Below are 57,671 nucleotides of genomic sequence, written 5' to 3'. Positions count from 1 at the left end.
ATTGATACCTTGCTGCTCTGCATGGTAGCGATATTCCATCAATAATTCTGGTAAGTAATAGCCCTTTTTACCAGCCAAAGCTAGACGCACAAATAAATCATTATCCTCACAATTTTGCAGATTTGGCTGCATAAATCCTAATTCTTGCAATGTTTTACGGCGAAATAATGTTGCTCCAATTTGAAAGCTTTGCTGAATAAATACAACTTCCAACAAATTATCTACAATACCTGCTGGTAAATTCTTCCTACCCCAGCGATGAGAATTTTCTTGAGTTTTTATCTCATCCCGCACATTGTTAATATCAATTATCCAATGGTCTGTACCAACAAAATCAATGCTAGAGTCTTGAGCAAGAATAGCTGCGGTACTTGCGAGAAAATCGGGTGTTAGCCGATCATCATCATCAAATTTAATAAAATATTCACCACTGGCAGCATCAAAGCCCGATCGCATATTATTACTTTTACCAATATTTTGCGGATGACGGACATATTTAATCCGGTGGTCTGCGTATTGTGATATTAACTCAGGTGTGCGATCGCTAGAACCGTCATCACAAACAATTAGCTCAAAGTCTTGCTCAGACTGATTTAGTACACTGGCGATCGCATCAGGCAGCAGACAGACACGATTAAAAGTAGGAATACAAATACTAATTTTTGGCATAATCTATACTAGAATTATTTTAGCCTATACTTCTTTGAAGTTTCTGCACTATTTTGTTGAAAACAATACTAGTTTTTGTAATCATACTAGCTGGTCTTAATTGTTTTGGTCTTTGTTCTGGATGTTTGAGAAAGCGATAGTATAAGAACTCATCTCTATAACAGATATTGATATCTTCTCCTTGACATAAACGGGCAAAGTCACGAGAAGAATAGCTCATATAATGAATACGGTGAATTGGTTTTAAGCCATCTTGATTGTAAAGAACATTATTAATATTGACAAAGGGATCTGCATTAGCGCAGTTGCCTGTTCTATCTTGACCATTGGGGCTAAGTGTAAAATTAAACAGGGGGCGATCGCAGCGCAAAGTCATATAACTAAACAAAAAAGAATCATCCCACCATCCATGTCCATTAATCCATTCAACTTCCCTATTAGTAATTAATCGCTCTTTGATTATTTCAATTTCTTCACCAGTAAATAACCCTCGTTTAGATCCAAAAAAGCTAGAACAATGCATATTAGAACGTATATCTGCTTCTGTATACAGTCCAGTTTTTTCTATAACTGAAATATCTAACGCTGCAACAGACCTATCCTTAAGATGTTCCCAATCATCAAAAATAAAATCGGATGTTTCTAGCTTGTCAATTACATTATTGAGTGGCTTCATTGCCAAGCTATCAGCGTCATAAAATACAAATTTATCAAAAATACCCTCAAAAGCAGCAAATCTTCTTTGTAAATGACTTTTGTACCAACTAGACCGTGATAATTTTGTCTCTTTTTCTCTGGGATGAGCCGCCCAAACCTGCTGAGTAAATTCTTCCCAGCGTTGAATTACGTCCCAGTTATCAAATAGGATTACATTCTTTCGAGAATTAATTTCTTGCCTAACTAGGTCTAGTCGCTCATCATAGGGAATAATACAAATCGGGATATCTGCGCTAACATTTGCTTCAATACTATTTAGCAAAGCTACTAGTTCGTCGAATACTACGTCATTAGCAAGGGTGTAAATACCGAAAGAATCCATTTTGATAAATCCTTTTTATCTTTAAGTGACTAAGTAATGCAAATAATACAGCATATTTTAGGTATATGAAGTACATGAATAAAACCCGAAATCCTATATAGACAGTACATATAACGTCTCTATATGCGATTCATGAAAATACCAACTGCTGTATTATCGTTACCTTCTGACCTATTATTCCCAAATGATTAAGAATATACACCTCTTTACACTTTATACTCAGAGCAAGAAAGAAGCTATTTTGTCCAATTATCAATTACTAAGGAGTTAGATAATCCGATGACAGGGAAATTAGAGGGAAAAGTAGCAATTATCACTGGCGCTTCCGCCGGAATTGGAGAAGCAACTGCGATCGCCTTGGCTTCAGTTGGTGCAACAGTAGTACTCGCTGCTAGACGTGGCGATCGCCTGAAGGCATTAGCAGAACGCATAGAAGCTAGTGGTGGCAAGGCATTACCCATTATTACCGATGTGGCTGACGAAATCCAGGTAAATAACTTGGTGGCAAAGGCAAATGCAGAATTGGGAAGGGTCGATATCCTTGTGAATAATGCAGGGATTGCCTTACTCGGCACCATTGAAGCTGGGAATAGCTCAGACTGGCGGCGATCGTTTGACCTGAATGTACTAGGACTACTATATGCTACTCATGCTGTTTTGCCTCTGTTGAAGGCGCAAAAATCCGGGCATATAGTCAATATTTCCTCGGTGGCTGGCCGGACAGCGCGGGCTGGTATCGGTGTTTATAATGCTACCAAATGGGGTGTCAATGCCCTCTCTGAAGCATTGCGCCAAGAAGTCTACAAGGAGAACATTCGTGTCACCATTATCGAACCAGGTTTAGTGGATACGGAAATTGACAACCAAATTACCGATCCCGTTGCCAAACAACGGATCGAAGAACGACGCAAGTCAATTCAACCTCTGCAAAGCGAAGACATTGCTGCTGCGATCGTTTACGCTCTCACTCAACCACCGCACGTTAATGTCAACGAAATTCTCATTCGACCAACGGGACAAGAACTCTAACAATTCAAAATTCAAAATTCAAAATTCAAAATTGTTCGCGTGGTCACTGAGCCTTGCCGAAGTGCAGCCTCTGGGGTTTCCCCCATGAACACCTTTTCAAGAGAGAGAAGTGCCTTGTCTGGGTTCAATACTTACAAAAAAGTGGCGGTGGATCTTGATGCTTGTAATTCTTTTTAATTATGACATTTAAAGATATTTGAATCAACTCTTATAAGCACTTTAGTACTTACTAAAAACCCCAAAACTAGCTTGAGAAAGTACTACTTTACACTTAAGAAAGAAAATTTACCATTGACTCCGTTTGGTTCCATCTTCAGTTGGGCAACGTAAAACTCTTTCTGAATGACATCACCTACTGGTGTAAAAGCAATTTCACCAAGAGGAGTTTGATACTTTCCTTTGAGTAACTCCTGATTTAATTGTGTACGCAATTGGGGCAGCGTCAATTTGTTAATTTTGCTTTTTTTATCCAAAGATTCTAGAGCTTCTACATATACTTGCAAGGCGGTAAAAGCTTGAGCGCTGACTTGCGGTGGTTCTCTACGATATTGTTCAATGTAGGCTTTCCGAAATGCAGTGTTAATTTTACTGGGATATACAGGACTGTAGGCTTGAGCAATAATCACGCCATCACAAAGCTCTCTGCACACAGAAAATATATGAGATGTGTTAAAACCATTGCCACCAATAATTATTCCTTTATAACCAAGTTCCCGTAGTTGTTTAACTAAATTACCTCCATCTACAGCTAACCCGGATATAATCACTAAGTCTGGTTTTAAATTAATCGCATCGCTGGCTTGACTCTGAAAATCGGTATCTGTAGTTTGAAATTTTTGTACTGTTACTAAATTCAATCCTAAATCTTTAACTGTCTTCTGAAAAATTTCTGTTTCCGACTTATTAAAAGCATCATTTTGAGCGTAGAATACAGCTACTCTTTTGATTTGAGAATTTTGCTTGAGTGCAGCTTTCACCGAATAAGGAGCGACGACAGCAACAGATGAAGAAACACGAGCAACATAATCACCGATTTCGGGAATCCCTTTAGCGGTATTTGATGCTCCCATAACTGGAACTTGATTACGTTCTGCTATGGGGTCAGCGCTAAAAGCTTGTTGTGATAGGGTAGGGCCAACAATGGCAACAACTTTATCTTTATTAATTAAAGTTTGAAAGGCATTAATGGCTCCAACTTCATCGCCACCAGTATCTTGATATACTAATTTAATTGGTCTACCATTAATACCACCTTGCTCGTTAAAATACTTTTCGGCAATTTTGACTCCATCAGTTCCTTCTTGACCAAGTAATGCTATATTGCTTGTTTGGGCAAAAGCAATCCCGATAGGAATAGCATCAACTACACCTGTTGTTGCTGTTAGAATATTTGCAGAATTTGCACCAGTATTGCCACTTTTGTTACAGGCTATTAGTAGCATCGAGCATATAAATAATAATGCCGTTTGATGAGCGATACTAACGGAGAGCTTAAGAGCGATCGCATTTTTCATAGATGCAAGAGTATTATGTTTATTATGATCATACTGGCTATGTAGGCAAAGCCTGCTGTAGGCATCAAATTTTGTAAAAGATAGTCAATAGCCTACTGAATTCTGACGCCAAGCCGAGGAGCGTCTCCGGCTCCGCTCCTGAGTTCTGAATTCTTCTTATAAAACCCTTATTATTTCGTTACAATCGGTGTATGCATTAGGCATTCAAGAGTTATCAGCCATGAAATTGATTTCCGAGCCACCGATTCCTGTAAAAATTCAAAAGATGAAGGAACGGGTGCGGTGGATGCATCCAAGTTTTGTGCAACGGGGAATTGACCAAACCAGCATGGTGATTGACGATCGCAGGCAGGATAGTCCAGAATTTTCGTTTATGGTTATCGGTGATTCCGGCACCAAATCCCATTCTCGACACCACCCCCAACGAAAGGTTGCCGAACTAATGCTGCCTCACCGCGATGATTGCAGTTTTGTGTTACACACAGGCGATGTAATTTATGTGGTGGGTTCCCAAGAATATTACTCGGCAAACTTTATTGAGCCTTACCGGGAATTTCTTGTGGGTGGCGACAACCCCAAAGGCATTTCCTACGATCGCATGGTGTTTAATCTGCCATTTTTGCCAGTACTTGGTAATCATGATTACTACGATGTGCCGTTGATGTACCGTTTATTTACTGGAACAACATCGTCACTACGTCGCCTGTTGCGCTACAAAGATATTGAGATTGGCTGGCATGGCTCGTATCAAGGTAATGCTTATGCACGGGCGTTTTTGGACTATACAGGGGCGATGTCTACCCCAGAATTAGAACGTCATTTAGATCAACACTATACTGCTAAGACTGACACAGGGCGATGTTTGCGTTACGAACCTGGAAATTTTACCCGCTTACCGAATCGTTATTACACTTTCCGTTACGGCGGGATTGATTTTTTCGCGCTGGATTCTAATACCTTTAATACACCATCACCTTTACCTGCAACTCAAGAAGGGGAAATTTACCGCCGGGAATTGGAAAAGCGTCGCCAGGAAATAGATCGAGAAGAATTGCAGATTTTGGGAATATGCGATCGCCTCAACCCAGATAAACCCACCGACGCGGAACAACTTGATGAGCTTAGTGCCAAATTAGACCAAATAAACGAGATTAAAATCGATATTGAAAAACAATTGGCATCTCATAAAATGCCTGCGATCGACTTTGAACAACTTGAATGGTTGCGAAGCAGACTAATCGAATCTTGGAACACCTCCCAAGTGCGAGGACGTGTAATCTTTTTCCACCATCCACCCTACGTCACAGAAGCTACCAAGTGGAATCAGGCGCAAACTTTGGCGGTTCGCCACCGCTTGCGCTGGGTGTTTGAACAAGTGGCACAAACTCTTGGTTCTCTAATTAAAGAACGTCCCATAGTCGATTTGATTTTAAATGGTCACGCTCACTGTTTCGAGCATCTTTGCACAACTGATACCGGATTTGCTGACTCCCACATTAACTGCATTATCTCTGGTGGTAGTGGTCATCGTCCCCGCTATCAACGGCAAGGGGGGACTGAATTGATGGAGACTTTTACGGAAATTGCAGGTAAACCCATTCGGAAAGTTGCAGATTCAATGCTTTTTGTGGGTCGTCATGACTACAATTCTCAGAACCGACTGCCTTACTCATGTGTGCGGATTGATGTTTTGGATGGTCGCCCACCCAAGTTTATCATCAGACCACTGATTACTGAACGGGTTGAAGATCAGTGGTATAACCGCGAACTTGAACCATTTGTGATTTAAATAAAAAACCTCACCCTGGTTATGCTACGCATAACCTGTCCCTCTCCTTAGTAAGGAGAGGGATGTCCGCTAGGACAGGGTGAGGTTTTCCAAGGATTTCGGGTAATCGGATCACGACTTAAAAATCAAATCTAGGCGTTGGTGGGTTGCTTTGAGTGATTCTGTTGGCGATCCTGGAATGATGGTTTTTGAATGAAAGGATTCAGAAGAACTCTATCCTTTTATTGGTGGAGTTTAACTCTTTAACAAATGCACCTTTGCATCTGGGTAAAAGTTAGGTATATCCTAATCTTGAATAGAGTTTTGATAATTTCAGATTATGGCAGGACACAGTAAATGGGCAAATATTAAGCGTCAGAAGGCCGTAGTAGATGCAAGGAAGGGAAAAACCTTCACTCAGTTATCCAGGGCGATTATTGTTGCGGCTAGAAGCGGCGTACCAGATCCGGCGCTGAATTTTCAACTTCGCACGGCAATTGACAAGGCCAAGGCTGCGAGTATTCCCAATGATAATATTGAACGAGCGATCGCTAAAGGTGCAGGCACTTTTGGCGGCGATCATGCAATCTTTGAAGCGATTCGCTACGAAGGTTACGGCCCTTGTGGTGTAGCGATTTTAATCGAAGCCCTCACAGATAATCGCAATCGCACTGCTGCTGACTTGCGTGTAGCTTTTAGTAAAAATGGTGGCAATCTTGGTGAAGTAGGTTGCGTTAGCTGGATGTTTAAGCAAAAAGGCGTTTGTGTGGTGCAGGGTGTGGTTGACGAAGAACAGCTTTTAGAAGCATCCCTCGAAGGCGATGCCCAGTCTTATGAGATGATTGAAGATGAGATGGCTGAGGTATTTACTGATATAGCAAATTTAGAAAACCTTAGTCAAACGCTCAAAAATCAAGGCATTAAGGTAATTGATGCCGAATTGCGCTGGATTCCCAGTAATAGTGTAGAAGTTACTGATCCCGATCAGGCGCGATCGCTTTTCAAGTTAATTGATACTCTAGAAGGCTTGGATGATGTGCAAAATGTCACAGCTAACTTTGAAATGTCAGAAGAATTAATCGCTCTCAGCATTTCATAATCAAAATTAACACAGCCATCATAACCGATCAAGCTATTCAGGCGCGATCGCACCTCAACTGAATCGACACCCGATAAAACCTAGATGATGTGCAAAATGTTACATCTAACTTGAAAATGGCAGATTATCTGATGGCAAGGATCTTTATATAGCAAGGTATTCACTTAAAGTCATCTATCTTTGAATAGAGATAATTAAAAAATCACACGTAAGATTCACACAAATTACAAACTAATGACATACGACTAGTAGATAGTTAGGCAATTGGTTATTTGATGAGGAGTTTAAAATGAATAAGTTCGCTAAAGCCTTACTTTTGGCTATAATGTTTGCTGCCCCTGTAGCCGTTTCTGCATCTACTGTTCAAGCCAAAACTACTTCTACCCCGACAACAACTTACGCAACTGCTAAAGTTGCTAAATCCAAGACTGCAAAACGGAAACATCATAAACACAAACACCATAACGTAAGCAAAGCTGTTAAAAGTAAATCCGTAGTTAAACAATCCGCAGTTAAAAAACCCGTTACTCCAACAGGTACAACTACGCCACCCGCAGCTACACCAACCACTCCAAATAACTAATTGTTGATGAAAGTAGATAGCTGTTTATCTCATCTTTTCCAAAGCCGCTAGACGTTTCCTTGATATCTGCTTAATAATAGACCTCTTGCGAAAGTCGAACACCCGCCCAGAAATAAATTTCTGGGTATTAGCTCAAGTCGGTTTAAACCGACTAATGACAGTATTTTTAGTCCGTTTCAACGGACTTTTGCTATTAGCCAGGGACTTGAGTCCCTGGCGGTTCAAGTATTTTTGGAAGAGGTTTAATGGTTAAGCTGGTAGCGGACGTAGACTATAGACGGTTATTTATAGCGGTTGTCAGCTGCATGAAGTACATCAGATTAAAACCTCACCCCCAACCTCTCTCCTTAGTAAGGAGAGGGGAGATAAAGTACAGCTTTGTCGGGGTGAGGTTAAGCTGTACGTCACTAAATTAAGAAAGGCTATAGTCCAAGAATTAACTCTGACTACTTACCAAAAAACTTCGTAGTTTTTTCTCTCAAGACTAATAAATTCTTAGGTTTCTTATAGATGCTAATGTCGGCAAAAATCTCCACGAAAAGTTCATATAAATAACAAGATATCGACATAAGTCTTTGTCATATTCAATTCAGAGATTCACTGAATAAATAGAATCAAGGAAATCACATGAACAAGTTTGCTAAAGGTTTAATTCTAGCTCTGGCGATCGCAACCCCCGTAGCCATTGCTGCACCAATCTTTCAAGCTACACCCGCTTCAGCTGCTGTTAAGCATCATACACTTCATTACAAAGGAAAACATGTCCATCACATTCACCCAACTCATTAATAATCTGCTGCTGTCAAACACAGCATATTTAATGAGAAGTTACTCTTACTAGTGATAGTTAATAGTAGCTCTGCAACAAAATTTATACTTTATTTATCTTTAAAATAAGTAAAGCTGTGTAACCTCGCTGTTGTCCTCAGTCATCAGTGGGGTTTTTCAATATTTGCTGCTATTAACTTGCCTTAAAGGGCGCGATCGCGTCAAAATAAGAGTGAAGACGCTGTAACCTAACTTAACAATGGCCTTAACGCAGCTTGAGCAAACTCTTTCCCCTCAACCAACACCGCCAAATGAGCGGGGATATGAATATGATTTGGTAATTGTCGGCGGTGGGATTATTGGGTTAACTCTAGCCTGTGCTTTAAAAGATTCTGGCTTGAGTGTCTTGCTGATTGAGGCGAAAGTAACCTCAACGGCGGTAGCTAAAGGGCAAGCCTATGCAGTTCATCAGCTTTCGTCACTAATTTATCAAGGAATTGGAGTTTGGGACAAAATGTTGCCTCAAATCGCCAAATATTGCCGGGTTCGTCTTTCTGATGCCGATTCTCCCAATGTGGTGGAATTTACCACAGATGATCTAAATACATCAGAGTTGGGTTATGTGGCGGAACACCAAGCTTTGTTGCAACCGTTGCAGGAGTTTGTCCAAAATTGTCCAAATGTAACTTATCTGTGTCCGGCGGAAGTGGTAAATACGCAATATCAGAAGGATATAGTAGCGATAGATATTAAAGTTGTCGATCAGTTACGGACAGTTCGGAGTAAATTATTGATCGCAGCAGATGGGGCGCGATCGCCGATTCGTGAAGCTGCTGGAATCAAAACTCTGGGCTGGAAATATTGGCAATCTTGCATAGTTGCATTTGTCAAACCAGAAAAACCGCACAATAACACTGCTTACGAAAGATTTTGGTCTAGCGGTCCCTTTGCAATTTTACCTTTACCGGGGAACCGTTGCCGCATTGTCTGGACAGCCCCCCACGAAGAAGCAAAAGCTTTATGTGCTTTAGATGACGAGCAATTTTTAAGAGAATTAACCCGTCGCTATGGCAATCAGATGGGGAAATTGGAATTATTGGGCGATCGCTTTGTATTCCAAGTACAACTCATGCAAAGCGATCGCTATGTTCTTCCTCGACTAGCATTAATTGGTGATGCGGCGCACAATTGCCACCCTGTCGGCGGACAAGGTTTAAATCTGGGTATTCGGGATGCAGCAGCTTTAGCGCAAGTAATTCAAGCCGCGCACAAGGCGGGTAAAGATATTGGCGACATTCAGATTCTTAAAGGTTATGAACGCTGGCGCCAACTGGAAAACCTGACGATTTTAGGTTTCACCGATTTGTTAGATCGGATGTTTTCTAATAATTTCTTACCTGTGGTAGTGGTGCGTCGCCTGGGTTTATGGTTTTTGCAGCGAGTACCTGTATTAAAGGTGTTTATGCTGAAGTTAATGATTGGCTTGAAGGGACGGACTCCAGAATTGGCAAAACGATAAAACAGGAGTCCGAATTCAGAATTCAGAATTCAGGAGTCAGAATTCAGGAGTCAGAATTCAGAATACAGAATTCAGAATTCAGGAGTCAGAATTCAGGAGTCAGAATACAGAATACTCTACCCATAAAGGGATAGAGTTTTAAGGCGAGAATATTTTAATTTTTTTCGCCCACGAGGGGCGAGGTTTTAACCAATATTCATCACCCACTCGTAGAGAATTCATACTGAATTCTGACTACTGAGTTCTGAATTCTTCTTATAAAATCAGCCCAAACAAAGATGTTAGAAACAACAAATATCGAAATTAATACTACAAAAATCAAAGTACCTAACAATGACTTAGAAATCGATGCTTATTTAGCTCAACCAGCACAAAACGGAACCTTTGGTGCGGTTATAGTTTTCCCAGAAATTTTTGGAATCAACAGGAACATTAGAGATATCACCGAATTAATAGCTAAACAAGGTTATGTAGCAATAGCCCCGGCGATGTATCAACGTATTGCTCCTGGTTTTGAGGCTGACTTTAGCGCAGAAGATGTTGGCTATAGCCCAGAAGCATATCGGCTGGGTTTGCAATATTATCAACAAGTAAAGTACCAAGAAATTTTAAGCGATATTCAAGCTGCGATTGCTTACCTAAAAACTTTACCCAATGTCAAAGATAATGCAATTGGTGTCATTGGTTTCTGTTTTGGCGGTCATGTTGCTTATATGGCTGCAACTTTACCCGATATCAAAGCAACAGCTTCGTTTTACGGTGGTGGAATTACCACTTCTAGTTATGGTGAAGAAACTCCAACCATCAATCGCACCTCGGAAATTAAAGGTACTATTTATGCATTTTTTGGTACAAGAGATGCATTAGTTTCGCAAGAGGAAAACGAGCAAATTGAGGCAGAATTAAAGAAACATCAAATAAATCATCGTGTATTTCGATACGACGCCGGACACGGATTCTTCGCTGGATTCTTCAAAGACCAGTACCCATTTATCGCCCAGAATCCAATTTACAATCCTGAAGCTGCTCCTGATGCTTGGCAAAATGTTCTAGAACTATTTCAAAATAACTTGTAAAACTCGATCGTGTAAATGAGGCTACGTCAGCGAGACGCTGCACGTAGCAAGATCCCGAAGGTGGCAAAACTAGGTATTACGCAAAACTACACGCGCTCTGGGGCAATTCATGAATTACCCTAAGAAGAAAATTACTCTTTTTGGCTATTGTTTGCGTAAGTCCTGAAAACGTTAAACGCTAGACGACACCAGCTTGAAAAATCTGGTTTGGGGTGAGATTCAATTCAGGAAAAGTTTGGCTACAAGAGAGCGATACCTAGGTTGGGCTACGCCTACGCAAGAAGTTGTGAGATGATGTTTTCTAGCCAGTCGTTTGTTAATTAACTATCTCCCAATCTTCAATCAGCAAGTTATTAACGCGCTGAAATTGTCTGGTGTTATGGGTAATTAGGGTTAAGTTATTTGTCAGGCAATTTGTAAATCATCAGCTCCAATTGGAGTGCCTAATACTTCTAGCTGAGAGCGAATCATTCCAAATGTCATTGCTGCGCGATCGTCAAAGGGTAGTGATATAAATTGAGCTAAAAATTCTTGTTGTCAGGGAAGATTACGTTCTGGGTTAGCACTTTTCATCGCGCGATAAAATAGTTCAGCTTTGACGATTGAACAAACGGCAATATCTTTGCTAGCAGTGGTTTCTAGTTTCTGCTTTCAGGTGGAATTTTTCCCAACAGGTAGGGGTACAACAATGTTCATTGGTGTCAACTTAAGGTTAAAGCCAGTCTAGAACCAGCTTTTAGAGATAGTCTCGTTCCCAGTCAGAGACTGGGAATGCCCGTCGGAGAGGCTCCGCCTCAAGACTAGCGGCAGAGCCGCAATTGAAGAGCATTTCCAGCTTCTTGCTGGAAACGAGGTTTTAAAGGGGTTTGAGCTTAAGTTGACACGCATGAACAATGTTGTGCCCTTACAATAATCTGTACCTCACGAAGTTGCAATCTGCTATAAAAATTTCAGCCTGCCAATGCTGCTCACCGTTATGAAGTATGACCGACTAGTCACACTTTTGACATAACTTTGCAATAGCTTTGTCATTTAGATAGGTTTTACTAAACCTTACGTGGATGTCAATGTAAGTAATTTTGATGAATGAAACCTCTATAGGCTGGCTCAGTATGCTGGTACGGCTCATACAGAGTCTCATTCGTTTTTCACCTTGTCGAAATATCCCTTTATAAGGAGTGATAAATGCTATCCAGATTTTCGCGTGTTTTCAACGATAGTTCCAGAAACGTTAGACGTAAAGTTCTCAACATCTATGCGTTCCTGATCAGCGTGAATATTTTGATCTGGGTACTTGCCCTCATTACATTCCACAGCTACCCCCTTCTGCTTGGCACTGCCGTATTAGCTTATACCTTTGGTCTACGTCATGCTGTAGATGCTGATCACATCGCCGCGATTGACAATGTTACCCGTAAATTGATGCAGGAGAACAAACGACCTGTTGCTGTTGGGTTCTTCTTCTCTTTAGGTCATTCCACCGTTGTAATTGCCGCTTCTGTGGCGATCGCTTTAACCACTACAACCATCCAGAACAACTTTCCCAGTTTTGAAAAGGTTGGGGGGCTAATTGGCACTAGCGTTTCTGCACTTTTCCTACTAGCAATTGCAGCAATCAATATGGTGGTGCTGTGGGATGTTTATAAGACGTTCCAAACTGTCAAGCGGGGAGGAATCTACGACGAGCAATCCTTAGATGAATTTTTGAACCAACGTGGGCTACTCGGTCGCATCTTCCGTCCTTTGTTTCGGTTGATAGATAGTAGCTGGCAAATGTTTCCTTTAGGTTTCCTTTTCGGTTTAGGCTTCGACACGGCGACAGAGGTAGCACTGCTGGGGATTTCTGCGAATCAAGCCGCTAAAGGTTTGCCTATCTGGTCGATCCTATTATTTCCAGCTTTGTTCACCGCAGGTATGTCCCTGATTGACACCACTGACGGCATTCTAATGCTTGGTGCTTATGGCTGGGCTTACGTCAAACCAATCCGCAAACTCTACTACAACATGACCATCACCCTTGTTTCTGTACTAGTTGCTGTGGTCATTGGCGGAATTGAGGCTCTGAACATTATTGGCGATCAGTTACAACTGAAAAGTCCGTTTTGGGATTTCATTAGTCAACTAGGTGATAACTTTGGCACAATTGGTTACTTAATCATTGGCATCTTTGTATTCAGTTGGTTACTTTCGACCATCATCTACAAAGTCAATAAGTATGATGATTTGGAAGTCACTAGTGTTACAACTGCTAAAGATAAGAGGAATAGGCATTGAGCCTATATACGCGACATGAAAGTTGTGCATTCTAACAGCTTTTATCGGTAGTATTTGAGTGATTTTATCTCCGAACTAATTTAATTCGTAGCGATTAATCACCTGTTCAATTGCCCAAGTGCATTGCTGTTTCTGTTCTGTTACCCATACTACAAGAAGCCACGATTTTAACTGCATTTAATATTTATAAGCACTTCCTAAAAGAGCTGAGTATAAAAATATTAAGAGTTATCACTGGGTTTGCGAAAGTGAAGTTAAATAGTTAACAGCCTAGCAGTAAGGAGATATTATGACCATTGACAACTTCATCGTCCGCCCAATGAACAGGTCGGAAATGGATTTGGCGATTACTTGGGCAGCAACCGAAGGTTGGAATCCAGGAAGCTATGATGCTGAATCTTTTTATCAAACTGACGAGAACGGTTTTTTCTTGGGCGAGTTGAATGGTGAGCCGGTGGGGTGCATTTCAGCTGTTGCTTACGATCAACACTTCGGCTTTCTAGGTTTTTACGTTGTGAAACCCCAGTTTCGTGGGCAGGGGTTGGGCATGAAAATTTGGAAGACAGGAATGGACTATCTCGGTGCTGCCCGTAACATTGGCTTGGATGGTGTAGTAGCTCAACAAGATAACTACAAAAAGTCTGGTTTCCAAATCGCTTATAACCATATTCGTTATGAAGGGGTAGGTGGCGGTGTTGTCCCTGCTGGGATCGTGGAACTGAAAACAGTTCCTTTTGAAGAGTTGGTGGCTTACGATTGCCAACTTTTTCCTTCTAAGCGATCGCTGTTTCTGCGACATTGGATTCAACAGCCAGAAAGTACTGCTTTCGGGTTTCTCAAAAATGGATATCTTGTTGGTTACGGAGTTATCCGATCTGCCCATACAGGTTTTCGGGTTGGGCCACTGTTTGCTAATGACGAACAGATTGCTGAAGCATTATTTCAAGCCTTGCTTGCAGAAAATCCTCATGCTCCAGTGTTTTTTGATGTGCCGGATACAAATCTACAGGCGATTAACCTAGTTGAACGTTACCAATTGCAGCCAGTTTCTCAAACGGCTCGGATGTATACTAAAGAAATTCCTAATTTACCTATTAATCGCATCTTTGCTGTGACAAGTTTAGAAGTAGGTTAGAAACAGACAAACAATTCTGTTTAAACCCCTAATATACAATCCCACTGTGAGCGCGTGAGTTTTTCTATTAGTCTATGGTAATAGAACAGTAGTATTTTTGTACCTCACGTTAGCGTAGCCTCTCGTAGAGAAGTTGAAATCTGCTGTATATACAAACAAAGTCCGCGTAGGCGGACTTTACAGCTATTTTCAGGTAAATAGACCACGCGGTAGGGGCACAGCAGTGCTGTGCCCCTACGACAGATGTGGTTCAAATACATGAAAACTGCTGTAAGAATAGTTATTTCAATAATTGCCGTAGCTGTTTTATTTAGCTAAAACTACCTCTGTCTCATCTTTCGATTCGTCTCTAACCTTAAAGTAGTAATAAAGATTACCAACAGTTAGGTCTGATGCCTGTTGCAAATTAGATGTAACTAATGTTTTGTGACCAGTAATTACAGCTTGTTCACTAATATAAAATTCGTATTCTCGACGTAGTTCAGGCTCGAATATAAATAACAACTGGTCACGAAGCGAATAGAAATGAGACTTTTCGGCTAAACTCTCATATACTAATTGTTCTGGTGGTTCTGCTGAATTGATTGTGGAGTAGTGAGTATCTGAACTATTAAAATCAGCGCTATTTAAAAGTTTTAATTCTGATGAAGGAAGCGAGCGCATCCAATCAACATGATTTTGCCACGAATATAATACTGCTAAATCATGATTTTTAATGCGGATAATTTCGGGAAAGAGAAAATCAAGTTCATCATGTGATTCGCAGCGATTAATCACAGTCAGAGCATCTTTACAGATTTTATCTTGGAGATGAGACAGGCGATCGCTCACTGCTGAAACTTCATTCTGTACCTGATAAGTTGCAACAATCACCTGTTCAATTGCCCAAGCGCATTCGAGTCTACGTAATTGACCAGCTGCACAGGTTTCTTCGAGTAGATGCGGATTGCTGTAATCTGCTAAAGCGGCAAATAACATTCCCCTGACACCAGCAATCTCAGCGTTTCTCCGGCTGAAATCTTGCAACTGTAGCGCTGAACGGAAGCAGCTCATCGCCTGGATAAACACTCCATACGCCCTCACTAAAATTATGCGATGTTGTTCAAATTTTATATCTTGGGCTACTTGTTCGATTATTTGTCTAATTTCTACTCCTTGGCCTTTTAAAGCTTGTTTCAAGTCAATAAAACCGTTTTTGACTTCCAGCCTCATTTGCTCTACTTCTTTTCTGAGTTTAAGTGTTTGGTGCAGGTTCACTGCTGTCAGTGCTACACCTGCTACTGTTCCTACACCAATTAAGGCTGTAGTTGCTTGCAGCACACCCAAGCTAGTCTGTATACTTTGCAAGCCGTTCAGTACAGATGTAAAGCTTTGGTGAGTTTGATACATCTGCGGGCTACTCAGAATCAAATTATAATCAGCTACCAGTGGAGATAAAGGGCTATTGTTGACTGTAGCACCAATAGCATGGGCAATAAACTGTCCGCTAACTGCATCTCTAGCCATACTTAAAGGTACTCCATTGCTCAAGACCTGTAGATATTTACCAGCTTGAATACCAGCTTGAATTGCAGGAGCAAATTGGAACAGCATATTTATAAGTTGCTAAAAGCTAATTTTCTTCAGCCTAGCTGGTATAAAAAAGCAAAGATAACCGTATTTATTCGGATTAATTAATTATGTCTAAATCTGGGCATACTAAACACGGATAACCTCTTGGCTCACAATTTTTATGGATACTTCGCTGGTTAGCTCTAAGACTGTTGAGCTATTGTCGCAGATTACCGGGCAAAAGCTGGTCAAAATCCTATAGTTGCAGGTGAAAACCGCGTTCATTTTATTTCTGCTCAAGCTGCACTGGATGCAATTTTGCGGGGAACTGAAGATGAATATTTGAAAGCCTTCCAAAATTTTACCCAGTCTATTGAGAAGTTTTTGACGTTTGATAGTGGAAGAGTAAAAATTAAGCACTCTATTAGTCAAATAAATAGAGTCATCGAAAAAGGTTTAGATGGTCTATATAAATCGAAGGGTACTTTAGATGGAAAAATTAAAATTTCTGAAGTAGAAAAACAGAACATTTTAGAAAAAATAGGAGAAGCCAGTGGGCGCGATGTCAGAATCCGTCTATTGGCAGATCAACTGATACACGTAGTATTTGAGCAAATTGCTAAATCTTGGCATGAATGGCGTGAAGGATTGAGGGATCGCATAGTTCAAAGGAGCCAATATTGGAATTCTGAATACAATCCGGTTTTTAGCCAAGATCAACTCATTAGAGATTACACAAATAAATTTATCAGAGATTTGTCAACAGAAATAAATGAATGGGGAAATACGAAACTTAAGGACGTAATTTTACAAGAAAATATTAAGTATTTAGACACTAGGATTGCTTATGAACTAGATGCTATTCAAGGCGAATTTAATAGCCTAGATCAGAACATCCAAACTAATTTTAGCGAACAGCTTAAACTGTCTATTAACGGTATAAATGATGACTTTACGGGTTTTGGAGGAATTAGTGGTGGTCTTGGGATTGGTGCTTTAGCTGCTGGATTAATGGTATTTACAGGGCTTGGATTTATTGCCGTAATTGTTGCAAGTGTAGCTGCTGCAATTGCTGGTTCGTTTGGTTTTGGAATGCTAGATTTTGATGGACTAAAAGACCAAATAAAAGAGAAAGTTTTTGAACTAGGATTTCAAAAATTCAATGAGTCAATGGATACAATATTCGAGAAATTAAATGAAATAGTTAACTCAGTCTTTGAAAACCGAGTGGAATCAGCTAGTCGAGTAATTGCAGAAGCGATCGCACTTTACGAAAATCTCCTAGAACAGCAGGAAAAGGCTCACAACGAAACTCTGGAACAACGTGAGGCTGAAAAGATTTGGATTTACCAAAAGCGCCAAGAACTTGAGCAAGTACAGAATCGGCTGGAAGTCATTCTCAGTAAATGCGCCATTGTTTAATCGGCAAATTTACCAAGATCGTTTCTTTTGTAAGAGAGCGATGCATAGGTTGGGCTACGCCTACGCAAGAAGTTGTGAGATGATGTTTTCTACCCAGTCGTTTGTTAATTATCTATCTCCCAATCTTCAATCAGCAAGTTATTAACTCGCTTAAATTCTCTGGTGTTATGGGTAACAAGGGTTAAGTTATTTGTCAGTGCGATGGCAGCAATTTGTAAATCATAAGCTCCAATTGGAGTGCCTAATGCTTCTAGCTGAGAGCGAATCATTCCAAATGTCATTGCTGCGCGATCGTCAAAGGTTAGTGATATAAATTGAGCTAAAAATTCTTGCTGTAAGGTAAGATTACGTTCTGGGTTAGCACTTTTCATCGCGCCATAAAATAGTTCAGCTTTGACGGTTGAGCAAACGGCAATATCTTTAGTAGCAGTGGTTTCTAGTTTCTGCTTTAAGGTAGAATTTTTACCACGCATATAGATAATACAAGTGTTAGTATCTAGCAGAAATTTCACAGGATTGGTTCGCGTTCTGCTTGTTGTCCTTGGGGATGGCGAAAGAATGTTTCGTCTTGGATACATCCATAGAATTCAGTCAGGGGATATTCTGGGGTTTCGGTTTGGGTTTCTGGTTGTAGGGAATCGATGAGGGTTTTTAGCAATGTCCAGCCTCGGCTAAAGTCGAGTTCTTCAGTGAGTTCAGCCAGGGGGGATTGACGGAATAATTCTGAGAGTTTGGTAGGTTGGTCTGGGTGGGTGTTGTGTGTGGTCAGGCTTTGGGCAAGAAGTTGGATAATATACAGTTTATCGTTGGGGGAAAGCTGAAGGAGTTGTTGTTCGAGTTCTGGGATAGCCATGATCGGGTTTAAGTGGAGGATAATGAAAAAAGATTAAGCTGCACTCAGAAAACTCTCAATGAGCCAAACTAACCTAAATTTAGTTGCAATATCTATCTTTCTCATGACCCTATCGGTATTGTTGGGGCCATTCTTAAACATATCACCGGCAGTACCAGCGATCGCTACTTTCACCATCTTAGGCATAGCTACATTAGATAGTTTTAGCTTGCAAGGCAAGGGTGCTACTATCTTTTTAGATTGGATTGCTGGTTTTTCAAGTGAACACCGCGATCGCATCGTCCACCACGAAGCCGGACATTTCTTAGTTGCTTACCTGTTGGGTATTCCCGTTACTGGCTACACACTCAGCGCTTGGGAAGCCTGGAAACAGGGGCAACCTGGGCAAGGCGGCGTTAGCTTTGATGATGGCGAATTAGCATCTCAACTAAAAGTGGGTAAAATCAGCGCCCAAATGCTAGATCGCTACTGCACTCTTTGGATGGCGGGTATTGCTGCTGAAACCTTAGTTTTTAATAATGCTGAGGGTGGAGGTGATGATAAAAATAAGCTGATAGGAATCTTGACAATTTTGGGTTTTTCTGAATCAGTTTCTCAGCAGAAATTCCGGTTTCATACCCTCCAGGCAAAAACCCTACTGCAAGAAAATTGGTCTAGCTACGAGGCTTTAGTTAATGCCATGAGAGAACGCACTTCGGTAGAAGATTGTCATGCTGATTTGGGAGTGGCGAGTGGGGAGTGGGGAGTAGGGAGTGGGGAGTAGGGAGTTAGGAGTTAGGAGTTAGGAGTTAGGAGTGGGGAGTTAGGAGTTAGGAGTTAGGAGTTAGGAGTTAGGAGTTAGGAGTGGGGAGTTAGGAGTGAAGAAACGCGATGTGCGACTTATTTTTAAAACCCCACTTCCATTCCTGTAGACACAAATTATCCGATTACCCAAAAGTCCTCTAAAACCTGAAAGAGTCCTATCGGACATCCCTCTCCTTACTAAGGAGAGGGACAGGTTTTGCATAGCAAAACCAGGGTGAGGTATCTCAGAGGCTATGAGACTTAATCATCAAAATGCGATGTCTACGACGGGCTACGCCTACGCGCATCCTGCCAGAGTAAGGTAATTAATGGTGTAAAAACATCCTAATCACTGCATATAGCTCACCGACTGGCACAATTCGCTAGCAGTAATATGAAACAAAATGCAAGAATATATAAAGCTATTTATGAAAATACACTTACCTAGTGCCGCTACGCGGAAATCTTAAAGTCAAAAGTTAAAAACCTATGTCTTCAAATCCCCAGTACCTAAGCGGTAACGAAATTCGCAACATATTTCTCGACTTCTTTGCCCAACGGGATCACCAAATTCTCCCAAGTGCCTCCCTCGTGCCAGAAGACCCAACCGTGCTGCTGACGATCGCGGGGATGTTACCATTTAAGCCGATATTCTTGGGGCAGCGCACACCAGAATTTAAGCGGGCTACGACTTCGCAAAAGTGTATCCGCACCAACGACATCGAAAATGTCGGACGCACTAAACGGCATCACACGTTTTTTGAGATGCTGGGTAATTTCAGCTTTGGTGATTATTTTAAAGAACAAGCGATCGCTTGGGGTTGGGAAATTTCTACAGAAGTCTTTGGCTTCTCCCCAAAAAATCTCGTCGTCAGCGTTTTTGAAGATGATGATGAAGCCTTTGGAATTTGGCGCGATCAAATCGGTGTGCCGGTTGCGAGAATTAAACGCTTGGGCGAAGATGATAACTTTTGGGTATCTGGGCCGACTGGGCCTTGTGGGCCTTGTTCAGAAATATATTACGACTTCCACCCCGAACGCGGTGACGAAAATATAGATTTAGAAGACGATTCCCGGTTCATCGAGTTTTACAACCTGGTCTTCATGCAATATAACCGGGATGCGTCAGGCAATTTAACGCCTCTGCAAAACAAGAACATCGACACCGGCATGGGTTTGGATAGAATGGCGCAAATTCTCCAAAAAGTACCCAATAACTACGAAACTGACCTGATTTTTCCTATCATCCAAACAGCCGCCCAAATTGCTGGCATTGATTACCACAAAAGTGATGAAAAAACCAAAACTTCCCTAAAAGTTATTGGCGATCACGTTCGTTCTGTTGTCCACATGATCGCTGATGAAATTCGCGCTTCCAATGTGGGACGGGGTTATGTGCTGCGGCGATTAATTCGGCGCGTGGTGCGTCATGGGCGATTAATTGGGATTTCTGACGAATTTACCACCCAAGTTGCTGAAACTGCGATCGCACTTTCCGAATCAGCTTACCCCAATGTCCGCCAACGGGAAGCAGCAATTAAAGCTGAACTGCAACGGGAAGAAGCTAATTTCCTCACCACTCTCGACAGAGGCGAAAAACTTCTAGAGGAAATCATCCAAGAGGTGAAACAGCAAGGGAAAACTTCTATTAGCGGTGAAAGTGCCTTTACTTTATATGACACCTACGGTTTCCCCCTAGAACTTACTCAAGAAGTTGCCGAAGAAAATCATCTGACAGTCGATGAAGCGGGATTTAATACCGAAATGCAAAAACAGGTGGAACGTGCCAAAGCAGCACATGAAACCATCGATTTAACTGTACAAGGTTCCCTCGACAAACTAGCAGAACACATCCAAGTCACCGAATTTTTAGGCTATACCCAACCTGCGGCGACGGCGAAAGTCGAAGCGATATTAGTAGAAGGTGTTTCCCAAGAAGAAGCAGAGGCGGGAACACAGGTGCAAATTGTTCTTGACAAAACGCCATTTTATGCTGAATCAGGGGGACAAATCGGCGATAAAGGGTATTTGTCCAGAAATAAAAATCTTTTTAGAGACTTGATCGAAAAGGCTGTAGCTTTGAGTGTCTGGTGGGAGGAAAAAAACGGACAACAACAGGATGAGGCGGGTCAGAAACAAGACTGGCAAAAAGCTGAAAATATATATCAGCAAGCAGAAAAGAATCCAGAGAGTTTCAGAGACTTGATCGAAAAGGCAGTAGCTTTGAGTGTCTGGTGGGAGGAAAAAAACGGGCAACAACAGGATGAGGCGGGTCAGAAACAAGACTGGCAAAAAGCTGAAAATATATATCGACAATGGGCATCAGAAATAATAGATATTTGCGTTGAAGACGTTAAAAAAGAATCTGATTTCTTTGTTCACTTCGGACGCATCGAACGCGGTACACTGCGCGTAGGCGATAATATTACAGCCCAAATTGATCCGGCTTGTCGGCGTCGCGCCCAAGCTAACCATACCGCAACGCACCTGTTGCAAGCGGCGTTGAAGAAAATTGTTGATGATAGCATATCTCAAGCTGGTTCTCTGGTTTCCTTTGACAGATTGCGCTTTGACTTCAACTGTCCCCGCGCGTTGACAGCCGAGGAAGTCCAACAAATTGAAGAACAGGTGAACACTTGGATTGCTGAAGCACATGCTGCGAAAGTGGAAGTATTACCTTTAGCAGAGGCGAAAGCTAGGGGTGCTGTTGCCATGTTCGGCGAAAAATACGGCGAGGAAGTGCGCGTGATTGACTTTCCTAGCGTATCAATGGAATTGTGCGGCGGGACTCATGTTAGTAATACTGCTGAAATCGGCGTATTTAAGATTATTTCCGAAGCTGGTGTGGCTTCTGGGGTACGAAGAATTGAAGCTGTTTCGGGGCCGGCAATACTGGATTATCTCGATCTTCGGGATAAAATAGTTAAGGATTTGAGCGATCGCTTTAAAGTTAAACCCGAAGAATTACCAGACAGAATCACAACTCTGCAAAGCGAACTCAGAACCAGCCAGAAGGAATTAGAAAGCTTGAAGGTACAGTTAGCGATCGCCAAATCTGACAGTTTGCTGCAAACAGCCGAAACTATAGGCCATTATAAAATTATTGTCGCTCAATTAGAAGATGTTGATCCAGAATCTTTGAAAACCGCCGCCGAACGCTTACTGCAAAAAATCGGTAATGGTGCGGTGGTGCTGGGTTCTGTTCCCGAAGCAGGGAAAGTTAGTATAGTTGCAGCTTTTAGTTCTGAAGTGAACAAAAAAGGTTTACAAGCTGGTAAATTTGTAGGTGCGATCGCTAAAATTTGCGGTGGCGGTGGCGGTGGAAGACCGAACTTAGCCCAAGCAGGCGGACGCGATGCGAGTAAATTACCAGAAGCGTTGAGACAAGCACAAAGTGAGTTAAAGTCCGCGTTGGGTTAAAGGTACAGAGTCAACAGCCTAGTAAGCTAAACCACATCTAGTTTGCATATCCAAAATTCATATCACTCTTGTGGGGTGGGCATCTTGCCCGCCCTAATTATGCAATTTGAATGTGGAACAGCTTAGTCTGTCAAGCGAAGTTTGAAGGGTAAAGGAACGAACCGCAAAGAACGCAAAGAGCGCGAAGTTTAAGAGGTAAAGAAGTTAACAATTCAAAATTCAAAATTCAAAATTCAAACATTTTAGACATTTTCAGACGGGGATTTAAACCCCGACTGAAACCGGCGCTACCTGTAGAGCTAGGGGTCTTAAACCCTTTGATTTACGATAAATTTAAAACTGATTCACCTATCAAAGTTTTATTGACAGACCACTAGGCTTAAGCCCCTTGTCTTTTCTATAGAGTCGCAATCACCATGATAAACCTTCAAAATCAGCCCGTCCCAGTGATAGTAGATACAGATGGTGGTGTTGATGATGCCTTGGCTCTGATTATGGCATTGAATTCACCCCAATTAGACCTGAAAGCAGTCACCGTTGTAGCTGGCAATATTAACGTAGATCAGGCTACTAATAATGTGTTGCGCGTAGTGAGTATTGTCAAACCCAATACTTTGCCCATCGTTGCTAAAGGCTGTGAAAAACCACTGGTAAAACCGACCTTCAATGCAGCTGGGATTCATGGTGCAGATGGTCTTGGTGAACTCGATCGCTTTAAGGAAACTGATGGTACACCTCGCTATCCCAAACTTACTATTGAGCCATCTACAGAGAATGCTATTGATCTGCTTCTCAAGGCAGTTCAAGAATACGGCAATAGTCTGACTATTATTGCTTTAGGGCCACTTACGAATGTTGCAACAGCGATTCAGAAAGATGGCGCAACGATGAAAAAAATCGGGCGAATTGTGATCATGGGTGGGGCTGTGACTGTACCCGGAAATATTACAGCAGGGGCGGAATTTAACTTTTTTGTAGATCCCGATGCGGCTCAAATCGTGATGGAATCGGGAATTCCCCTGACCTTAGTTAGTTTAGATGTGACGATGAAAGCTCCCCTAGCCCGCCAAGTTGTTGAAGAGAATTTACAGCATCATCCTTCAAAACTTACCCAGTTTATTGCCGATTGCACTGGAATTTATATGGCTTTCCATCGTGACAATGAAGGCTTTTACGGATGTTATCTACACGATCCCTTAGCTATGGCAGTTGCTATTGATCCTAGTCTAGTCAAAACAGAGTCACTCTATATAAGGGTAGAAACCCAAGGACGATTTACTATTGGAATGTCATTGGCAGATCGACGCGATCGCAGAGATCACAAAGCTAATCCCCCCAATGTTGAGGTTTGTTTAAATGTGGATACTGAACGGTTTATGCAGCTGTTTGCTCAACTTGGTAATCTGCCTGTAGGCATCTGAGATTTAGCTAAACCATCTCAAATTCTAATTGATGACTATTGAGAAAATCATGGGTGAAATGATCCACCATATTTGTATCAGCTAGTTCCAAATTATAAAAATCCACAGCTTCATGGTCAAAATAGGGGCCAGCGTGCCAAGTACCCTCATGTAGCTTGATAAAACAATTCCCCGGAATGCGGAAAGCAGCAATCTCTTCTAATGCTGGTTCACTCACATCATTATCAGGAGGACAAACTGCAATTAACCAATCCTTCCCTGATAAAGAACCCAGACATTGAGTGCATTGCACATGGCGAGTAATTTTGTGAAACTTTCGCCCTCTCTTCTCCAACCGCATAATATAAAATCGGGGAATCCCGTTTTGCAGGTTTAACTGGGCATCTTCCATATCGTAAGCTTTGCCATCAATACTTGCAAAAATCACCTGTCCATAACCCCGAAAATTTTCAGAAGTCACCCATTGTGCCTGCAATTGTTGCACTGTTTTTGATGTACTCATATCAAATCTTTGAGAGAGATTACTTAGGTTTATAAGAAGAATTCAGAACTCAGGAGTCAGAATTCAGAATTGAATTGGAGTCCGACTGGGTAATGAATATTGGTTTAAAACCTTGCCCGCAAGCGATGCCCTGAGCGTGTTCGAAGGGTGGCGCGAAAAAAATTAAAATATTCTCACCTTAAAACTCTATCCCTTTATGGGTAGAGTATTCAAAATTGGTGAATTCTGTATTCTGACTCCTGGTTTATTTTCCCCAAAAATGACTAATAATTATTTAGCTAGCTAGATAACTACGTACTTGTTCTTTTTGCCGTCGGAGGAGACTCAGAGCTTTTTGCTCTATCTGACGCACTCGTTCTCGACTAATACCCATGCGATCGCCAATCTGTGCTAAAGAAAGTTCATAGCCATCAGTCAGACCAAAACGCAAGGTTAATATTTCTCGCTGCTGGGGAGACAGCTTTGCCAACAAGTCTTGTAAGTCTTGGTGGAGAGATTCTTCAACAGCATAGTCTTCAGGAGAAGGGCCATCATCCTCCAGTATGTCCTGCAATTCTGTATCTTGTTGTTCACCAACTCGCGCCTCTAAGGAGAAGGGTTGACGCGCCAAATACAAACACTCTCGAACTTGGGTAGGTGTCAAAGATAACGCACTGGCAATTTCAGCAGTAGTGGGAACGCGACCCAACTGTTGAGATAATTCTCGTTGCACCCGTTTAATTTTGTTCAGTTTCTCAAAGACGTGGATAGGTAAACGAATTGTACGTCCTTGTTGAGCGATCGCTCGGGTGATTCCTTGACGAATCCACCAATAAGCGTAGGTAGAAAACTTATAACCAAGAGCGGGATCAAATTTATCCACCCCTCGCTCTAAACCCAAAGTACCTTCTTGAATTAGATCCATAAATTCCAGGTTGCGGTGCTGGTATTTCTTCGCCACTGCTACCACTAACCGGAGATTAGCCTGAATCATTTTCTGCTTGGCTTGGTGTCCTTTACTTAGCTGTTGCTCTAACACCTCAACACTTAACTCCACTTGATCTGCCCATTCTTGCAGCGTGGGTTGGTGATTTAATTTTACAGCCAATTCTTCCTTAGCAGCTAGTAAATTCATCATTTGCTGCACTTGTTGGGCAAAAATAACCTCTTGTTCGCGAGTCAACAAATCTACACGCCCGATCTCTTGCAGATAACTACGTACAATATCATCTGTACCTCGAGGTTTTTTATCTGCGGCTAAACTTTTTTTCTTCGTTTTTTGAACTTCGGTAGGTGGAGATGTTAAGTTGCTCATGGTTATTTGCTCTTCTGTAACCTCATCAATTTATTGGTATCAAGTCTAGATATTCAGACCCTTAGCCATTTCACACTGCTAATCAATTTGGCAATAATGATGAATTCTGGCCTATGATACATTACAAGTCAATTGTTGGAGATAATAAACCCAAAATCAACCCACCCATTAATAATAACATCTTTACCAGTTACAAATCAATTATCCAAAGTATCATCAGCATATCTTTTCAACTAATTACACCTCCTTTGTTATTGATTTTTGCATTTTTTCAAACACAATTCTGATATTTAGTTTAATTATCCAATATAGTTCCTGGAAAAAATGAATAATTGACCGAGCAACGATTTCATTACCTAAGAGACAAACTACTAACAGCAAATCCCAACATAATTCCGAATTATTAAATCACAGATTTTTTAAGTGTTAATGGTCTGATTATCCTTCTATGTAATTCTGATTAAATGGAATTAATTCAATATAAAATGTCAATTTTTTACCTCTAATTTCTTGCGGAATAATCCAATTATATCAAGCTGGGTACGTCGCGGGCGATCGCTAACCATGAAATCAAGCACTTTTCCTGCTCCCCCTGCTCAAGAATAGCTTTCTTTAGGAGTTCGGTCAAATACTTGTAATTAGGGATTTAGGATGACAAAGACGCGGGTATCTGTGACAATTGCACTTATGTCATACTGCACGCAGATATCTGCATTGGATGCGGTATTATGAATATAATTATTCCTAGAGACATTTTCAGGACTAAAAGTAGTAACAGTGGTAACATTAGCACCAACGATAATACTTGGCAAGACAGCAACACCCCCGTAGCTTGCCGCCGTAGGTCTTACCCTGAGCCTGCGCCGTGCCCTTCCCTACGGGACGCCAGGGGCGAACGGGATCTTGCTACGCGTAGCGTCTCCAAGAGTTGGGCATCGCCACTAATATCCTAATTGAAGCTAAAAGATTGACATTTAGAGGTGGGTAGTTGATACGACAAGATTCCCCACTTCTCCAATAGACATCTCCGAAAAAGAATGTAGAGACGTAGCACTGCTACGTCTCTACAAGGATTCTGGGTAACGCATATTTAATTTCTGGAGATGTCTAATAAGTCGGAAATGATCTCAGACCCTTAACTAAGCAACATCTAACAGCTTTCTTGCTTACTAGTTTTCACCTTCCAGCTATTTTCAGGTAAATAGACCACGCAGTAGGGGTACATCAATGCTCATCCGTGTCAATTTCAGGTGAAAGCCAGCCTAGAACCAGCTTTTAGCAGATTATCTCATTATCTCGTTCCCAGTCTCAGACTGGGAATGCCCCTCATTGAGGCTCCGCCTCCCTTCCTGGCGGCAAAGCCACCAGGAACTGCATTTCCAGCCTCTGGCTGGAAACGAGATTTTAAAGGAGTTTGGGCTTAAGTTGACACCAATGAGCTTTTTCTGTGCCCCTACGACAGATGTGGTTCAAATAAATGAAAACTGCCGTAAGTTGACACAATTACACAGTTGTGAATCTATATAGATGATTGACTTGTTGCAAAGATTTTTGGGAAAATAGTACAACGTTGCAATTTTAACCTAACTTTTCAACCATCACTTTATTAGATATTGGTTAAGAAAAGCATTTACCTCATTGGCACATAACCCAACATTAACTGTCTTTCCTGATTTTCTAAGAATGTCCAATCCTTGACCATTATTACGGGGGTCTGGATCAACTATAGATACATATATTTCATGTATACGAGGATCTTCAGCGATCGCTAAAGCACATGCAGGTGTGCGTCCATGAAAAGAGCAAGGTTCAAGAGTTACATACATTTTCAAGAAGTCGAAAGCTTTGCCTTGAATTTGGCTAAGTGCGTCAGCTTCAGCATGGTGTTTTCCTGGTACCCGCGTGTATCCTTGGGCTACTATCTCTTGGGCATCTATGATTACACAGCCTACTGGTGGATTCGGCAAACATTCAGGCATTGCTTTTCTGCTTTGAGCTAAAGCAGCCAGCATAAATATTTCATCCATATTTTCACGTAAATTATCTAGATAAATTACACTACCCAGAATTAATTATCTCTTGTTAAAAAAATTCCTATATCAAAACTTAGTAACAGTCACACTAATACCAGAATCAAGTTTAGGAACCTTGAGATACTCAATTGGCTCAGAACTTTGGGTATTTGTTGGCTTTTGACATTGCTTAAAAAAAGCGTCTGGGTTCTTGATGAACTCAAGCGGGTTAATATTTTGACAGCCTCGCTCCCGCACTAGCGAAATTGATTCAGCAGTGTGTTTTGAATTATTAGTCTGTCCGATAAAATTACTCCATGTCGTGTTAATGGTGGCTGGTTCCGTCAATAAAACTCCAGCCTGCTGATTGCGATCGTGAAACCGCTCCTTTGGAGCATCGGCTGTTGTCATGGGAACATTCTCTGGGTTGGCATAGGCACTCTGGGGGAGAGCGAGTGCGCTAATCACAACGACTAAGGTAAGCTTTGTCTTTTTAAAAGAGCCGCACCTATATGAATTAGTAATTACAAACTCATAATTGTTAGTTGTGACTCTAGAAAGCGCCAATTCGGTGAAAAATTACGTAAAAAGTTTTGCTAATTAACCATAAGTCATATAAGGGGTGCCAATTTCTTTGGTATTGCAAGTCTAAGTCAACTATTTGTTCAAAATCTGTGACTTGAGACCGACCATTTATTTGCCATTCGCCAGTTAAACCAGGCTTGACATTTAAACGTTGCCAGTGGCGTTTAGTATAATGGACAACTTCATCGGGTGTGGGCGGACGTGTTCCTACCAAACTCATTTCACCTACTAGAACATTCCAAAACTGAGGTAGTTCATCAAGACTAGAACGCCTCAAAAACTGACCCACCTTGGTTACTCGGAAATCATTTTTGTTTTTGAATATCAATCCGTTAGCTTCATTGTTAACCAAAGACTTTAATTGCTCTGCATTGCTCACCATCGAACGGAATTTGCGAATCACAAACGGGCAACCTTGAAGTCCATAGCGTTCTTGAGTGAAGAAAATAGGGCCGGGACTATCAATTTTAATCGCGATCGCTACAGGTACAAATACAATGGCTAGAACTAGTAATCCTAGTAAGCTACCTATAATGTCTAAACAACGCTTAAATTTACACTTTACTGAGATATGTGGAGTAAATTGTAATTCTCTAGTTGTAGCACTTTGAATAATGCTGCGTAATTGTTTGGGGTACATCATTCTTGACAAACTAAAGTGAGTCTATGTTGCTAATAGATTTAAGTACAGAAATAAATCTGCGTAAGAATGTTAATAATTCAAAATTATTGCATTTGCTTAATCTTTGGGTTTAATTACCCTGGTCTGTACGTGGTTTTTGCTTCAGCCTGTAAATTGGCAGAGGTGTTAGTAACTGGCTTTAATTACGAATTACGATTTATCAAGTATGAATGATTGAAGATTCTTCCGATTAATAATCAAATCACTGATTTGTCCAGATTTTATTGTCTATACAATATAGTATTTATACTATATTGTATATGTTTAGAAAAACCTTTATCCCTCAGTATGTTGGAAGCGATCGCCTTTGTTTGCTTTAATCTCATGTTTTGGCGTTTCTTCCATCATGAGCTTACCCTCTTTGTTTGATGCACGCAAGAGGTTTATGGGGTCAGGATTCACATTCACTACTGTTCCTAAAATCGAAGCACCACTGCGTTGTAAATCATCAATCATTTGCTGTGCGATCGCTTTAGGCGTAAAGTCAGGGCGCACAACTAACACAACTCCATCCGTCTCACCACTTAAGGTCATCGCATCAGTGTATTCCAGTAAAGGAGAAGTGCAAATAATTACCAAATCATAAAGCGTCATTGCAGTTGCAATCAATTGTTTCATCGCCGTCGCTTCTATAACTTGGGCATGACGATTGGGGAATCCGCCATATGTCAATACATCAAGACCCTCAATCTCAGTGTGTTGTACCACAGACAGCAGCGATGCTTCTTCACATACAGCATCAGTCAAACCAGGCTGAACCGACAAGTTAAAAAAGTAGTGCTGTAATGGATTAGTCAAATCAGCATCAATCAGCAGTGTTCTTTTAGACAACATTGTTGCTACACTTGCTAAATAGACAGAGACACTCGATTTTCCCTCGCCACTGATACTACTACTGATGAGAATAGACTTCAGCTGGTTTTTGTTATTGAGTTGTAACTTTTTGAGCAACCGACGATAAGGTTCAACTGCTTTTGGATTGTTCAAAAAGCGGTTTAACTGACCCGGTTGTATTCGTAATCGCTCGGTAAGATTTCCCAACACTGGTAGCTTAATCTGATCTTCTACTTCCTCTGCGCTGCCAATCTTTGTATTTAGCATTTCACCCAAAAGAATTACACCGATCGCTAACACTAAACCTGCTGTTGTTCCTAACAGCAAAATAACCATTGGCTTCGGGTTTGCAGGCGAAGTCGGAACGGAAGCCAGCCCAACAATATGAACATTACTGACGAGTTGCGCTTCCGCGATCCGTGCTTCTTCTAACTTATTTTGTAGCAACTTGAGAGTTGTGGCTTCCTGTTCGTGCCTACGGACTAAAGCAGAGAGAATTCGTTGTTTAGTAGGTAACTCAGTCACGCGCGATTGCAAAGCAGCTTTTTGGCTTCTGATAACTTTTAGCTTATCTATTAATGCGTTGTACTCAATTTCACCCGTAATGTACGTAGAGATCAAGCTACGGCTCAAGTCATCAGATGCAACTTCGTTTGCAGGAATCGATGATTCAACAGGAACAATCCGCCTAAGACTTTGATTATATAGAGCGCGTATCTCATCTCGCTTTTGAAGCAAGATAATCACCGATGGATGTTGATCGGAGAAACGACCCCGAGCCTCAATAATTTGCGAGTCTAGTTCAATAAGCCTAGCTCGCAAACCTTTAAGTTCGTCATCTTGACCAGCACGTGATGCTGTATAAGCACTTTGAATATTTTTGCTGCCAATAACTTTTTGAAGTTGTTCACTTTTTCGTTGTGCTTCTTGAAGTTGTGCCATCAATGTGCGTTCTTGATCTTCCAAAGCGGTTAAGCTGTTAGTCAAACTGGTATCTTGAGTTTCCAGAGAAACAATGCTGTTAGCTTGTTTGAACCGACTTTCAGCCGTTTCCGCACGCACTAGCTTTTCTTGCTGCTCCGGGATTCGCCCCTCAATAAACTTCCGAACTGATGAAGCTTGTTGACGAATGGACTCTCCATTTTCTTGCACCATTGCGTTAGATATCGCGTTTAGTATAGCTGCAACTAACTCTGGATCTGAATCCTTGTATCGCAATTCCAGAATATTGGTAGCGGGCACAATTTTTACTCTGAGTCTAGAACCAATTTTATCAATTGAGGTGATTTTATGAGATAATTTTTTATGAGATAGTATCTCCAATGCTCGTTTTAAAACGCGCTCTGAGGAAACTAATTCCGCTTGAGTTGCAATCGGGTTTGCATTTCCTGAGGTTGTATTTGCCGCTAACGCTTGGCCTAGATCAGAAACGCTAACTCTTCGATCATCAAGAGTCAACCGAGCTGAACCTTCGTAAACTGGTGGGGTCGTTTTTAAGTACAAATATGATACGACCAGCACCGAGGCAAAGGAAGCAAGCGCACCCCAAAAATTGCGTTTTAGTGAGAACGCTAACGCTGGCATACTTTTCATGAAATCTTTCCTGTTATGAGAAATATTTTTTGTGCTATCGAAGCTATTAATAGGCTGGATTGAGGATTCCATTGTTGTCGCTTCCAGCTTTTATCAAACAGAATTCAGGAGTCAGAATTCATGTTAGGTATTCTGTATGACTGGCGGATAAATAACCGGGTTTAATACCCCCACCAAATCTACGATTTGGTGGTGCAACAATTCCTGCGCCGGTCCCAATCCCCGACTGATTGATTCTGACGCCAAGCCGAGGAGCGTCTCCGGCTCTGCTCCTGAATTCAGAATAGCTGAATTCTTCTTCAATCTCCAATATTCATAGCTTTTGAGAGAAATAGTCAAGGCTATAAATTGTAGAAGAGTGTCTATTTTTGATGCTGTGTTGACTTAACCGAATGTGGATATCTTCACTAATTTAGATTAGCTGTCTGCTTCCAAATACTTAGTACCGAGTGCTGACTCCCTCAGTGTAGCAGATTTAACCTGATCTGCATATAGTGAGGTTAGTGTCGAAGTAGGAACAGTAAGTGGTTTTGTTGAGATTCTATTGTACAGATCAATAAACTTGTTTGTAATTTGCTCCCAGTTATAGTTCGCGCTTACATAAATTTTTGCTTGTTCAGCGAATTTTTGAATTTCTTGAGTGTTATGGATTGCCCAATCTAGCTTCTCAATACATGAATTAACATCTCCTTTCCGGAAAAGTACGCCTCGATTTTGCCCGAGAAGTTGCCTATGAGGCAAAATATCGCTGGCAAGAATTGGAACACCCTCTGCCATAGCTTCTAGCATTGCCATCGGTAATCCTTCAATATCTGAAGGTAGCACAAACAACCCCGATCCTCTCACAATTTCCGCCAGGTGAGCACCCAAGAGTGGACCAGTAAAAAGAATATTTGGATTGTTGTTAGCTAAACTGAGCAACTTTGCTTTAAAGGTGGGAGAATCATCTCCTCCGACTAAAACCAGTTTCCAACCTGATTTTGGAAGTGATTGAAATGCTTTTATCAACAGATCAGGACACTTTTCAGGAACCAGCCGGCCTAAGAACACCATGTACCGTCCTCGCTGCAAACCCAACGAGGAAGTCCAAGTAAATTTAGTATCAGAAGCAGGATAGCTGGCTGGGGCGTTAGGAATATAGGCAGAGTCTCGACTGTAGTTGTTAATAAAGTATGATTGCAATGCACCAGACACTACAACCATTTCATGGGCACTGGAAACAGCAATTTTTTCACCCAGCAAGATAGACAACCGCGCCAGTTTTCCCCATTTTGCACGTTGCCAGTCTAAACCGTGGCAAGTGACCACAACCTTAGCTGGTGAGATCATGCGCGTTAACCAACTGAATAACGATGGTCCTAAAGCATGAAAGTGAACAATGTCATAATCTCCAGCTGTTAGCATAGCGCCTAATGCTGAACTAATGATTACATCTGAACCGCCCACTTTGGGACACGGTAGAGAAATCACTCGAACTCCTTTGAAATCATATTGTCTAAATGCAGGCATTCTTGTGTAAAAAGAGCGAGCAAAGAGGTCTACCGAGTGACCCTGAGCAACCATGCGTGGATAAATTTCTGCACAATGATGTTCGATACCGCCTTCTTCTGGGGGCAACCCTTTTGCACCGATAACTGCAATCTTCATGTTCTATTCAGGTAAATGAAACTTTTGGAAAATAATACTAATCCGCACTTAAATTAGACCAATTTAAAAAATAAATTGGACTCAAAAAAGTATTATGGGATAAGTTATTGATTCTATATATCTCAGAAATATGCTTTTATTTCTCGATCTAAAAAAGCAAATAAATTTTGCTCATAAAGAATCTTATTGCGAGCTTCTAAGATAGCAGGGAGGCGTTTTTCATATTCACCAGATTCAATAATCTCTTTAATCTTTTCCGAGCAGTTTGGATCGTGAATATCAATTGGAATATAGCACTCTTCGGGTAAATACTTGTTTATATTTGGGCTGCCATAATATAGCGGTAGAGAGAAAGAAAGTAGACAGTCTGCAATTTTTTCAGTCCAGTAAAAAGGAACAATACTGTTTTCCACAACAATCGAGTATTTACAAGGAGAAAGGACTTCCCATTTTGTTGGTGCAATTCCCCGATAATTTGAATATTTATTGAATTGATTGCTTCTTCCCCAAAGCGAAAACTCTAAATTGCTAGAAACTAAGCGTTCAATAAAGTCCAACCGCGCTTTATGCCCTTCTAGAGTTTTGAGACCCGAAGAAATCATACACAGCGTTTCCGTCTTTTGAGGTAAGGAAGCTTTCGCAAGAAAGTCCCAACTACGATCAACATGCATTAAAACGTAGGGTGGGGAAGGCACATATTTAGTTGGGTATCGTTCGTATAGATCTGGGCAGTTGGTATAAAAACGGGAAATTTTGTGATGTTCATTCGGTTGATCCAAGCGAAACAGTTTGACATAGTCCGGTGGTTCCATGTGTAAGCCCCACACTTTATCTGGCGTAGGTAAGTCGATCGCAGGTAAAGGGTTTCCTGCATAATCGTGCGTACTAGTATTTAAGATTACGTATAGATCTGCCTCTCCTTCTCCCAAAAACAATGTGTTTCCCCACTGACAAGATCCTTTGGGTGTTTGATCGGTGATTCTTTCCCAAAGTGTTGGAAAGTTAGAAATCAAGCGAACTGTGACTTCAATTCCTCGTTTTTGCTTGTCGCTGGCAGACAATCCTAAAACCTTACGCTTTTGAATGGCATGAGCTAACTTTTCTAGCTTGGCTGTGAGCTGAACTTGCATGGCGATGAAAGACTCTTAGAGAATAGTAAAAAAAAAATCTATTGAATAGAGGCAATGCGGCTTTGCATAAATGCGGGATGAATTTGCGGTTGAAACCATTGAAAATTCGTGACAAACTTGGCGAAATCATCCCATGATTTAGCAAGGCCAGGCAATGCTATTCAAGCCTGAGTTAAATCAGCAGTTTTAGGCAGACAATCGTTCGTGTACTTGGCGTGCCTGCCAACGCTGCATCATTCTGGCACAAACGTCTTTGACGATCGCGCTGGCGTGAAAAGGTTTAGCCGCATCAGTACAGGCTTCTACTGGAAAATTTTGCGGGCAGGCAAGCACTTGCTCGATCGCAGCAGCCAGCGCTTCAGATGTTCGCTCCTTGCAAACTACGCCAGATTGAGGCGTCAGCAAGTTGGGCGTTTCACCGCAATGAGTTGTGACGATGGGTGTACCACTGGAGAGCGCTTCTAATACTACGACTGGTAAGCCTTCATAGAGGCTTGACAGTACAAAGACACTGGCAACACGTTGTAGTTTTGCTAATTCGCTGTGTGGTAGTGCTCCTAGCATCGTGATGCGATCGCTCAAGTTGAGGCGGGCAATTTCGGCGCGAATCGGGTTTTCCAGATCGCCTTCTCCAGCAATCAGTAAGTGAGCGTTGGTATCGGCAAGTATTGCCATTGCTTGGATTAGTAACAAAGGATCTTTCTGGGCGTGCAGTCTACCCGCAAACAGAATGAATCGAGTCTGCTCTTCAAGACCAAGCGATCGCGCGATCGCTCGTTGAGCTTGTACACGCTCGGTCGCAGACAGTGCAAAGAACACATCATCATCAACCGTATTTCGCAGATATTGCACGCGATCGGCATACATCGGATAGCGCTCTTTGTAAAAGGCTGCCGAAGCAGTATTGCAAGAAAAAATTTCGGTAAACTGAGGCACAACTTGACGTTCAATCGCAAAATAAGCAGATGGAAAATACTGCCAAAGGATACTGCCTTTCTGGGTAGAAGTTTGGATCTGTTGTTGAATATCGTTGTGAATAAACAAGGTTTTGTCTCCTGACCAGTGCCGCGTTGCTAACGTCGGTTCTAGCCGATGAAAGTGCATAAAATCCGACGCGAGGGAACGACGAAATAATGCAGCAGTGTAGCGAATCGAGTCTGGAATCAAACTTTTGCCGTTTTCTTTCGGCTGTGTAAATAAAGGCATGAACTGAATATTTCGACCCATCAAATTCATTTTTTGCCAGATTCCGGGTTCAACCCGCTTCTCTACTTGGGTTCCGACTAGCCGCACCTCAAAAGTGTCAGGTGCATACTTGAAGAAAGAACGAATGACAGTTTGGATACCACCTAAGCTCTTGCTCCACGGGTCAAACTGGTAAAAAACCGTTACAACAGGTCTACGCATGAGTCTCTGACATGAAGAATTATTATGGTGTATCGTGATAACTAAATATTACTTTTGAAGGATAAAAACATGGTTTTTTCGCCTACCTTAACAAAGCCAGTATCTATAGGCAAATAGAACTGTTTAAAGTAGATTACTGTTTTGATTTCTATAGAGCGTTATCTGATCATTTTAATTAACTCTGACTTCATTAAATAGGTTAAAGTTCTCGGGCGGATTAAATCTGACCAGGAATCATATGGTGTGTTTCCATAAGAATTAATTAGTTGGGGATTAATATAAATTTTCCCTCCATTTTTTCTAATTTGTCTATGAAATTCAACATGTTCACAAACTTCATTATTGTCATTTCCGCCGCTATATCTACAACCTAAAATTGAGTTAATCTTATAAAGTGCAAATCCACCAAATGCAGATTCAACTTCGATAGGTGGTGTCTCTTTAGGAATAAATATTTGCCGTCTTTTAATAAATAACTTTTCAGAAGGAATATATCCAAAGATATCTTTGCAAGTGTTAATTTCAGTCCAGCAATCTCCTGGACACCATTGTGGATGTCTCAAAGCCCAAATATCATAATACTTTATCAGTTGGTTTGCAGTCATGACATCCCAATTATCATATTCAAAGCAACTGAAAACACTTTTAGGGCTAAGAAGGTTATTAATCCCGTCCATATCAAAAACGCCCAGGTAATCAAAGGCTCTTAACTTATGACAACTCTCGATTATTTCTAAAAACTTATTCCTACAATAGGCAATTCTATGTGTCCTTAATGGTAAATCATTCAACAAAGAGCCTAAAGAAATTATCATGATATTTGGATTTTTTCTTTGATAATCCTTTAACATCTCTATAGTTTTATCGTTAGAATCACTCTCAATAATTATAAATTGGCATTGATCGAATAATACTGAGATTTTATCTAAAGTTTTAAATGCTTTATGTAAACCTTTTTCACCGTTGCGAACTGTGCCAGCAATAACAATTTTTCTTGCCATTTTTTTATGGGTAAACTGCATGAAAAAATTAAGCCTAAGTTGGTAGACAAGAATAAATCAAAGTATGTTTAGCAATCAATACCTTGTCCTAAAGGACACGCTACGCGAACGCCAATTTACGAGGGTGAGTTGATGGTGCTTGAACTATTAACTTCCCAGGGCTATTTCGTTCTAGACAGAAACCGCCCAGAACTGAAGTTCTTTGGCTTTTAGCTAAAGTCCGTTAAAACGGACTAGAACCTTTTCTTAGTCGTCTTTAGACGAATGAGTGCTATTAGACTCAGAATTCATTCTGAGGCGGACTAGATGAGAATGAAATAGCCCTGATTAACTCCCTTTTCTCAGAGGCTTGGCAAAAACAATAAGTTCTAAAAATTCCTTTAAGGTTTCCCACAAGGTTTTTTTAACGTATTGACCACAGCATAAGGGTTTGAGATGATAAACTATCTTTTAAGCGAAACGCTTATGTATGGGTAATTTTGGCAAAACTGGCAAAATTTTTGTAGGCTCTTATTTTGGCAAAGGTATTGGCAATGTAAAATAATTGAGCAAAGTCCTGCCTACCTTTTAACCAGAGGAGGAACTACATAGAGTTTCTGATTTTTGAGAACAGATAACACTTGAGCATCAACCGCATTCACCCCTCCGTAGGGAGCGAACTCTGCTGCACTGAAGTTACCTTTGATGTCAAAGTCCCTAACGCCAGTATCATCCATGTACCAACCGTAGCTTTGAATCGCTTCTAAAATGCGCCGGGCGGGGAGTGAAAGATTTAAACTGGCTAAATTGAGATTGGGATCTAGCTGCACCAAGAACCCATATCCAAGCAAGCCCCGATTGTTTTGGTCGATAGATTGGTCATAGTTACTAGCTGGATAGACAATCGCTTTCCAGGCATTGCGAACCGGACCCGATAGGGCGTGAGGAATTGGTTGTTGAGGATTAATTGCTTCTCCAGGACGAATCAGCGTTACGATATCTGATTTATTTGCAGCGTTAACTCCGCCTGCATCTCCTAGACTTGGGAGTTGATCGGGCTGTTCAATATGCATTGCCGACCAGTCACCAAGCAAGGGTTGACAGTTTTCGATGCTTCCCCAAGTAGCTACAGTTTTGTTTGTGGCGCGATCGAGCCAAACCACTGTCCGATCCGATTGATTGCGAGGTACTCCATTGCCAGTACTGCCGAGTTTGGTATTAGCGCTGTCAGGAATATGCCATTTGACGTTTAATCCAGTCCAAGGATTGAGCTGGGGACAAGTGCCAATTTTCGCATATTGATTTGCTTGCTCCAAATAAATCGTGCGGATTGGATCACTAGCACTGCCAATGACAACTCCAATGCCAAATTCATCAGAGCCATCACCAGATGGTCCTAAAGTTGAGATGTGACCACTTTGAACATAACCAGTCGGAAGTAGCACACGAGGAAAATTAGTCGGAATTTTTTGATAAAAAGGAGCATCAATTGAGTAAGGCTGAGGATAACTTCCATCTAAAGGTTGGGGTGTTTGCTTAGACCAGTTCTGAGGCTTAAGTTTACGAAGTTCGTTTTTATCCAACGAAATATCAATCCCGACTGATTGATACATACGAATGATTTCTTTGCGCTTCTCGGCGTAACCCGATTCTAGGGTAATCCCTGGTGTTGCAGTTTGGTCATAGATTTGCTCAACTGTACGTGAGCGAGCTGTGAGATGCGGCTGATACTGACTGAGTTCGTTACTAAAGGCAAGGTTGGAGACATCTGCTGCATTAGCCGTGAGCGAGGGCGAGTTGCGAGTGAAACAACTGCTTACTAGAATGACTAAAGCAAACAACGCAATGTAGGAAATCGCAGCTTGCATTCTCTTATTCATAGATAAATGCATATTAAACCTCTTGTTCAAGAAAATGGTTTGCCATCAATCCAGTAAATATTTTTGATGCCATTACGCATTTCAAATACACTCGATTCATTAATATTAATATTATCGTCATACAGAGAATTATCTACAATGACTGCTGTATTAACAATGCGACTATAGCCAGTTTTTTGATATTCTCTGAAGGCAGTCATATCGCAGGCTCCACCTCCACCATCATCTCCTGAAATTGCAATTTCATTACATTTGTGAGAGCTTCATTTGAGTAAATTTGATTAATATGTCTGACGATTGGTCGTAGTTACTAGCTGGATACACAATTGCTTTTCAGGCATTGCGAACTGGACTCGATAGGCAAGGAGCAATATAAATCAAGACATTGCACATCAATAAAATTATATTCTGGTTGAAACTTGCCTAAATTTACGGATAAAAAATTTCATAAAATCAATAAAAGCATCGGATAAAGTAATGAGTAAAATATACATATATTTAACTACGCTTTTAAGGTTTATTTTCTCCTCTTTCATAGGCTTTCTCAAGCCTAACTCTTCTAGTTCCAAAAACCGCCAATCTTCCTTACTGCCTACTCTTTGTGCAATTGGTATTACACCGCATGAGTTAGCAGTATCCACCTTAGTGGCATCTTTAACCCATGAAAAATACTTTGATAATCGCACTGGGAAGTAAGTTCTTGTCTGTAGTTTCATCCATTGAGAGACGGCTTTTTTATAACCATAATATTGTTCTTTAAATAAGAGTTGTTTTGGTGTTACATAGGCAAAATGTTGAAAGATCAAATTTAGTTTTTCCGTCTCTTCATGTAGAAAAGGGTTTACCAGTGCTAGATCCCTCCATTCACCATTGGGCAATAGTTCAGCCAGTTTGGGAGGTTCGTGTGCTACCCAGACTAAGCCAGGTTTATATCTCCAAGTTCGTAACCACTCTTGTTGAGGATTCTGAGCATAACAGTTACGAGTACTAATCACCAGATTTTCTCCAACAAAATACCAACACCAGTAAAAAGCAGCAGTCTTATCAGGGTTATCAATAAACATTTTGTGAGCCTTAAAAATCTGCTCAATTGTCCATAGTTCATCTGCATCCACTTGCCACAGCAAACATTCCTCATTGATATTTGCCAGTGGCGCATTTACCATTTCGCGTTTTCCATCCCAAAAAACTCCTTCTGGCTTGCGGTAAACTTTGACATTGTCAGGATATAACCGTGCCAGTTCATCTAAATACTCTGTTGTGCCATCATTACTTCGCCCTTGGCGATGAATTTCATCAGTTATATGTCCACCCAATCCTAAACTCCAACCAGTATCATGTTTCAGATCAGCCACACCCTCAACAATGTGCCAATGCCATCGGAAGGGAAGTTGCTTAAAAACATCAATATGATAGCGAATAAAGGGTTCACCATTCAGGACAATTGTAAAAAAGTGTATTGGCAGTGAAGGAAACGCATCTTTAGATCGATATACGTAGTCTATACTCATTTTGTTTTACCTCTTGATAGAAAAATTGATTAATTACACAACAAATTACTAAACCTGACAAGCTACCTTCAAAACATTGTCTTTATTTTTCTTCGGCATTTGAGCGTGGTGATGCTAGCCGTGACAGCGGATTTTGCCAAACTAATCGAGCCGCATCCGTTCATGAAGAAAGCGGTAGAGATTGCACGTTGTGAAAAGACCAGTAAATGCCACGAGTTTTGAGCAATTGATCGTGAGTTCCTCCCTCAACAATTTCACCGTTTTTCATAACAACGATCCAATCTGCATTGCGGATCGTAGACAAGCGGTGGGCAATGACAATAACGGTTCGATTCTGGCGTAAGCGCTCGATCGCTTCTTGCACGAGCCGTTCAGATTGAGAATCCAGTGCGCTGGTGGCTTCATCAAGAATGAGAATTTCTGGATCTCGCAGAATTGCGCGTGCGATCGAGAGACGTTGACGCTGACCACCCGAAAGCTGTACACCCCGATCGCCAACTAGGGTATCATAACCACGTGGTAGCTGCTGAATGAATTCATCGGCATTGGCTAAAGAAGCCGCCTTGAAGATCACGTCATCACTGACCGTTTCCAGACCATAACCAATATTGTCGCGAATCGACGCATTGAAAATGTAGGTATCTTGGCTCACGATGCCGAATCGCTGCCGCAAAGATGTGAGATCGTAGTTGCGAATATCTTCGCCATCAATGTAGATCGTGCCTCGTGTCACATCATAAAAACGCGGTAAAAGTGCTACTAACGTTGACTTACCAGATCCAGACGATCCAACCAACGCTACAGTCTTACCGCAGGGAATGTCTAAATCAATATCTTTGAGAATCGTTGTGCGATCGTTGTAGCCAAAGCTAACCTTGCGAAACTTAACTCCCTCGCGCAGATGGGAAAACTTGCGTAAGCCAGACTGGGGTGGCTCAGATTGCCGAGAATACAGTGCGTCACACACAATACTCACCGAAGGCAAATATTGATGAATTGCGCCACGCGCGTTATTAATCCGTTTTGTGACTGGTACAATTTTGATCAGTGTCAGCATGAATGCCATCAGTTCTGAGGTTGAGAGTAACCCTCGCGAAATCAGTAACACATAACTGAGCATTAAAATCAACATTGCCACTGCCATAGTGGAAAACTCAGTCAACGGCTCGACAAGTACGGCTTTCTTAGTAACGAGTATGCCAGTGTCTGTAATTTCATCGGAGATACGTTCAAAGCGATCTAACTCGTAGCGTTCTGTGGCGTAAGACTTGACAACGCGGATACCCGCCAACGTATCGAGAATGCGAATGTTGAGATCGTGTCGCGCATCGACTAATGCTTTACCAAACCTTCTAATTCGACGCAGCAGTTGGTTTAAACCAAAGGCCACACTGGTAATTAGCACGACAATCAGCAGTGTTAGTTGCCACGAAACCAGCAGCATAGTTCCAAGATAGGCTATTAGAATAAAACTAGCAGCGATTAACGAAATCAGAAATGACAGCATGATGTTAATGCTAATCATTTCTCCTAGCGTGCTTGACAATGTGCCTAACTTTTGATTGTCAAAGAATGCGATCGGTGCATGGATATATTTCTCATAAAGGCGCTTTCTAAATAAAGCAATAAGTTTCTCACGATAAAAGGTAGTTAAAACATCAGCCATGTAGCTAAAGTAGCTTTTTAAGGCCAGCGACCCTAGCATCGCCAGCAATAAAATTCCGATCAGCGTTGCTTTGGACTGTTGACTGAGCCATAGACCAACACCTGGCAAAATCCCCGCAAGCAGATGAAAGTCATTTCCCTCATTGAGCAGCAGCCGCAAAAATGGAATTGTTAGACCGATGCCTACGCCGTCTAGCAATGCAGCTAAGATCATTGCGATCATTCCCAAGTAAAGACGCTGGCGGGGAATTTTCATGCCCATCTGCATCAAGCGTTCTAGGCTTTGCCATTCGGAATTCAATGGTAAATTTAAGCGGAATTTTTTGTGGTTTTGGCGGCGACTCAATCGAAGATTTCTACTTTTCACAATAAGTTCTTAAAATGTGTGAATGGTTAAACTGACAATAGTTGGTTAGTCGGTGAGCAGTCAACGAAAATCGGCGGGAATCCCATCCCTTCAAGGGGTGGGAGGAATAGCCGCCCACCGATTTAGTCATTAGTCATTAGTCATTAGTCATTGGTACTAATGACTAATGACTTTGATTTGCCTCCGGCTTCAAGCCGGGGGATGAGTTAAAATCATCCGTGACGATCAACGCTGCACAATTCAATCAGCGATCGCTCAAGTAGAAGGACGCAACCAAGTTTCTACAAAATATCCCCAACGTAGGGATAATTCCATCTTTAGCGGAATACGGATTTGCAAAGCTGACTCAAACGGGTTGATAAGTTTCCAAGAATCAAGCAACGCTAGCAGGAGTCTCCACAAACTACTGATTTGCTGTCGAATTCTCGATTTACCCAACATATTTTCGATCAATGCAACTGAGCGCCCTTGCCAAAAGTTGCGCCGCACTAACCAGTTGGGGTCAATGCGTTCTTTGGGAATCCAATGATCGATCGCGGCTTCGGGATGGTAATAAAAACCTCCTCCCTGACTTTGGAGAGTCGCATTGAGTAAATATTCTTCGCCGGAAAGTAGACTCTTGCCTCTGCGCCCTAGCTTCTCGTGAAAGCCGCCGATTTTCAAGAGCGCATCACGCTGGTAAGCTACGTTTGCACCCCAAGGAAATTCATTGGGGCGGAACCAGCGAGGCTGATCGCCGCCATCGAGGATCGTAAATAGACTCTCCATCGTTGGATGAACCCAATCCGGTTTAGGTAACTCCCAAAGTGGGCGGATCAATCCACCAACACAAACAGGCTCAGGCTGCACAGTTTGAAATGCGTGCAGTAACGAAGCCAACCAAGCAGGACAAGGAATGGCATCATCATCAAGAAAAGCAATGTAAGAACTCTTCACTTCCTGTAGAGCAGTGTTGCGTGCTTTTGATAACCCCTGAATCGGCTCAAAAACATAGCGTAAATGGGGCAGAGATGTCTCAAAGGTTTGGCACACGCTGTGGGTGCTATCCGTTGAGGCATTGTCTATTACCAGAATCTCAAACCGAGATGCTTCTAAGGTTTGATGGCATAAGGCTTCTAGGGCAAGTTGCAGGCGATCGGCGCGGTTATAGGTGCAAATTGCCACCGAAATACAGGGAACTTTTTCACTAGGCGATACTGCAAGTAGATTGTAGGTTTGAGATTTCATATGTCCGTGGAACTTACAGATTTCCTTGACGGGACTGGTCTAAAATGTAATCGCAAGCACGAACTGTCAAAGCCATAATCGTTAACGTTGGATTCTGGCAGCCTTGTGAGGGAAAGCAGGAACCATCGGTAATAAATAAATTCGGTATATCCCAGCTTTGATTAAAGCGATTCAGCACAGAAGTTTTCGGGTCATTTCCCATACGGGCCGTTCCGACTTCATGAAAAGCGGTGCCAGGAGGAGCTAATGTACGGCTTTCTAATTCCACTAAAAACCCAGTCGCCTCTGCCATTTCTTTGAGGGTTTGTAGCTGGTCTTGAGCCATTGCAACTTCGTTGTCTGAAAAGGCGCAAGAAATATGAGCAACAGGAATTCCCCAAGCATCTTTGCGATCGCGGTCTAGTGTGACATAGTTTTCAAATCGGGGTAGCATTTCGCCAAAAGCAGTCATAGTGAAGGGGACTCGATCAGAGTCTTCAGGAACTTCGCGCGCCGCCGAACCTTGTATTCCGTAGCCGCGAATAAAGTTAGGATGTCGATCGCAAATGTTGCGAAACTGGGGAATGTAAAACCCACCTGTCGGCTGGTTGCGTGCAAAGGATTCTGGGTTGGGAATGATGCCTCTGACTAGTATGGAATTAAGATGATCCATCAGATAATGACCCAGCACACCTGAAGAATTGCCTAACCCGTTTGGATGCTCACGAGTTGTAGAATTGAGCAGTAGACGCGTCGATTCAATCGATGAGGCACATAGAATCACGACTTTGGCATAGATTTCGTAACTCTTGTGAGTATAACGATCAATGACTGCCACTCCCTTGGCTTTACCTGTATCAGAATCGACTATGATATGGCTGGCAATAGTGTTTGAGCGCAGCTTCAGTCGCCCGGTTTTTTGAGCGATTGGGACAGTAGATGGTGGCGGTGCAAAGCGCCCAGGAATAACTCGGCGATCGCTCCATCGACTTTCGACAGCAACTTTGAAAAGTTCTTCGCCATCGCTCAATACTCTATGGGGAAGAACGACTGAATCAGGAAGTTGGGGAATTCCTTCGACAGTTCCTCGCACACCCACCCAGCGTTCGACGCGAGCATAGTAAGGAGCGAGGTCTTGATGACTGATTGGCCAATTTTCTCCATATCCATCGTGATTGGCTGCTTTAAAGTCGTAGTCTGAGAGCCGATAAAGTTGTCGCCCATGAGCTTTAACAACCATGCGTCCACCAACTTGTCGGCTGCGTAGCCAGATAAACGCTTTATCCTCTGGGGTGGTGTAAGGATTGTCGATATCATCGACAAAATTTTCATAATTCCATTCCCAAGCAAACGTTTTGGATTGAATCGGTTGGCGTTGGAGCGAGAGCGATCGCTGATCAACCTTACCTCGATATTTCAACTTACGTAAAATATCTTGCTTGAAAATCAACCATTCTTTTTGGCGGGGTGTTTCACCTGCATCGAGCAAGCAAACCTGCATTCCTCCTTCAGTAAGTTGTTTCGCAGCCCAACCACCACTGGCTCCTGCACCAACGACGATAGCATCATAAACTTTTTGCTTTCCCATAGCTATAACAACCCAATTGAGCGTGAAGTCCTAATAGTTAACTAAGTTTTTCAAACTGTTTTTTAGACCGATAATCTCGAATCCGTTGAATCAATCTATTGACCTTACTATTGCTCTGATGCTCTAGCCCCCAATGAATCAGATTGTTAATGATGAAACAAAGTTTATCTTTGGAAAAACAAAACTGAGGATAGGTCAAAAGCGCGCCCCAGAAAAAGTAACTCCCTTGACGATCGCTAAATTTTTACGTGTTGATAAACGGGTAGAGCCACAGTGGAATCATCTGGATCGACCTGCATTTTTTGAATTTGCTTCGCCGCCAGGTGTTGAGCTTGTTTGGTTGCTTTCAAAAACCTGCGATCGCGTGGACTCATCAGCCAAGACGTGAGAAAATAGCGGGCTTTTGTGCGCCAAGAAAGTTGATCTTGCGGTCTATTTCTTAAAAAATCCATGATGGCTCTAGAATAAACGATTCCTTTGACCAACTTGAGCAAATAGCCCTCGCTCAGACGCTCGATCGGCATGATGTGGACGAGTTTTAAGCGTGAAAACCGACCTAATCCTAGCTCCACATCTAGCGCGGCTAAAGCAATATCAAAATCTTCGCAGCGCAGCAATAATTCACCGCGTTGCCCTAAACTCAAGCGACGCGGATCTGACTTTACTAAATCAATGTACTTTTGCGCCACCGGCTTACGAATACACATACCCGCCCCTACAGGCATGGTTTCGGCTAAATCTAGGTTTGACCAAACATCTTTCTCGAACTGTGCGATCGCCAACAAGGGCCACATCGGACGAGTCCATTCTTCTGGTGTTCCACCTTGAAAATCGGCAGTTGATTGGCCGCCCCAAACACCTAAATGCGAATAATTCTCGGAAATTTTGATCGCATGGTGCAAGTAATTTGGGTCTAAAACATTGTCATCATCCACAAAGATGGAAATAGCTCCTTGACTTTCCTTTAAACCCCGGAAGCGAGCAAATACAGTTCCTAGTTGGGGTTCAAGAACGTGTCTAGCATGAGGATGCCAACTCAGGTCGATGGAATCTGCCAAGGGCTGCTGGCTGGCGTTATCAACCAACAGTAGCTCCCATTGTGTTTGAGGCAGTGTCTGGGATTTCAGTGCTTCTAGAACTCGGTCGAGATAGGCAGGCTGGGGATTGTGACTGCAAATCACGACACTGATAACAATATTCATAAGATACTTATTTCGCTAATTTCTAAACTGTCAAATTTTCGGAATCTCGTATATCTGCTCGATGCGGCTCTTCGGAGTGTATAAATATTTTTGCACTACTACTTACAACATGATTAACTAGCGAAGTAAGCGCGGAGGTTGTCGTCCTTGATAAGCAAGCTTTGCTGTCCAAGTGCCTACAAAGTGATGCCACAACACAGCGAGCCTTAGCAAATCTTGGGGTAATTCCCATCTGGGCGATCGCTTAATCGGAGCGACAATCACGCGAGCGATCGTTGTCCAAGGATAAACGGCTAAACCAATTAAAAACTTGATGAAGTACTTTAGTGGTTGTGGAACTGGAGCCATTTGGGGATGATTTGCAGTTAGAAAAAACCAGCCATAGGCATCTCGTTCTAAAACGTAAGTAAAATCTTTCAGTTGTGTGCGGTAAGAGTGCTGCACGACTGCCTGACCTTCTTCGCAAATCTTTAGCGTATAGTGTCCTGATTGCACTACCCGCCAACTCATCTCAACATCTGGCCCAGAAAAATTTTCTTGATCGAAGAGTCCGAGTTCATCGAAAACCGCTTTGCGGTACATAACATTAGCCGTCACAACATAGGGCTGAATCCGAGCCGTTCCTCGGCTATGATTTGGGCTTTTGAAAACGCATCCTTCAAAGTAATTGATGTAGTTGGTAATCGTGCGTGGTACTAAACTACCGCCGACAGCACCGATCTGCGGCTGATCAAATGCTTGCCAAAGTTCTAGTAACCAATTAGGACTGACAATACAATCGGCATCGGTAAGGGCGATAAACTCTCCTTTAGCTTGGCGGATAGCTGTGTTGCGGGCTGCATAGGGACCAGGTACTGGCTCTTGCAGGACTGTAATTGGATAAGTGTGTAGAATCCTCAAACTTTGATCGCTTGAATTGTTATCAACGCCCAAAATCTCTAAGCGATCGGACGGCCAGTTGAGCGCCATCAGCGAATCCAGCAGGTTAGTAAGTTCTTGTTCCTCGTTATAAATCGGGACAACAACAGAAATTAAAGGCAGGTCAGTATTCATAGCGCTTTGGCAGAAATCAGAGGATTGCGGGGACGATGTAACCATTTGCGCGTCAGACGTTCAACAATAAATTGCGGAATTGCTCGGTAGCCTTGTTTGAGCGATTCCCAAGCCAGTTGCTTTTTACCTGAGCGGAAGTAAGCCCAAGCCACATCTACTTGGCGACGAGCGATCGCTAGATTGATTGCCGCCTTAGCGCTGGGATTGTCACTTTGAACGCCTTGTTTCATGACCAAGAGTTCATCGAGGGCAATCTGGAGATAATCGACGGTGAGACTACTCGGACGCTTGCGGTAAATGGTGAGAGCATCAGCAATAAAACTGACTTCCCATCCATCTTGAGCAATTTCTAACCAGAGTTGATAATCTTCACCTGTGCGAAACCGAGCATCAAAACCCCGTCTACCTTTGAGACAATCGGCACGAATTACAACTGTGCTGCTGGTTCCTGTCCAGTTACGGATGAGAAAATCTTGCCATTGCAGGGTAGATTTAGTCGGTGGTGCAAACCAAGGCGTCAAGCGATCGCCTTCTGGACGATCATAGAAAACTTCAAACCAGTTGAAACTCAAGCCAATTTTGCCATTCATCTGCATTCGCTCAAAATGAGCTTCAAGTTTGCGAGGATGCCATAGATCATCTGCATCTAAAAAGGCAATCAACTCTCCTTTTGCTAGTTGTAAGCCTGTATTGCGAGCCGCTGCAGGTCCTGCATTGGTTTGATAGACATAACGCAGCGACTGATGATCGGAGAACTTATGCACTCGATCAACCGTATCGTCGGTTGAACCATCATCAACAACAATTACTTCAAAATCACCATAGCTTTGAGCAAAAACTGAAGCCAAAGACTGCTCAATATAAGCGCTGGCATTGTAAACCGGGATGATAATACTGAAATTAGGCATGACTACAAAGACAAAGGCTGATAGGCTGGCTTTTGTAAAGGGCGAATCAAACGAGCAGGCACTCCACCTACTAAGGTGTAGGGCGCGACATTGCAAGTTACCACTGCACCTGCTGCAACTACGGCTCCACGTCCAATTGTGACACCTTTAAGCACGATCGCTCTTGTCGCAATCCACACATCGTCTTCAATCCGAATCGGTTCCGCCGGGGAAGGACTATGCCGATCTTCTAATCCATGAAAGTCGCTGTCTAGAATCGATACGCCATTGGCAATTTGGACGCGATCGCCAATTATCACCTCAACTTTGGCTGAAATCGTGGTGCCAGTGTTGATAAAAACGTGATTGCCAATTTGCAACACACCATCAGCACCAACCTCCAATTGACTACGACTCAAATGTGACCAGAGACTGAAGTCATCACCAATGATTAGCTGTCCAGCATTTTGGATTAGGGGAATCCCCCAAGATTTTGGCGCAGTACCAACCGAACTACAACCTCGTAATGCCCATCGAGTTACAAGCGTATTTTTTTGCTGACGAAGCCAAGTAAACATAGAATCTTGTTGTTGCCTCAACCTGCTAGAAAATCAAAGCGAAAAAAGTCGCGGGTGCCAAATCTTTCTTTGAAAATGGCAATTCGCTCATCAAGGGGAATCTGGAAGATGCGATCGTTGTTGTAATAGTTCAACTGGTGGCTGGGAACGATATAACGCTGCCAGTTTAGATCCATATCAAGCAATTGATAGTGGATGAAATTATGTTGATTGACTTCTCTGGCTGCACAGATGGTCTTCAGTCGTTGTTGAATTTGCTCTGGATCGCGATATTGATAATGACAATTAGGAATTCGGTAGGAGCATTTTTTGGGTTTTTTGGTTCCTTTAAGCGGTCGCAGATAACCTATTGGATTGTCTGCATCCGTATACTCAGGCCAGATTGTATCGGTATCAATCCGAAACAACCGTTGCTCGATGTTGGTGAAGCGATAGTATCGCCGCCTTTGAGCAATCGGGTATTCTCTCGAGTCCAGTCCACGCTGGTAGTGCTGCCAATCTACATCCGTAAAGTGAAAGTTGTATTGAGTAGTATTGATCTGCTGGGCTCCTTCTCGTTCAGCAATAGAAATACCCTTTTGTGGATTCTCAGCTAAAAACTCATCAGCATCCAAAATGTACAGCCAATCTCCTATTTCAAAGCTATCGCGCACTGCATTGAAAACTTGAGCACGCAAACCGAAATGAAAATTAGACACCTTTTCATACCGAAACGGGATGATGATATCATTAGCAGCCTTTTGAACTTGCTGCCAAGTATTATCTATACTGCCCGTATCAAAAACGTAGATTTTATGGCAGAAGTTGCTAGCAAACTGCAAAGTCTCAGCGATCACGTCGCCTTCGTTTTTAGCTAAACAGATAGCATGGATGCGTGTCATAATAAATGTTTTGTAACAGCCGTTCGATTATGTTCTAAAAGTAACGATGGAAATTAGCGAAAAAGCCTTCGGGGGAAAGCCACTCTAACCAGAGTTTCCGACATTCAATTTGAAGGTCTTGAAATTGTTGTGGTGTTAGTCGAGCATGAAACTCGCGGATGCGATCGCCTAGATAGGGCAAATCTGCTTCTTCAACCCATATGCAATAACGCTTCCAATCAATATACTGCTCAAATGGTAGTTCGCAGTCAGTATTGATGAACACCGGAATTCGACCACAACTAAGGGTCTCGTAGAAACGATAGGAAAAATTGCCGCCGCCTCTAGTACAGAGAATATAGTCACTGTTGAGCATGTTATCGACGAATTGCTCACGTTGAGGCAGAGTCAGTTTTTCGGTGTGATGAAGCACATCGTGAATTCTAAAGTTGCATTGCAAGCCTCGACTCTTAGAAAGAATGAACAATGCTTGCTCCCTAATCCGCGAACCATATAGCCAGGGTAAGTCGTGTTTTACAAGTTCAATTCCAAATTTCGATACAATGTCAGCTGCTTTAGGAGTTGCGCCAAGTTGCAAACGTAGCTGATTTGTGAGCTGATTTCTCGACTGCACAAGTGAGCCATAACCGCAATAGCCCACAATTGGCTGACTAGACTTGCTCCGCAATGGTATTTTTCCCTGACAGTAGTTTTCTACAAAATCTTCACTCCAAGCGGGAATGACGGACTCGTTGTGCAGACGAGTTGAACGATTGATAGATGTGCGAAAGACTAAAGCATTGTCGAGTTCAACAGATGTGGTCGCATCGTCCAAGTAAAAAACAACGAGCGGAATACCTCGGCTCATTGTTTCTTGAGACATTTGTTGAACAATCTTTAGAGACTCAGGATGAGTGGTAAATTTTGACCAATCAAAAGGCAGCAGTGCTATTTGAGCGTTTTCTAGCTGAGTCAGCTTGAATAAATCAGAAGCAACATCAATGTAGGTGTTGTAGCGACGGCTCATGGGATTCAATGAGACTTCATCGCTTTTACCCCAAAAGGGATACAACATAGCAATATGTTGTATCCCCTCAGGCAAATAACATCGATCCGAGTAAATGTGCAATTGCTTTGCAACTACTTCTTCTCGTTTTTCATATGTATTTCTCATGTCCAAATTTATTTAAAGTTTTTCAATTGCCTAGTGCTGGAAACACCAAAATACTTGTTTAGATAAGTTTAAATAACCAATGATTTTTGTTACACGAATTCTGTCATTCGACCTCCTTTTTCAGCGAAAACGCAAAAATTGAAGGTTACGTTGGAGAAACTGAGATCAAAATGACCATCAAAGCTCACTCCTAAGCATCAAGATATGCTTAATTTGTCATAAATTTTTCAACAATGAGGCTTTGTGAATCCAATTTCAACAAAGCTTGGTTTTCTCTCTAACCCTGCTAGTTCCTAATATCTCTGGTAAACTAATTTTTTTATTTTACTATTTGTGCAATCCAATTGAAATGATCTGCTATTTTTCAAATATTCAGCCATCTACCTTTAATCTGATTATTTTTGCGACACATCAACAGATATACCTTTGATTAGGGTTTTTTCTGACTCACGAGTGCGAAACAACCTTAAACGAGCATCTATATTGTACGCAGCTTCGGTAATTAGAATCTAAGTATTCCTCGGTAGATATAATCTATACTGTTTATCTAGCTTTACATAATTTCGTGTTTACCCCGATTTAACTTATGAGCCTTGCTTTCCCATAATCTAACATCTCTGGTTAGGCGATACATACATTTCACAGTATCTTTACTTAAGTTGTTAAAGATATTTATATTCCATCGGGTTAGTAGTCTTTGTCAGTTACTTAGGAATGAGGATTAAATAAAGTGCAAAACTGGTGACAGAGCATAGTAGATTGAATTCGTGGGTTTGGTGGGTGCAGTATTGGCAAAAATAGAAGCAGTAGTACGCGCTCAAATGCAGGAATATGTCATGCCAGAACTAGGTTTTTTTTATCGAAAATGCCACAGGAGAAAGCAGAGGATACAAATGAAAAATAAAAAGTATTATTGGAGAACTGCCAATTACAAACTCGCAAGCACAAAAGCTATAAATTAGACCTGATAATCGAATGGCACTAAGAAAAGCCCAAAGGCTTGTGTCGCCTCGTTAAGAGCCTCCAGGCTCTTAACGAATTCCGAGAGGGCTGCTGCCTCTGGTCATCGTCAAAATTTTGAATTACCACAAGTCGAATCAACTGTAGAGGAATTGAGTGTGGATGGGGGAAATATCCGCATTCAGTACACCAATTGGAAAACCCTGTGATTGGAAGGGTTATAAAGCTACCTGTTTACATGAAAAACAGGCGATTGCTGCCTCATTTCAAGAAAATAGTCTTGTCATTGATTGGGTTTTGACCCAATCACTTGCTCCGATCTTGACCTGTATTGGCGATGGCCATGACGGTATTTGGAATATTGTCCGCGATTTCGCTCCCGAACACCAGCGTCGTGAGCTACTAGATTGGTTTCATTTGATGGAAAACTTTCTATTCTGGAGATGTCTATTTATGTAAAAGTTCTACTGAAAGTGCGCTGAAGGTAATGCTGTGCTTGAATCTGACCTAAGTGGAAACTTGCTCCAATTCCAAGAAGCGATCGCTAACATTGAAAACCAGTAGAAGAAAAGTGCTGTATGACTCCAGACGTTTTCGGTCAGCATTCCAACCATTGCTGCTAAAAGAAAAGCGAATAAAACTGAACAAAACTGTTTTTGTGAAGGATCGCTCAAGGGAGAGCGAATAATTTGCAGCAGTCGCAGTAGTTGTACACCCAAAAACAAAAGAAATAAAACCAGACCTACAATTCCTTCCTCAACTAGTGCCCGAACATAATCATTATGTGCCCAAGCAAACATAGGTCCAAAAGCATTTGTTGTTTGGAGTCCATAGCCAAGCAGGGGAAAATGTTGCCAGTGCCCGACGAGTGAAGTCCATTGAGCAATTCTCCAATTAAAGCTATTGTCATCGGACGCAGCGAGCAAGACGGCACGCGATACATCAATATCTGGATTGAGCAATGGAGTTTGTGTAATAGAAATTAGGCGTTCTCTGCCGAAATCGGTACTCGCAAATAACCCAACCATGACAGCAAGCAATAAAATTCCTCCAAACGTTTTGGCAAAACTTAGGCGAGGAATGACCAGTGTAGCAATCAAAACTACCAACATCCCAATGCCTACTAATACCTTAGTAGTCACCAAATAAAACACGAGTATACCAAGCAAAAGAAACCAAGGAAGGCGTTTTTGGGCAATGCTAAGTTTCCAGTAAACTAAGCCGATGAAAAAAATTAAAAAGGTTACAAATGTGTTTGCTACACCTAATGTTCCATTAATGCGAAAATCATGCTGATTAGCATTAACCGCAAGAAACGATGGCAGAAACTGACCAGGAACGACAAGTTGCAGAAAGGCTGTTGAGAGTGGGATAACCAGCGCGAGAAAGAGACTGTTAACGATTTGCTCCGGATGCAACCGTTCTTTCAACTGAAGTATCAGTAGGTAAGACATCAACCAAGACAAAATTCGCACCCACTCACGAACCGCATCTGACAAATATTCGCTACCCAATCCTAAGCCACCTAAAGGAAGCAGAACAACCCATATTCCTTGAACGACTAACCATCCTGCAAAAAAGCACCAGAAACTGTCGATATGTACAGTCTGTTTGGATAAAAGGCGAACAATCACATAGATTAGCGTCAAGGCTGAAATTCCAATCGCAAATGCACCAGTCAGTCCTTTGTCTGAAAAAGGATCAAGCGTACTTCGTACAATTAAAAGCCCAATAACAGTCAGCTCAAAGTTTTTGAAAAAGAAGATAATAAATGCAGGAACAAATAGAATTAGACCGACATAGAGAGGGTTAACTCCAATGAGAAGGCCGGCCACAATTCCCATCAATATGCCAATTAATCCAACCCAATACCTTGAATATGCCATTTGTATTTTTCTGATTGTCCTAACCAGTTTTTGAGCAGTTGTGGTTTACTATTTAATAAAATTAAAGTCTTTTATTGCTGAACTTCCCAATGTCCGCGACTGCCGTCGGGTAAACTCACTAACTGACTGATTACCATCTGGATTCACTACACCCTGTACCTGTTGCCACAGTTCTTGCTGTGCGATCGAAAGATCATACGTGTCCTTTCCTGTTTTGCGAACATGATACCATTGAGTTTTATTACATATTTTGCACCAAAAAGCTTCTAACCACTCGTCCTTCAGAGGGACAGTGGACTTGTTCGATAGCAACAATAAAGCAGTCTTGCGACTAACTCCACGTTGTTGGAGCTGAACCGAGAGATCGGCAAATAAGAGATATTTTTGGCTAACGCTATCTAAATAGGAAGCATCGATTGAGCAGTAGATTTTGCGTCGTTTTGAACGTTTCCGGTTGAGATCACATCTTCGGTGCATTCGATTTTACTCCACACAACTTGGAATGGGCTATTTAACAGTATTTAAGTGGGTGGAAATAAATAAGCAAGATTATGTAAACAAAGGTTAAGGAAGAAATTACGATGATGCTACGCGCCATCGACACCCACAATCTGTTTACTTTTTTGCACCCACTTAACTATCGATAACTTCATTGACGATTTTGGCAGCCAGTTCTGGATTACTGCCTTTATAAGAAAGTTGTACGATATTGAATATTTACTTCTTCAAACTTGCGTAAAGATTCCATCGTCATAATATATACAAATTTTATAAATAAAGACTATTTACTTACAGCAGATTTTTCTCAGTATTTTCCCGGCAGTAGCGCTGTAGTCTACTTTTGGATCGTAATATTTGTGTTAATTGTCAGCAGCTAATGCCTTTTTATTGAGGTTGTTCAATATCTGAAGCAAACTAATAGTTTTATCGGTCGCAAAATTAACTGAGATTGCTTGATATTATCCTGACAGCAAAAACACGATTACTCACAATTTTATCCCTTGTTTAGAGGCTTTCCATTTTTGGTTAACTTACTTTGGTGTTATTACTGATGCAAATCATTGATTAGTAATCTAATATTTAACATCATATTATGTAAAAAGACTTAATTGAATAACTTTACGAACAATTCATACATGGCACACGGTTAGCGCGTCTCAAACGCTATTGACAGGAAGGGTTAGCGCGTCTCAAACCCTATTGACAGGTGGATTCTAGCAGAGGGAAGAGTTTTTGAACTTCATCGGTAGTTTTATTCCAATGCTGAATCGAACGCACTACCATGACTACTGTCGTTAGTCCTACCCATTGGTTTTGTTCATGAAGTGCTGGTAGTTTTGAGACTGGAACAGTATAAACTTTACGATTTTCGATGCAGTGATGTGCTTTTTCTACCCGTTCACTAATACTCACATTAACACCTTTAAATCCCAGGGATTGCGCTGTTTCAAAGCAAATCTTTACGATTTCCAGTCTACCTAGTTTGTGTATACACAACCTGTTTTTAACTCCAACTCGCAAAATTAATCACGGTCTTCGTCATCGTCATTACTGTGATTTTTGGACTAGCGATCGCTATTATCCCACTCTTGATCGCGTCGTTTCTCCTTGCCACCGATTATATTTATAAACATCGTTACTCCCCATTCTCCATATCAGTCGTAGTCTAAATACCTGAAAACTGCTGTAATTTAATCAGTAGTCAGTTTTTCCACTTGGAATTTTGAATTGTTTATGTCTAACCTGCCACCACTCAATATAGAAACAATTTGGGCAATTCTTGACGAGAAACTTGATGATGCCACAGTTAACCAGTTGCTATGGCATTATTTAGGCTATCGCTATGATTCCTCAACTGCACAATGGGACACTAGCCAAGTTACACCAGAATGGCAGAATGAGTACCCACAACCACCAGATTTCATTGAATCTCGCCCCGCAACAGTCAAGTTGACTCGTTCCATTCCTGCGGAAAATAAACAAATGCTAAAAGAAAAACTGGGTTTCAAAGGTTATAAAATTGGTGAATTTGGCCCTCGGCAAACTCGCAGGGCGACGGCGGCGAATTGGTTGTTAAGTTATCTGCAACAAACCAACGACAAAATTGAGTAATCTTATCAGCAGATATTTGGCAAAAAATAATATCCTATTTTTACCAAATATCTGCTGTATTAGAATTTAATAAAAAGCTATTGATTTATTTACTTAATTTTTGCAGTTAGATGTAATAGGATTTTAAAATTAGTAGTTTTATAGGTAAAATCTGTATTTTAGTCAATTAATAAATGCTGTAAACAGTCAAACATCAAAAAAAATAGTGAAATTATATAAATAATTAATAAATTATTCCTGAAGATAGAAGCACTCGTTATCTAATTCTTTCTCTAGAGCGATTTGCAAATTCAATTGAACATCAGAGAATAATTCTATCAACCCTTGATATTAGAAATACTTCTATGGCAAAGCCAATTGAATTTAATTTATTTGCACCTTACAACAAAGGAGCCGCATTAATTGGTTCTTTTTCTGATTGGCAAGAAATTCCAATGGAAAAAGGTGATGATGGTTATTTCCGCACAAGTGTTGAACTAGAAGACGGCGTTTATAAATATAAATTCCGCGTCCAGTCAAATTCATGGTTTTTTGAACCAGAACAATGGGTTGATGTTACAGACCCCTATGCAACTGATATAGATGAACAAAGTGGAAAAGATGATGGTGTTATCCGGGTCAAAGATGGGCAAAGGATTACTGATACCTATGTTTGGCAACATGATGATAAACCTTTACCTGCTGACCACGAATTAGTAATTTATGAATTGCATGTCGGTGACTTTTCTGGTGGCGAGGATGACCCTTATGCACGAGGCAAGTACAAACACGTCGTTGAAAAGTTAGATTATTTGTGTGAACTGGGAATCAACGCTATTGAGTTGATGCCACTTAAAGAATATCCGGGTGATTATAGTTGGGGTTATAACCCCCGCCACTTCTTTGCAACAGAATCTAGTTATGGTTCAACTGCTGAGTTGAAAAAATTGATTGATGAGTGTCATGCCAGAGGTATTCGTGTAATTATTGACGGTATTTATAACCATTCAGAAGCATCTGCTCCTTTAACACAAATTGACCACGATTATTGGTATCATCACGAACCTCGTGACCCTGATAATAACTGGGGACCTGAGTTTAATTATGAACATTATGACGAAAAATTAGATATTAATCCAGCCTGGAAATTTATTGGTGATACAATCCGTTTTTGGATATCAGAATATCATCTTGATGGTATTCGCTATGATGCGGCGCGGCAAATTGCTAACTACGACTTCATGCACCGGATTGTTCAGGAAGCGAAAAAAACTGCTGGCACGAAGCCTTTTTACAACGTTGCCGAACACATTCCTGAAACTACCAGCATTACCAATGTAGATGGGCCAATGGATGGTTGTTGGCATGATAGTTTCTATCATTGCATTTTAGAACATATCTGCGGTGATACATTTGATTTAGAGCGTTTAAAAGATGTCATTGACTGCAAGCGCCAAGGCTTCTTGGGTGCCACCAATGTAGTAAATTACCTCACCAACCATGACCATAACCATGTCATGGTAGAACTGGGGAACCGTGAGATTTTTGACGAAGAAGCCTTTAGGCGGGCTAAATTAGGAGTAGCCATCCTCATGACTGCTGTTGGCGTACCTTTGATTTGGATGGGAGAGGAGTTTGGCGAGTATAAACCGAAACAACCTGAATCATCCAAAATCGATTGGACGCTGTTAGGTAATGATCTAAATCGTAGTTTATTTGATTCATACAAAGGCTTAACCAACCTGCGTAAAAATAATCATGCCCTCTACACCGAAAATATTGATTTTATCCACGAAAATGCAGAGGCAAAAGTATTAGCTTATACTCGTTGGAATGATGAAGGTTCTCGTGTAGTCGTAATAGCAAATTTCTCAGAAAACTTCCTAGCTGGCTATCATGTTCCTAACTTTCCTAGCCCTGGTACATGGCACGAGTGGACAGCCAATTATGATGTCGAAGCTGGTGATGATGGCATCATAACTGACTTGGGGCCATACGAAGCTAAAGTTTTTGTATGGCAGTAATGATATATACTACCACTGATACCATTTCAGACAAACCCTGATACATATAGATTTCTCGTAGGGGCACAGCAATGCTCATTGGTGTCAACTTAAGACGATAAAGCCCATATTTGTTGGGTGTAAGCGTCAATCTCTCGATGACGCTTACGC

At 41.6% G+C, this 57,671-nt stretch carries 47 protein-coding genes and 4 pseudogenes (1 of these 51 running past the window's edge); 18 read left to right on the top strand and 33 right to left on the bottom strand.

What is annotated here, in order from left to right; translation table 11 throughout:
* Together V7K27_RS35065 and V7K27_RS35060 are read right to left on the bottom strand one after the other, a co-directional pair.
* On the bottom strand, positions 1–669 hold the 5' portion of the coding sequence (locus tag V7K27_RS35065; protein ID WP_334953450.1) for a glycosyltransferase family 2 protein. 279 nt of this gene lie to the left of the window's left edge; 669 of the gene's 948 nt are visible here — the first part of the coding sequence; the start codon lies at positions 667–669; its stop codon lies beyond the left edge, outside the window.
* A gap of 19 nt (positions 670–688) precedes the next feature.
* Entirely contained in the window at positions 689–1,708 is a 1,020-nt protein-coding gene (locus tag V7K27_RS35060; RefSeq protein WP_334953449.1) for an Npun_R2821/Npun_R2822 family protein, read from the bottom strand.
* Positions 1,709–1,987: 279 nt separating this feature from the next.
* On the opposite strand from V7K27_RS35060, the gene V7K27_RS35055 reads away from it, so the two are divergent.
* Entirely contained in the window at positions 1,988–2,737 is a 750-nt protein-coding gene (locus tag V7K27_RS35055) for an SDR family NAD(P)-dependent oxidoreductase (RefSeq protein ID WP_334953448.1), read from the top strand.
* A 260-nt stretch (positions 2,738–2,997) separates the two neighbouring features.
* Here V7K27_RS35055 and V7K27_RS35050 read toward each other — a convergent pair whose 3' ends face one another.
* Positions 2,998–4,251: an ABC transporter substrate-binding protein gene (locus V7K27_RS35050; protein ID WP_334953446.1), complete on the bottom strand. Its 1,254-nt coding sequence runs from the start codon at positions 4,249–4,251 to the stop codon at positions 2,998–3,000.
* A 220-nt stretch (positions 4,252–4,471) separates the two neighbouring features.
* Between V7K27_RS35050 and V7K27_RS35045 the strand changes: the two genes are divergently transcribed.
* The 8 genes from V7K27_RS35045 to V7K27_RS35010 all read left to right on the top strand — a co-directional run bounded on the left by V7K27_RS35045 (position 4,472) and on the right by V7K27_RS35010 (position 14,473).
* A complete protein-coding gene (locus V7K27_RS35045) occupies positions 4,472–6,040 on the top strand; it encodes a metallophosphoesterase family protein (protein WP_334953445.1) in 1,569 nt (522 codons plus the stop codon).
* Between the two features lie 319 nt (positions 6,041–6,359).
* Complete coding sequence (locus V7K27_RS35040) at positions 6,360–7,118, top strand: YebC/PmpR family DNA-binding transcriptional regulator (protein ID WP_334953444.1); 759 nt, start codon at positions 6,360–6,362, stop codon at positions 7,116–7,118.
* Between the two features lie 289 nt (positions 7,119–7,407).
* Positions 7,408–7,701 carry a hypothetical protein gene (locus V7K27_RS35035; RefSeq protein ID WP_334953443.1) on the top strand — a complete coding sequence of 98 codons (294 nt, stop codon included), beginning with the start codon at positions 7,408–7,410 and terminating at the stop codon, positions 7,699–7,701.
* Between the two features lie 627 nt (positions 7,702–8,328).
* Complete coding sequence (locus V7K27_RS35030) at positions 8,329–8,490, top strand: hypothetical protein (RefSeq protein WP_334953441.1); 162 nt, start codon at positions 8,329–8,331, stop codon at positions 8,488–8,490.
* Between the two features lie 238 nt (positions 8,491–8,728).
* Positions 8,729–9,988 (top strand): FAD-dependent hydroxylase, encoded by a 1,260-nt coding sequence (locus tag V7K27_RS35025; protein ID WP_334953439.1) that lies wholly within the window; start codon positions 8,729–8,731, stop codon positions 9,986–9,988.
* Between the two features lie 278 nt (positions 9,989–10,266).
* Positions 10,267–11,064, top strand: a complete 798-nt coding sequence (locus V7K27_RS35020; RefSeq protein WP_334953437.1) for a dienelactone hydrolase family protein — start codon at positions 10,267–10,269, stop codon at positions 11,062–11,064.
* Between the two features lie 1,185 nt (positions 11,065–12,249).
* Positions 12,250–13,338 (top strand): HoxN/HupN/NixA family nickel/cobalt transporter, encoded by a 1,089-nt coding sequence (locus tag V7K27_RS35015; protein WP_334953436.1) that lies wholly within the window; start codon positions 12,250–12,252, stop codon positions 13,336–13,338.
* A gap of 289 nt (positions 13,339–13,627) precedes the next feature.
* The gene (locus tag V7K27_RS35010) at positions 13,628–14,473 is read left to right on the top strand and encodes a GNAT family N-acetyltransferase (protein WP_334953435.1); all 846 of its coding nucleotides are present in this window, start codon (positions 13,628–13,630) and stop codon (positions 14,471–14,473) included.
* 306 nt (positions 14,474–14,779) lie between these two features.
* Here the strand turns inward: V7K27_RS35010 and V7K27_RS35005 are convergent, their stop codons facing one another.
* Positions 14,780–16,066, bottom strand: coding sequence for a hypothetical protein (locus tag V7K27_RS35005; protein ID WP_334953433.1), 1,287 nt, complete (start codon positions 16,064–16,066; stop codon positions 14,780–14,782).
* A 276-nt stretch (positions 16,067–16,342) separates the two neighbouring features.
* Here V7K27_RS35005 and V7K27_RS35000 point away from each other — a divergent pair, with 276 nt between their 5' ends.
* Positions 16,343–17,446: a hypothetical protein gene (locus tag V7K27_RS35000; RefSeq protein ID WP_334953431.1), complete on the top strand. Its 1,104-nt coding sequence runs from the start codon at positions 16,343–16,345 to the stop codon at positions 17,444–17,446.
* Between the two features lie 104 nt (positions 17,447–17,550).
* On the opposite strand, the gene vapC is transcribed toward V7K27_RS35000, so the two are convergent.
* A complete protein-coding gene (gene vapC, locus V7K27_RS34995) occupies positions 17,551–17,958 on the bottom strand; it encodes a type II toxin-antitoxin system tRNA(fMet)-specific endonuclease VapC (protein ID WP_334953430.1) in 408 nt (135 codons plus the stop codon).
* Positions 17,955–18,299: a hypothetical protein gene (locus V7K27_RS34990; protein WP_334953429.1), complete on the bottom strand. Its 345-nt coding sequence runs from the start codon at positions 18,297–18,299 to the stop codon at positions 17,955–17,957. The genes vapC and V7K27_RS34990 overlap by 4 nt, the downstream gene beginning before the upstream one ends.
* A gap of 58 nt (positions 18,300–18,357) precedes the next feature.
* On the opposite strand from V7K27_RS34990, the gene V7K27_RS34985 reads away from it, so the two are divergent.
* From V7K27_RS34985 to V7K27_RS34975, 3 genes are all read left to right on the top strand, one after another.
* Entirely contained in the window at positions 18,358–19,062 is a 705-nt protein-coding gene (locus V7K27_RS34985; RefSeq protein WP_334953428.1) for an ATP-dependent Zn protease, read from the top strand.
* A gap of 509 nt (positions 19,063–19,571) precedes the next feature.
* Positions 19,572–22,502 carry an alanine--tRNA ligase gene (alaS, locus tag V7K27_RS34980; RefSeq protein ID WP_334953427.1) on the top strand — a complete coding sequence of 977 codons (2,931 nt, stop codon included), beginning with the start codon at positions 19,572–19,574 and terminating at the stop codon, positions 22,500–22,502.
* 416 nt (positions 22,503–22,918) lie between these two features.
* A complete protein-coding gene (locus V7K27_RS34975) occupies positions 22,919–23,923 on the top strand; it encodes a nucleoside hydrolase (RefSeq protein WP_334953426.1) in 1,005 nt (334 codons plus the stop codon).
* 7 nt (positions 23,924–23,930) lie between these two features.
* On the opposite strand, the gene V7K27_RS34970 is transcribed toward V7K27_RS34975, so the two are convergent.
* The 3 genes and pseudogenes from V7K27_RS34970 to V7K27_RS34960 all read right to left on the bottom strand — a co-directional run.
* Positions 23,931–24,425 carry an ureidoglycolate lyase gene (locus V7K27_RS34970; protein WP_334953425.1) on the bottom strand — a complete coding sequence of 165 codons (495 nt, stop codon included), beginning with the start codon at positions 24,423–24,425 and terminating at the stop codon, positions 23,931–23,933.
* A 274-nt stretch (positions 24,426–24,699) separates the two neighbouring features.
* Positions 24,700–25,719: an RpoD/SigA family RNA polymerase sigma factor gene (locus tag V7K27_RS34965; RefSeq protein WP_334953424.1), complete on the bottom strand. Its 1,020-nt coding sequence runs from the start codon at positions 25,717–25,719 to the stop codon at positions 24,700–24,702.
* 638 nt (positions 25,720–26,357) lie between these two features.
* Positions 26,358–26,537: pseudogene (locus V7K27_RS34960) on the bottom strand (DUF3172 domain-containing protein); the annotation flags it as partial.
* A 432-nt stretch (positions 26,538–26,969) separates the two neighbouring features.
* Here V7K27_RS34960 and V7K27_RS34955 point away from each other — a divergent pair.
* Positions 26,970–27,143 carry a hypothetical protein gene (locus V7K27_RS34955; protein WP_334953423.1) on the top strand — a complete coding sequence of 58 codons (174 nt, stop codon included), beginning with the start codon at positions 26,970–26,972 and terminating at the stop codon, positions 27,141–27,143.
* A gap of 174 nt (positions 27,144–27,317) precedes the next feature.
* Here the strand turns inward: V7K27_RS34955 and V7K27_RS34950 are convergent, their stop codons facing one another.
* From V7K27_RS34950 to V7K27_RS34850, 21 genes and pseudogenes are all read right to left on the bottom strand, one after another.
* Complete coding sequence (locus V7K27_RS34950) at positions 27,318–27,746, bottom strand: bifunctional diaminohydroxyphosphoribosylaminopyrimidine deaminase/5-amino-6-(5-phosphoribosylamino)uracil reductase RibD (RefSeq protein ID WP_334953422.1); 429 nt, start codon at positions 27,744–27,746, stop codon at positions 27,318–27,320.
* A 72-nt stretch (positions 27,747–27,818) separates the two neighbouring features.
* Positions 27,819–28,199, bottom strand: a complete 381-nt coding sequence (locus V7K27_RS34945; protein ID WP_334953421.1) for a hypothetical protein — start codon at positions 28,197–28,199, stop codon at positions 27,819–27,821.
* An 85-nt stretch (positions 28,200–28,284) separates the two neighbouring features.
* Positions 28,285–28,956 carry a sugar transferase gene (locus tag V7K27_RS34940; RefSeq protein WP_334953549.1) on the bottom strand — a complete coding sequence of 224 codons (672 nt, stop codon included), beginning with the start codon at positions 28,954–28,956 and terminating at the stop codon, positions 28,285–28,287.
* Positions 28,957–29,274: 318 nt separating this feature from the next.
* Positions 29,275–31,425 carry a GumC family protein gene (locus V7K27_RS34935; RefSeq protein ID WP_334953420.1) on the bottom strand — a complete coding sequence of 717 codons (2,151 nt, stop codon included), beginning with the start codon at positions 31,423–31,425 and terminating at the stop codon, positions 29,275–29,277.
* A 123-nt stretch (positions 31,426–31,548) separates the two neighbouring features.
* On the bottom strand, positions 31,549–31,764 hold the full coding sequence (locus tag V7K27_RS34930; protein ID WP_334953419.1) for a hypothetical protein: 216 nt from the start codon (positions 31,762–31,764) through the stop codon (positions 31,549–31,551).
* 78 nt (positions 31,765–31,842) lie between these two features.
* Positions 31,843–33,072, bottom strand: a complete 1,230-nt coding sequence (locus V7K27_RS34925; RefSeq protein WP_334953417.1) for a glycosyltransferase family 4 protein — start codon at positions 33,070–33,072, stop codon at positions 31,843–31,845.
* 122 nt (positions 33,073–33,194) lie between these two features.
* The gene (locus tag V7K27_RS34920) at positions 33,195–34,202 is read right to left on the bottom strand and encodes a glycosyltransferase family 10 domain-containing protein (RefSeq protein WP_334953415.1); all 1,008 of its coding nucleotides are present in this window, start codon (positions 34,200–34,202) and stop codon (positions 33,195–33,197) included.
* A gap of 186 nt (positions 34,203–34,388) precedes the next feature.
* Positions 34,389–35,609, bottom strand: a complete 1,221-nt coding sequence (locus V7K27_RS34915; RefSeq protein ID WP_334953413.1) for a glycosyltransferase family 4 protein — start codon at positions 35,607–35,609, stop codon at positions 34,389–34,391.
* Between the two features lie 158 nt (positions 35,610–35,767).
* Complete coding sequence (locus tag V7K27_RS34910; RefSeq protein ID WP_334953411.1) at positions 35,768–36,610, bottom strand: hypothetical protein; 843 nt, start codon at positions 36,608–36,610, stop codon at positions 35,768–35,770.
* 560 nt (positions 36,611–37,170) lie between these two features.
* A complete protein-coding gene (locus V7K27_RS34905; protein ID WP_334953410.1) occupies positions 37,171–38,469 on the bottom strand; it encodes a hypothetical protein in 1,299 nt (432 codons plus the stop codon).
* Between the two features lie 26 nt (positions 38,470–38,495).
* Complete coding sequence (locus V7K27_RS34900; protein ID WP_334953408.1) at positions 38,496–38,669, bottom strand: hypothetical protein; 174 nt, start codon at positions 38,667–38,669, stop codon at positions 38,496–38,498.
* Between the two features lie 351 nt (positions 38,670–39,020).
* Positions 39,021–39,935, bottom strand: a pseudogene (locus V7K27_RS34895) (glycosyltransferase family 1 protein); the annotation flags it as partial.
* 205 nt (positions 39,936–40,140) lie between these two features.
* Positions 40,141–42,012: an ABC transporter ATP-binding protein gene (locus V7K27_RS34890; protein WP_334953407.1), complete on the bottom strand. Its 1,872-nt coding sequence runs from the start codon at positions 42,010–42,012 to the stop codon at positions 40,141–40,143.
* A 255-nt stretch (positions 42,013–42,267) separates the two neighbouring features.
* Complete coding sequence (locus V7K27_RS34885) at positions 42,268–43,239, bottom strand: glycosyltransferase (protein WP_334953406.1); 972 nt, start codon at positions 43,237–43,239, stop codon at positions 42,268–42,270.
* A 13-nt stretch (positions 43,240–43,252) separates the two neighbouring features.
* A complete protein-coding gene (locus V7K27_RS34880; protein WP_334953405.1) occupies positions 43,253–44,806 on the bottom strand; it encodes a GMC family oxidoreductase in 1,554 nt (517 codons plus the stop codon).
* A 236-nt stretch (positions 44,807–45,042) separates the two neighbouring features.
* Positions 45,043–46,008 (bottom strand): glycosyltransferase, encoded by a 966-nt coding sequence (locus tag V7K27_RS34875; protein WP_334953403.1) that lies wholly within the window; start codon positions 46,006–46,008, stop codon positions 45,043–45,045.
* A 117-nt stretch (positions 46,009–46,125) separates the two neighbouring features.
* Positions 46,126–47,061 carry a glycosyltransferase gene (locus V7K27_RS34870; RefSeq protein ID WP_334953402.1) on the bottom strand — a complete coding sequence of 312 codons (936 nt, stop codon included), beginning with the start codon at positions 47,059–47,061 and terminating at the stop codon, positions 46,126–46,128.
* Positions 47,058–47,969 (bottom strand): glycosyltransferase family 2 protein, encoded by a 912-nt coding sequence (locus tag V7K27_RS34865; protein ID WP_334953400.1) that lies wholly within the window; start codon positions 47,967–47,969, stop codon positions 47,058–47,060. Before V7K27_RS34865 ends, V7K27_RS34870 begins: the two co-directional genes overlap by 4 nt.
* Positions 47,970–47,971: 2 nt before the next feature.
* Entirely contained in the window at positions 47,972–48,526 is a 555-nt protein-coding gene (locus V7K27_RS34860; protein WP_334953398.1) for an acyltransferase, read from the bottom strand.
* 17 nt (positions 48,527–48,543) lie between these two features.
* The gene (locus tag V7K27_RS34855) at positions 48,544–49,407 is read right to left on the bottom strand and encodes a glycosyltransferase family 2 protein (RefSeq protein ID WP_334953397.1); all 864 of its coding nucleotides are present in this window, start codon (positions 49,405–49,407) and stop codon (positions 48,544–48,546) included.
* A gap of 34 nt (positions 49,408–49,441) precedes the next feature.
* Positions 49,442–50,560, bottom strand: a complete 1,119-nt coding sequence (locus V7K27_RS34850; protein WP_334953396.1) for an exostosin domain-containing protein — start codon at positions 50,558–50,560, stop codon at positions 49,442–49,444.
* A gap of 788 nt (positions 50,561–51,348) precedes the next feature.
* On the opposite strand from V7K27_RS34850, the pseudogene V7K27_RS36665 reads away from it, so the two are divergent.
* Positions 51,349–51,514, top strand: a pseudogene (locus V7K27_RS36665) (ISKra4 family transposase); the annotation flags it as partial.
* A gap of 110 nt (positions 51,515–51,624) precedes the next feature.
* A pseudogene (locus V7K27_RS36660) lies at positions 51,625–51,949 on the top strand (ISKra4 family transposase); the annotation flags it as partial.
* Between the two features lie 35 nt (positions 51,950–51,984).
* Here V7K27_RS36660 and V7K27_RS34840 read toward each other — a convergent pair.
* The 3 genes from V7K27_RS34840 to V7K27_RS34830 form a co-directional block, all read right to left on the bottom strand.
* Positions 51,985–53,406 carry an O-antigen ligase family protein gene (locus V7K27_RS34840; protein WP_334953395.1) on the bottom strand — a complete coding sequence of 474 codons (1,422 nt, stop codon included), beginning with the start codon at positions 53,404–53,406 and terminating at the stop codon, positions 51,985–51,987.
* Positions 53,407–53,454: 48 nt separating this feature from the next.
* Complete coding sequence (locus V7K27_RS34835; protein ID WP_334953394.1) at positions 53,455–53,883, bottom strand: hypothetical protein; 429 nt, start codon at positions 53,881–53,883, stop codon at positions 53,455–53,457.
* A 720-nt stretch (positions 53,884–54,603) separates the two neighbouring features.
* Positions 54,604–54,819, bottom strand: coding sequence for a hypothetical protein (locus tag V7K27_RS34830; protein ID WP_334953392.1), 216 nt, complete (start codon positions 54,817–54,819; stop codon positions 54,604–54,606).
* Between the two features lie 321 nt (positions 54,820–55,140).
* Between V7K27_RS34830 and V7K27_RS34825 the strand changes: the two genes are divergently transcribed.
* The gene (locus tag V7K27_RS34825) at positions 55,141–55,518 is read left to right on the top strand and encodes a DUF1823 family protein (protein ID WP_334953391.1); all 378 of its coding nucleotides are present in this window, start codon (positions 55,141–55,143) and stop codon (positions 55,516–55,518) included.
* 344 nt (positions 55,519–55,862) lie between these two features.
* A complete protein-coding gene (locus tag V7K27_RS34820; RefSeq protein WP_334953389.1) occupies positions 55,863–57,521 on the top strand; it encodes an alpha-amylase family glycosyl hydrolase in 1,659 nt (552 codons plus the stop codon).
* Positions 57,522–57,671: the final 150 nt, after the last annotated feature.

Origin of the sequence: Nostoc sp., assembly GCF_036919575.1 — a bacterium.
Lineage (GTDB): Bacteria > Cyanobacteriota > Cyanobacteriia > Cyanobacteriales > Nostocaceae > Nostoc.
This window is presented reverse-complemented; position numbering and strand designations above follow the sequence as displayed.

Bases quoted from the DNA above. Each gene is read 5' to 3' on its own strand.
- V7K27_RS35060 (WP_334953449.1), bottom strand. From the start codon at position 1,708: ATGGATTCTTTCGGTATTTACACCCTTGCTAATGACGTAGTATTCGAC.
- V7K27_RS35055 (WP_334953448.1), top strand. From the start codon at position 1,988: ATGACAGGGAAATTAGAGGGAAAAGTAGCAATTATCACTGGCGCTTCC.
- V7K27_RS35050 (WP_334953446.1), bottom strand. From the start codon at position 4,251: ATGAAAAATGCGATCGCTCTTAAGCTCTCCGTTAGTATCGCTCATCAA.
- V7K27_RS35045 (WP_334953445.1), top strand. From the start codon at position 4,472: ATGAAATTGATTTCCGAGCCACCGATTCCTGTAAAAATTCAAAAGATG.
- V7K27_RS35040 (WP_334953444.1), top strand. From the start codon at position 6,360: ATGGCAGGACACAGTAAATGGGCAAATATTAAGCGTCAGAAGGCCGTA.
- V7K27_RS35035 (WP_334953443.1), top strand. From the start codon at position 7,408: ATGAATAAGTTCGCTAAAGCCTTACTTTTGGCTATAATGTTTGCTGCC.
- V7K27_RS35030 (WP_334953441.1), top strand. From the start codon at position 8,329: ATGAACAAGTTTGCTAAAGGTTTAATTCTAGCTCTGGCGATCGCAACC.
- V7K27_RS35025 (WP_334953439.1), top strand. From the start codon at position 8,729: ATGGCCTTAACGCAGCTTGAGCAAACTCTTTCCCCTCAACCAACACCG.
- V7K27_RS35020 (WP_334953437.1), top strand. From the start codon at position 10,267: ATGTTAGAAACAACAAATATCGAAATTAATACTACAAAAATCAAAGTA.
- V7K27_RS35015 (WP_334953436.1), top strand. From the start codon at position 12,250: ATGCTATCCAGATTTTCGCGTGTTTTCAACGATAGTTCCAGAAACGTT.
- V7K27_RS35010 (WP_334953435.1), top strand. From the start codon at position 13,628: ATGACCATTGACAACTTCATCGTCCGCCCAATGAACAGGTCGGAAATG.
- V7K27_RS35005 (WP_334953433.1), bottom strand. From the start codon at position 16,066: ATGCTGTTCCAATTTGCTCCTGCAATTCAAGCTGGTATTCAAGCTGGT.
- V7K27_RS34990 (WP_334953429.1), bottom strand. From the start codon at position 18,299: ATGGCTATCCCAGAACTCGAACAACAACTCCTTCAGCTTTCCCCCAAC.
- V7K27_RS34985 (WP_334953428.1), top strand. From the start codon at position 18,358: ATGAGCCAAACTAACCTAAATTTAGTTGCAATATCTATCTTTCTCATG.
- alaS (WP_334953427.1), top strand. From the start codon at position 19,572: ATGTCTTCAAATCCCCAGTACCTAAGCGGTAACGAAATTCGCAACATA.
- V7K27_RS34975 (WP_334953426.1), top strand. From the start codon at position 22,919: ATGATAAACCTTCAAAATCAGCCCGTCCCAGTGATAGTAGATACAGAT.
- V7K27_RS34970 (WP_334953425.1), bottom strand. From the start codon at position 24,425: ATGAGTACATCAAAAACAGTGCAACAATTGCAGGCACAATGGGTGACT.
- V7K27_RS34965 (WP_334953424.1), bottom strand. From the start codon at position 25,719: ATGAGCAACTTAACATCTCCACCTACCGAAGTTCAAAAAACGAAGAAA.
- V7K27_RS34950 (WP_334953422.1), bottom strand. From the start codon at position 27,746: ATGGATGAAATATTTATGCTGGCTGCTTTAGCTCAAAGCAGAAAAGCA.
- V7K27_RS34940 (WP_334953549.1), bottom strand. From the start codon at position 28,956: ATGTACCCCAAACAATTACGCAGCATTATTCAAAGTGCTACAACTAGA.
- V7K27_RS34935 (WP_334953420.1), bottom strand. From the start codon at position 31,425: ATGAAAAGTATGCCAGCGTTAGCGTTCTCACTAAAACGCAATTTTTGG.
- V7K27_RS34925 (WP_334953417.1), bottom strand. From the start codon at position 33,072: ATGAAGATTGCAGTTATCGGTGCAAAAGGGTTGCCCCCAGAAGAAGGC.
- V7K27_RS34920 (WP_334953415.1), bottom strand. From the start codon at position 34,202: ATGCAAGTTCAGCTCACAGCCAAGCTAGAAAAGTTAGCTCATGCCATT.
- V7K27_RS34915 (WP_334953413.1), bottom strand. From the start codon at position 35,609: ATGCGTAGACCTGTTGTAACGGTTTTTTACCAGTTTGACCCGTGGAGC.
- V7K27_RS34910 (WP_334953411.1), bottom strand. From the start codon at position 36,610: ATGGCAAGAAAAATTGTTATTGCTGGCACAGTTCGCAACGGTGAAAAA.
- V7K27_RS34905 (WP_334953410.1), bottom strand. From the start codon at position 38,469: ATGAATAAGAGAATGCAAGCTGCGATTTCCTACATTGCGTTGTTTGCT.
- V7K27_RS34900 (WP_334953408.1), bottom strand. From the start codon at position 38,669: ATGACTGCCTTCAGAGAATATCAAAAAACTGGCTATAGTCGCATTGTT.
- V7K27_RS34885 (WP_334953406.1), bottom strand. From the start codon at position 43,239: ATGAAATCTCAAACCTACAATCTACTTGCAGTATCGCCTAGTGAAAAA.
- V7K27_RS34880 (WP_334953405.1), bottom strand. From the start codon at position 44,806: ATGGGAAAGCAAAAAGTTTATGATGCTATCGTCGTTGGTGCAGGAGCC.
- V7K27_RS34875 (WP_334953403.1), bottom strand. From the start codon at position 46,008: ATGAATATTGTTATCAGTGTCGTGATTTGCAGTCACAATCCCCAGCCT.
- V7K27_RS34870 (WP_334953402.1), bottom strand. From the start codon at position 47,061: ATGAATACTGACCTGCCTTTAATTTCTGTTGTTGTCCCGATTTATAAC.
- V7K27_RS34865 (WP_334953400.1), bottom strand. From the start codon at position 47,969: ATGCCTAATTTCAGTATTATCATCCCGGTTTACAATGCCAGCGCTTAT.
- V7K27_RS34860 (WP_334953398.1), bottom strand. From the start codon at position 48,526: ATGTTTACTTGGCTTCGTCAGCAAAAAAATACGCTTGTAACTCGATGG.
- V7K27_RS34855 (WP_334953397.1), bottom strand. From the start codon at position 49,407: ATGACACGCATCCATGCTATCTGTTTAGCTAAAAACGAAGGCGACGTG.
- V7K27_RS34850 (WP_334953396.1), bottom strand. From the start codon at position 50,560: ATGAGAAATACATATGAAAAACGAGAAGAAGTAGTTGCAAAGCAATTG.
- V7K27_RS34840 (WP_334953395.1), bottom strand. From the start codon at position 53,406: ATGGCATATTCAAGGTATTGGGTTGGATTAATTGGCATATTGATGGGA.
- V7K27_RS34835 (WP_334953394.1), bottom strand. From the start codon at position 53,883: ATGCACCGAAGATGTGATCTCAACCGGAAACGTTCAAAACGACGCAAA.
- V7K27_RS34825 (WP_334953391.1), top strand. From the start codon at position 55,141: ATGTCTAACCTGCCACCACTCAATATAGAAACAATTTGGGCAATTCTT.
- V7K27_RS34820 (WP_334953389.1), top strand. From the start codon at position 55,863: ATGGCAAAGCCAATTGAATTTAATTTATTTGCACCTTACAACAAAGGA.